We start from the raw sequence: 55,650 nt of genomic DNA on the forward strand, positions 1-55,650 counted from the left end.
ACCTTTGGCAACAGCCGCGTGGAACGCGGCTTTGTCCGGGATCACGTGATCGGAAGGGGCGACAAGCATGATGGCGTCCGGGTTTTCAGCAGCCAGGTATAGCGCAGCCGCCAATACGGCTGGGGCAGTATTGCGGCCCTCGGGTTCGATCAGGACCGGGCCGGGATCGATGCCAATGCCGTTTAGCTGCTCGGGTACAACGAACCGAAACGCTTCATTGGTCAGGATCAGCGGTTTGGCATAAGGCGCGTCAGACGGTCCACACATCCGCGCGGCACAATCCTGCAACAGGCTGGTTTCGCCAAGCAGCGGCACAAATTGCTTGGGATAGCTCTTGCGGGATAAGGGCCACAGCCGGGTCCCGGAGCCACCGCAGAGAATGACGGGATGGACAGTTGTCATGACGTTTGCCTTTGGATTTCAGTTGCCCTGAAAGAGGGGTTCGGGTTGCGCAAAGGTCTATTGCGCCGCCTTTCCCGCAACAACGACATCATGGAGATACTGGCTCAGATCGTCGCGCAAATCTTTGCGTGCCAACGCAAAGGCCACTGTGGCTTGCAGGAACCCGGATTTGGAACCGCAATCGAATCTCTGACCGTTGAACTTGTATCCAAAAACAGGGACACCGTTCACAATGTCTTCGGCAATCGCGTCAGTCAGCTGGATCTCACCGCCGCTGCCCTTCTTTTTCTGATTGAGGTTATACAGGACCGACGGCCCCAGAATATAACGCCCGATCACCGCCAGGTTGGACGGGGCATCATCGGGGTCTGGCTTTTCGACCATGCCCTTGGTCCGGACAACCGTACCGATATTCTCGCCAACATCGAGAACACCGTAGGAACTGGTTTTGTCCTTGGGAATTTCCATAGCGGCAACCATGTTGCCACCGGTTTCTTCATAGGCCTCGACCATTTGCTGCAGGCAGGGTTTGTCCGCCGCGATCACATCGTCGGGCAGCATGACAGCAAAGGGCTCGTCCCCGATCAGACGCCGGGCGCACCAAACCGCGTGGCCAAGACCCAGTGCCTTGTGCTGGCGAATATAGGCGATGGCGCCGCTTTCCATGTTAGTTGCGCTCAGGGTTTCCAGCAGGTCGTCCTTGCCCTTGGCCTTGAGTTCCTGTTCGAGCACGAGATTGTGATCGAAATAATCCTCAAGCGCGGATTTCCCGCGCGAGGTGACAAAGATGAATTCGGTAATTCCCGCGGCACGTGCTTCGTCGATGGCGTATTGAACCAGCGGCCGGTCGACCAGGGTCATGATTTCTTTGGGAACGGATTTTGTTGCTGGCAAAAAACGTGTGCCCAACCCTGCAACCGGGAAAATTGCCTTGGTGACCTTACGTGCCATGATACCTCTCAAATTCAATACGAGCCCGGCAGGGTGTGGTGTGGCCGGTCTCTCCTCTTATGCTGCAACGCCTGAACAATCAACGTCGCCCGGGCCGCCGGGCTATAACTGGACAAAAGGTGCCACCTTGGTGGGGGAGAGTCAAAAACAACCCGTTAGAACATTTATGCCGAACTCTCCCCCGAGTCCCTGTATAGGCCCCGGGGGGAAGGTGTTCAGGACGTCGCCATGATGATCTCAAGCGGGTCATGTTCGGCCACATAGTGATCCGGCGCGATCTCGCTGAGTTGTGGAACATAGTCCGACTGTCCGGCCGACAGGCGACTGGGAAGGAAACGCAAAGCCGCCTTGGGATCCATGGGTGAGGGCAATTCTCCCGGTAATTTCAGACGTTGGCGTGTTCGCTCCACATCGGGGTCGGGTATCGGTACCGCCGAAATCAGCGACTTTGTGTATGGGTGAACCGGATCGGAACAAATCACTTCGCCATCGCCCAGTTCGACGATACGGCCAAGATACAGGACCATGATCCGGTTCGACACCGCGCGCACTACGGACAGATCATGGCTGATGAAGATCATCGACAGGCCAAATTCCTGTTGCAATTCTCGCAACAATTCCACGATCTGAGCTTGAATGGACACATCCAGAGCCGAAACCGCTTCATCACAGATGATCAGCTTTGGCTTGTTGATCATCGCCCGGGCGATTCCCACGCGCTGATTTTGTCCGCCAGACAATTCGTGCGGATAACGGTTGATCATGTTCGCCTTGAGGCCGACCCGCTCCATCATCTCGGCGACCAGTTCTTTGCGTTCCCGCTCTGTCAGGTCGGGGCGGTAGGTTTTCAGCGGCTCGGCAATCGAGGCCGAGATCGTCATGCGCGGATCCAGGCTGGCAAGCGGATCCTGGAACACGATCTGCAGGTCCTTGCGATACTTGTTAAGCTCAGCCCGTCTCAGTCCGACGATCGGATGCCCCAGCCAGCTGACATTGCCCGCGCTTGGCTCGATCAGTTGAAGTACGGCCCGTGCCAGCGTGGATTTTCCGCAACCCGACTCGCCAACAACGCCCAGCGTTTCACCCTTGCGGATATCGAAGCTGACACCGTCGACCGCTTTCAGTGGAACCTTGCACCCGAACAAACCGCCCTTGACGTGGATCGGGAAGTGAACCTTGACGTTATCGACCTTGAGCAGCGGCTCTTCGACCTTGGCCAGAGCTTTGGGGGCATCACCGGCGTCGATGCGCGGCATCGCCTCAAGCAATGTGCGGGTATATTCATGCTGCGGCGCGCGGAAAATCTCCCGGGTGTCACCGCCCTCGACGAATTGACCAAGCCGCATGACCTGAAGGCGGTCGCACATCCGCGCCACGACGCCCATGTCATGAGTGATAAGCGCGATCGCCGTACCCTCGTCCTTTTGCAGTCGAACCATCAGGTCCAGAATGTCGGCCTGCACCGTTACATCTAGGGCGGTCGTTGGTTCATCCGCGATCAGCAGCTTGGGATTGCACAGCATCGACATGGCGATCATGACACGCTGGCGCATCCCGCCGGACAACTCGTGCGGGTATTGATCCAACCGGCGCGCGGCTTCGGGGATGCGTACACGGTCCAGCCAGTCCAGACACCGGGCACGAGCAGCCGAACCTTGCAGGCCTTCGTGAACCTGCAGCACTTCGCGCATTTGCTGGCCAACCCGCAAATGCGGCGTCAAGGCCGTGAGTGGATCCTGAAAGATCATTCCCACATCGGCACCGCGGATCTGATTAAGCTTTTGCACCGGCAGGTTCAGGATTTCCCTGCCGTTCAGCATTGCCGACCCGCTCGCGTGGCCTGCAGATGGCAACAGCCCCATCGCGGCCATGAAGGTCTGGCTTTTGCCCGACCCACTTTCGCCAACAATGCCCAGGCACTCACCCGGATTTATGTCGAAGCTGATGCCGTTGACGGCCTCGACCACGCCATCTGGAGTGTCGAACCGGACGCTCAGGTCTTTTACGGAAAACAGGCTCATATCAACGATCCTTCGGGTCCAGAGCGTCACGCAGACCGTCACCGATGAAGAACATGGTGATGATGATTGCGACATAGAATGTCAGGGGGTACATCAACTGCCACAGCGTGCCATAGCTCATCGTGCCGGCCCCTTCGGCAATCAGACGGCCCAATGAGGTGTAAGGTTCCGAAATCCCGAGACCCAGGAACGAGATGAAGCTTTCGGTCAGGATCATCTCGGGCACCAGTAGCGAGGCATAGACGATCACCACGCCCAGCAGGTTGGGCAGGATGTGGCGGTACATGATGGTAAACTCGCTGACCCCGGCGGCGCGGGCGGCCTCGATAAACTCGCGGTTTTTAAGAGTCAGAGTTTGTCCCCGCACGATCCGCGCCATGGTCAGCCAGCCGACCGCCCCAAGGGCGATGAACAGCATGAAGAATGACCGCCCTGCCACGACAAGCAGCAGGATGATGACCAGCGTAGCCGGGATCGCCAGCAGGATGTCGACAAAGCGCATCATGACACTGTCGGTACGGCCGCCGATATAACCTGCAGCGATGCCGTAGCAGGTGCCCACGATCAGCGCCGTTGCCGCCCCGATCAGACCCACCAGCAGGGACGTCGTGGTTGCCTGAATGACACGGCTGTACAGATCGCGCCCCAGATCATCGACGCCGAAATAGTGTCCGGTCTCGATGGACGGCATTCCCATGCCGCGCACGTCACCCATGACGTTCCAGTCGATCTCTTCGTTGTTCCAGGCTGCGAAATAGGGTCCGATAATCGTGAACAGGACGATCATCCCCAGAATGAAGACACTGGCCATCGCGGCCTTGTTGCGGACAAAACGCATCCGCGCGTCCTGCCAGAGTGAGCGCCCCTGAATGACCGTGTAATCGGTGATTTCCTCGGCCAGATGGGCGGCTTTTTGAGATTTTCCAAGCATTGCCTGCCCCTCAGTAACGGATTTTCGGATCGAACCAGGCATAGGCCAGGTCGGTAAGCAGGTTCACGACAACGGTCAGCGCGCCGTACAGGATCGTAACCCCCAGCAGCACGGCATAGTCACGCGACAGGGCCGAGCCGACGTAGGCCTGACCCAGACCGCCGGTCGAAAAATAGATGTCGACAAAGACCGAGCCGGTCAGCACGTAAACGAAGACCGGTCCCAGATAGGACACGACCGGCAGCAGCGTGGGTTTCAGCGCATGGCGCCAGATCACGGTTCTGGTCGGCAGCCCCTTGGCGCGGGCGGTTCGGATGAAGTTCGAGTTCAGAACCTCCAGCATCGATGACCGGGTAATCCGCGCGATCGAGCCCATATAGGACGTCGCCAGCGCGATGACCGGCATGATCAGGTACTGCCACTGACCGCCATTCCAGCCGCCGCCCGGCAGCCAGCCCAGCCACAGGGTAAAGGTCAGGATAAGGATCGGGCCCATGATGAAGTTGGGCAGCGCTTGCGCCGCGATACCCAGACCAACCGCGAAATAATCGATCCAGCTATTGTGCTTGATCGCGGCGGCAATCCCAAGGCTCACACCGACTGCAGTCGCCACAAGAAACGACAGTGAACCATAGGTCAGCGAGATCGGGAAACCCTGCGCGATGATGTCGTTGACGTCCCGGTCCTTGAACTTGAAGGACGGGCCGAAGTCAAAATGCACGACGATGTTGTAAAGGTAGTCCCACAGCTGCTTCCACAGTGGCTGGTCCAACCCGTACCGCGCCTCGATATTGGCCAGAACCTGCGGCGGCAGCGGCCGTTCCGAGGTGAAGGGCCCGCCGGGCGCGAAGTGCATCAGAAAGAAACAGGCGACGATCAGCAACAGGATCGTCGGAATGGCGACGAGCAATCGCCGCAAACTATAGGCAAGCATTTCATGCCCCCATTTTTATTGGCCCTGCCCCGGATGTGACCGGGACAGGGCGCGGTTCAAAAACGATTATTCAGCGAGCTTGTAGAGGTTTCTTGAATACCAGTTCTGCTCGACATTGTTCACCGGCCAGTTCCCGACGTCGCTGTCCATCATGTAGACACCGGCGTAGTGGTAGATCGGGATCACAGGGGTTTCCTGCGCGATAATGCGCTCGACTTCCGTGTAAAGCGGTGCCGGATCGTTCGAGGTTTTGGCCTCGGCCAGCAACTCGTCGACGCGCGCGTTATTGTACTTGCCGTCGTTATAACCGGAATCGGATTGCAGCAGGTCAAGGAAAGTGGACGCTTCGTTATAGTCGCCACACCATGCGCCACGAGCCAGATCAAAGTTCTGGTTGCCGCGCTCTTCCAGGAAGACTTTCCACTCCATGTTGGCGAGTTCGACCTGAACACCCAGTTTCTGTTTCCACATCTGGCTCAGTGCCACTGCAACCTTTTTGTGGTCTTCCGAGGTGTTGTAGACCATCTCGAAGCTCAGCGGATTGTCGGGGCCAAATCCTGCTTCGGCCAGCAGTTCCTTGGCCAGCTCGTCCCGTTCTGGCTGGGTCATCGAAGCCATTTCTACAGCCGGGACTGTGAAGCCGGCAGTGGCCTCGGGCGCAAAGGTGTATGCCTGCGGCTGTCCGCCCGCCATGACCTTTTCAGTGATGATTGCGCGGTCGACGGCAAGAGACAAGGCTTGACGGATGTTGGGGTCCTTGAATGCCTCAGGGCCACCCTCGGACAGGTTGAACGTGTAATAGTAGTTGCACAGACGCGGGAAGCTGATGGCTTCTTCAGGGTGTTCCTCTTTCAGGCGCGGGTACTGACCGGCGGGAATTTCGGTGCGGTCAAGTTCACCAGCCAGATACCGGGTCAGGGCGACGTTTTCGTCGTTGATCACCAGTGACACAACCTTGTCGATGATGGTGTTGTCGTTGTCCCAGTACATTTCATTGCGTTCGCGAACCGAACGTTCCTGCGGCAAATGCTCGGTCAGTACATAGGCACCGTTCGATACGATGTTTCCGGGTTTGGTCCATGCATCGCCGAACTCTTCGATCACTTTCTGCGGGGCAGGGAAGGTGGTCGAATGTGTGGTCATCTGCGGGAAATATGGCAGTGGGGCGCTCAGGCGGACTTCCAGAGTCTTGTCGTCGATTGCCTTGACGCCCAGTTCATCCACGGGCTTTTCACCGGCAATAATTGCAGCGGCGTTCTCGATCGACATCAGTTCCATGAACCAGGCGTAGGGCGAGGACAGTTCAGGATCGACCGCGCGCTTCCAGGCATAAACGAAATCACCGGCCGTGACCGGATCGCCGTTCGACCACTTTGCATTGTCGCGCAGTGTGAAGGTGTAGACGTCCTTGGTGTCATTGACGGAATATTCCGTAGCCACACCAGGCACCAGGTTGCCGTCTTCGTCCTGGTTCATCAGACCTTCGAACAGGTCGCGAACGATTTCCGCGCCCGAGACATCTTCGACAACCTGCGGATCGACCGAACTGTGTTCGTCCAGAATGCGATAGGTAAAGGTCTGGTCGTCGGCCAGTGCCTCACCGGTTACAGGATGGGTTCCGGCGGCAGAGGCCGCGCCTGCGATAATGGTCGAGGACAACAGCCCCGCCAGCGACATCCGAATAGTCTTTTTCATGTTATGTACTCCCGTTTTTTGAAGCAAAGGCGCAAAACCCAAATAGGGTTGGCACGCGCCTGCCTTGGTTGTCCGACTCCGAACAAAACCGGGAGGGGTCCATATGTCTTGTTACTGATCGCAATGAACACCGCGTCGCAGTCTTTCGGTACGCAGTCGGGAACTGTTTGCGAAAGTCGCCTTTCACTGCGGCAGAAGGTGACATTGTTTTCGAAAAGGTTAAAGCCTTGGTCGTTCGTTTGAACAACCAAAGGTGGATTACTTCCTAAACCGTGGGTGCGTCGGAAATTTTAGGAAGGAACCCCGGGGGGTCCGTGACATTTTCGTGAACCTGTATCCAGAATGTGTCTTTGGAAAACCGCCAAGACCTGCGCATCCAAGGCCGGGAGACAGCGAATCGCTACACCCTTGGTGCCGATCGAATGACGCTCAGCCCCTCAGGTCCGCTTTCATGTGCGCCTGCGGAAAGCAGGTAGGGGACTGACCTGTCGAAGACTGCCAGCGCCCGATTGACCGGCGCGTTTTGAACCCCGGCAATCCGTCCGCTCCACCGACATCGTGCCCCTGTTTCTCCAGCGCCCTTTGCATCGTGGCAACGTCTGATCGATAAAGCCCGCCGACCTTGCCCCAGCGCCCGGTGAAATCGCCGACCCCATATTGAATACGGTCGCCGACGTGGCCCACGAACAGGGCGTAGAGGTCGCTTTTGTTGTACTCTTTGAGCACATAGAAATTGGGTGTCACGACAAAGGCAGGCCCGAACCGTCCCGCCGGCATCATCAGATACCCAACGCCGTCCCTTTCGTGGGCCGGAAACGGTTTGCCGGAGACGCGCGTGATCCCCATCGCCTCCCATTCATGGATGGGGCGACCCTGATCCGGGCCTTCAAGCGCACAGGAGACCGACCCGGGAACATCAACCTCGAACCCCCAGTCCCGACCAGAGATCCAGCCATGACGGTGCAGATAGTTCCCGATTGACGCGATTGTGTCTTCCGCCGAACCCCAGATGTCGGTGCGTCCGTCGCCGTTTCCATCTGCTGCATAGGTCAGGAAGTTCGACGGCATGAATTGTGGCTGCCCAAGCGCCCCGGCCCAACTGCTTTTCATGGTGCGCGCAGGCATGTGGTCGGCCTGCGCGATCTGCAGGGCGGCGACCAGTTCGGCTGTGAAGTACTCGGCGCGTGTGCTCATGAACCCCTTGGTGCCAAGAACCTCGAACGCGTCGTACCGGATCGGCACCTGACCATACCCGCTTTCACGACCCCATATCGCCAGAATGATCCGGCCTGGCACACCCGTCTGTCTTTCGACCTGGTCCAGTGTGGTGGAATGGCGGGCCGCCATTCTTCGCCCTTCCGATGTGGCGCCGTTTACGGAACCAGCGTTTAAGTAACGCCCCGGGGACCCGAACTCGGCCTGTTTTTGCTGTCTGGGAGTTTTTGCCTTCGTACCGGGAGGGACGAGGTCGGGCAGATCCCAATTCAGGGTCACGCCCTCAAAAGCCGCTTCCATCGTGCGACGCGAAACGCCTTTGGCGCGGGCCTGAGGCCAGACCGTGGTGTTCAGCCAGGTTCGAAACTGTTTTTCAACCGCGGCGCGATCCTGCGCTAACGTTACGGCTGGCAGGCACAGAAGGGAAAGAACAAAAACAAACAGTTTCATCACCACTCCGGTTTCAACTCTGGCGCAGTGCAAGTCAACAGCCATGGCCTCCGTTTGTCGGCTTTGGTTGAGCCGCCAGCGCGCCGATCAATCTCCGGTACGGTAAAAAACCTTGAGAAAATCTGTGACAGTGTCGATAGTTGGGCGGAAAACAACGGCATGAGAGGACGGGCAGGCGTGACCAGTTTCAGGATCTCTCCTGCGCCAGTTTCTATACTGGCGGCATTGGTGGTTTTGTTTGCCTCGGCCCAATTGGCTGGAGCAAGCGGCAGTTTCATGAACCCGCAAGGGCCAATTGCGGCGTTTCAGAAAACCCATCTGCTGCGCGCGACAATATTGATCATGGTCGCGGTTATTCCTGTCCTCGTGCTGGTTCCCTTGATCGCCCTGCGTTACCGCCGCCACAAGGGCAGCACTGCCGAGTATCGACCAAACTGGGACTTTTCGTCCAGGCTGGAATTCCTGATGTGGGGGGTGCCTGTTGTCATAGTGGCGATACTGTCCTTCTACCTGTGGAAGGCGACCCATCGTCTTGACCCTTATGCCGCGCCTTTCGGTGATGCGCCCGCGTTGGAGGTGCAGGTTGTCGGGCTCGACTGGAAATGGCTGTTCATCTACCCCGACCTGGGCATTGCAAGTGTCGGAGAGCTGGGCATCCCGGTCAAGCAGCAGGTGGCGATGACGCTGACAACCGACACTGTAATGCAGTCCTTCATGATCCCGGCCTTGGCGGGTCAGATCTATGCCATGCCGGGGATGACAACCAAACTGCACCTTGTTGCTGACCATCCTGAACGGATGCAGGGGGAAAACACTCAGTACAATGGTCGGGGTTTTACAAAACAGAAGTTTCAGACGCTGGCGATGCAGCCTGACGATTTCAATGCATGGGTGGAAAGTGTGCGTTCCAATGGTATCCCGCTTGACCCTGAAACCTATCGGACTTTGGCCAAGCGAACTGACCGGGATGAGGTTCAGGCGGCGCTTGGCACGGCGAAAATGCCGGAAAACGCGCTCTATTTTACTCTGGATGACAAAGATCTGTTCATGTCCATTCTTCACCGATACCACAGCGGCGAACCGTTGCCTCGGGATCAACAGCCGGGAACCGCGCAGTTCGGGCAGGAGGTCAGTCAATGACGACGGTCGGATCAGGGTTCTTTGGCCGCCTCGACTGGGATGCCTTTCCGATCAGCGGACTGATCCGGGATCCCAACGCCAATGAAATCGTGGCCAATGTGGCGGCGGGCATCGTGATCGTCGGTGCCATTGCGGTTTTGGGCCTGCTGACGTGGTTCCGCCTTTGGGGACCGTTGTGGCGGGACTGGCTGACCAGTGCGGACCACAAGAAGATCGGCATCATGTATATCGTCTTCGCCATCGTCATGTTGGCGCGCGGCGTGTTGGAGGGCGTTGTCATGCGCGCCCAGCAAGCGGCGGGACCGGGCGACGGATTTCTTGAGGCTGAACATTTCGCGGAACTGTTCAGCACCCATGGTACGATAATGGTGTTTTTTGTCGCCGTTCCGTTTGTCTTTGGGGTCGCAAATTATCTAGTCCCGTTGATGATTGGCGCGCGGGATGTGGCGTTTCCGGTGATGAACCAGATCGGGTTGGGACTGACCGTTTCGGCTGGCATGATGCTGATGGTGTCGTTGGTTGTGGGTGAGTTCTCGACGGGCGGCTGGACGGCCTATCCGCCCTACACGGGTGCAACCTTCAATCCGGGCGTTGGACCGGATTACTGGATCTGGGCCATTGTCGTCTCGGGCGTCGGCACAACGCTGACGGGCATCAACTTTGCCGTCACGATTTACAAACTGCGCGCGCCCGGAATGACGTTCATGCGGCTTCCGATGTACTGCTGGACGATCATCTGCAGTTCGATCCTGATCATCTTCGCCATGCCGCCGCTTGGGGTCGCCGCGCTGTTGCTGGCGGCCGATCGCTATCTCGACTTCCACTTTTTCACCAACGACCTTGGCGGCAACATGATGAACTATGCCAACCTGTTCTGGCTGTTCGGCCACCCCGAGGTCTACCTTTTGGTTCTGCCCGCCTATGGTATCTATTCCGAGATCTTCGCGACCTTTTCGGCCAAACGGTTGTATGGATATAACTCACTGGTTATCGCCACGATGTCGATTGCGGTGCTGTCCTTTACCGTCTGGTTGCACCACTTCTTCACCATGGGCCAAAGCGCCCTGATCAACGCGGTTTTCGGCATCGCGACCATGCTGATTGCCATCCCGACCGGCGTAAAGGTCTATGACTGGATGGCGACTCTGTACCGTGGCCGTATCCGGTTCTCGGTTCCGATGCTGTATGGCCTGTCGTTTCTGATGCTGTTTGTCATCGGCGGGCTTAGCGGCGTGATACTGGCTAATCCCACCGTGGATTATCAGGTACACAATACCCTGTTTCTGGTGGCTCATTTCCACAACGTGCTGTTGCCGGGTGTGCTGTTTGGCCTGTTGGCCGGATACAATTACTGGTTCCCCAAGGCGTTTGGCTTTCGGCTAAGCGAGTTTTGGGGCAGGGTGTCTGTGGCCCTGTGGACCGTTGGCTTCATGCTGACTTTCCTGCCGCTTTACTTTGTTGGCCTGATGGGTATGCCGCGCCGGTCCTTCAGTTGGGAGGATCCGAGCTTCCACCCCTACATGATCGTCGCGGTTGTCGGCTCGCTCGTCATTCTGATGGCGCTTCTGTCGGTGCTGGTGCAACTTTGGGTCAGTATCAGGGATCGCGAAAAGACACGTGTACCGGTTGGCGACCCGTGGGACGCGCGAACGCTGGAATGGGCGACACCGGCACCGCCGCCGGCATACAATTTTGCGATCATTCCGCAGGTGTCCGACCGGGATGACTTTGCCGCAGCCAAGGAAAACGGAACGGCCTACCCATCCGCGGATGCCTATGAAGACATCGAGATGCCCCGCAATACAGCCATCGGTTTTGTGCTTTGCGTGCTCAGCGGTGTTTGGATGTTCGCTTTGGTCTGGTGGATCTGGTGGCTGGCCATCCTGATGACCGTTCTGATGATCCTGTCGGTCGTCATCTGGACTTTTAACACCGACACCGAGGAGGTGATCCCGGCCGAAGAGGTCCGCAAACAGCACGAAGCCTGGCTGAATCTGGTGCGCAAATCCCAACCCGTGAACCGTGATCTGGAAACCGCCTCGGAAAACCGCGGTCTTGCCGGCCCCGATCTGGAGGCTGCGACATGAGACGCGCACCCTCACACAGCTATCCGGGTCTGAATCTGGGTGAAAACCACGCCAGCGCCGATAAATCGAGCGAGGTCGTAACATTCGGATTCTGGGTCTTCCTGATGAGCGATCTGGTCTATTTCGGCCTGATGTTCGCGATCTATATCACGATGATCGACGCGCAGGCGGGTGGCCCCGGACCGCATGAACTGTTCGACCTTTACAGCATCTTCGCCCAGACCATGATCCTGCTGACCAGCAGTCTGACGGTTGGTCTGGCCATGCTGGCGTTGAAATACAACCGGCCGCGCGTGCGTGTCATATTCTGGTTCTGCCTGACATTGCTGCTGGGCATCAGCTTTCTGGTGCTTGAGGTTCGCGACTTCATGGCCATGGCGGAAAAGGGTGGGGTGCCACAGCGCAGCGGGTTTCTGTCTGCCTTCTTCGGGTTGGTCCCGTTGCACGGGTTGCATGTGGCCGCTGGCTGTGTCTGGCTCGTCGTGCTGGGCATTCAGCTTCGGGTGATGGGGATGACCGACAAGGTGATCTCGCGCGTCATAAGGCTGGCGCTGTTCTGGCATTTCCTTGACCTGATCTGGATCGGCATCATCACCATCGTCTACTTCGGAGGGCTGACTTATGGATAAGCAGACCGAGATGTTCCGCCGCGAACGGCGCCGATATCTGATAGGGTATGGCGGGTCGCTGGTGCTGACCCTGGCCGTATTCATGATCGCCTATCGGTACGGTATCGAAACACCCGGGGTCTATCTGACCATTGGCCTTCTGGGTCTGGTGCAGTTGATTGTTCAACTGGTCTATTTTCTGCACATCGACCGTCGCCGCAGCAGCCGCGAGGATCTGGATCTGGTCCTGTTTTCGACATTGGTCCTGCTCATCATCATCCTTGGAACTGTCTGGATTCTGGGAAATCTGTCTGTGCGGATGCACACGATCCCGATGTGACGGATCCTTAACTTCAGCACTCATTTGGAACGGATCACATGAAATCCCTGAAGACCGTGGCTGTAATTGCCATGCTGGGCACGATTGCCGCCGGACTTCTTCTGTACTGGCGCCATGAGGAGCGTTACCCGTCGACCAAGGACGCCTATATCGGTGCCAACATCATTTATGTTGCTGCGCAGGTCACAGGGCAGGTGTCCGGCCTTTCTGTCATAGAAAACCAAAAGGTCAAAGCGGGCGATCTTTTGTTTGAAATCGATGCCACACAATTTAGCGCGTCGGTCGATCAGGCCCAGGCCGATCTGGACAGTGCCAGGCAGCAGGCCCAGTCCTATTCAACCCAGATCGCGGCAGCCGAAGCATCAGTGAAGTCGGCGCAATCCGCATTTGATACTGCACAGAAGAATTTCGAGCGCTCAAAGGCGTTGTTCGCCAGCGGGGATGTCGCGCAGGTCTCGCTGGATCAGGCCACGACCGATGCCGCGCAGGCCTCGGCACGGCTGACGACAAGCCAGTCCAGCCTTCTGGCATTGCGCAGCGGATTGGCGGCGAAAAAGGACGATGTGCTGGCGGCACAGGCGCAGCTTGAAATTGCGAAGGCGAACCTGAACTGGACCAAAGTTTACGCTGCGGCAGACGGCTGGATCGCCAATCTGACCCTACGGCCCGGCTCAGCTGTATCTGCCAACGCCCCGCAATTTTCTATTGTCGAGTCTTCTGATTGGTGGGTGGATGCCAATTTCAAGGAAACTGAATTGCCGCGCATTCGTCCGGGTCAGCCCGTGACCGTCAGGATCGATATGTTGCCGGGCGTGTCGCTGACCGGCAAGGTCGCCTCGATCGGTCGGGGGTCGGGGGATACATTCTCTCTATTGCCGTCCGAGAATTCCAGCGGGAACTGGGTCAAGGTTACACGTCGATTTCCCGTGCGCATCGCGCTGGATCCGACCGACGCACCCTTGCGCGTCGGTGGCAGCAGTAAAGTGACCGTGGACACAACGACTGATCAGGCTGAAAAGTGACATCTAAGGTCGCCAGCCATGTGAATCCGGTGATCGTTATCGCCGTATTGCTGAGCGCCATCCTTGAGGTGCTGGACAGCACGATCGTCAACGTCGCTCTGCCTCATATTCAGGCGGCATTCGGAGCGACCACCGATCAGGCGACATGGATATTGACCAGCTATATCGTCTCGGCTGTTGTGGTTATGCCCTTGACCGGGTTTGTTGCGCGGCGAGTGGGCCGCCGCCGCCTGATCCTGACCGCTGTTACCGGGTTCGCCACCATGTCGGTGATGTGTGGCCTGTCCTGGAGCCTTGAGACCATTGTCGCGTTCCGTCTGGCGCAAGGCATGTTCGGAGCGTTCCTGATCCCCCTATCGCAATCCATCCTGTTTGATGCGTTTCCAAAGGAAAAACGCGGAAATGCAATGGCTGTATTCGGGTTGGGTGTGGTCGTCGCGCCGGTTCTTGGGCCTACAGTCGGTGCAATCCTGACCGAGTATTTCTCGTGGCGCATGGTGTTCTTCGTCAACCTTCCCGTGGCGGCCATGGCACTGTTGCTGCTGGCCGGGGAACTGCCTGATGACAAGACCGAAGACGTCCGGATTGACTGGAAAGGTCTTGCGCTGCTGGCGGTCGGGATCGGATGCCTTCAATTCATACTCGATCAGGGCGAGACCAAGGATTGGCTGTCCTCTCGGGTCATTCAGGTCGCGTTGATCGCCTCGGTTCTGGGCGCGCTGGGTTTTATTGTTCATGCCCTGTCCGCCAAAAACGCGGTTGTCGACCTGCGGCTGTTTGCGGATCGCAATTTCGCGCTGTGCAATCTGATCATCGCAGGTTTTGCGATTTCCCTGTTCGGAGGGATCGCGATCCTGCCGACCTTTGTCCAGAACCTTCTGGACTTTCCGGTCATCGAGTCCGGGCATTTGTTCATCCCGCGTGGGATTGCGGCGGGATTGTCGATGGTGTTGACGGGTTCCGTGCTGGTTACACGGTTCGATCCCAGGCTTTTGACCGGTCTGGGTTTATTGCTGACAGCCATCGGGAACTTCATGCTGGGCGCGCTCAATCTGAATGCCGGTTTCTGGCAATTGGCCTGGCCGGGTGCGGTCAGCGGATTGGGCATGGGACTGGTTTTTGTACCCATGTCCATTCTTGCCTTCGAAAGCATTAGCAAGGCCCGCCAGGACGAAGCCTCGGGGCTGTTCAACGTGACCCGGCAGTTGGGCTCGTCAGTTGGCATATCGCTGGTTGGTACTTGGGTCGTGCGTGGTCTGCAGACGAATACCGCGACCCTCAGCCAGAACGTGACGCCGTACAATCCCGCCGCACAGGCATATCTGAAGCCGCTTGGCCTGACACCGGACAGCCCGCAAGGGGCGGCAATTCTGGGGCAGGAGATCGCGCTGCAGGCTGAGATGATCTCTTATCTGACTGTATTCAACAACCTTGGGCTTCTGGCATTGGCGACGATCCCACTGGTATTCTTTTGTCGGGCGCCGAAACCGGGAACGGAAGTCAGCGTTCATGCACATTAGCGCATGACCGTCAGACCCAACCACAAGCTCGCCCAGCACAAAACAAGGCTGAGCAGGATATTCCCGGCTGCCAAAGCGATTGTCCGTTCGCGGTGCAGTTCCAGCGACTGATAGGCGAAGCTGGAAAAGGTCGTGAACCCGCCGCAAAACCCAAAAACCAGCCGTTTTTCTTCTTCGCCCATGTCTGCGGCACCGCCCAGATACCCTATCCACAGGCCCAAAAAGAGACTGCCCAGAATATTCACGATCAGCGTGGACAATGGCAGTTGGTGCGTGACTTTAAGCGCAAGCCAATGTCGCATCACGGCGCCAATACCCCCACCCAGGCCAAACATTGCGTGCAGATACAGGTCGGTCATGTCCGGGAACCACCTGATTGGAACCGCCGCCCCGTCATCTCACCCAGAATTGCGGCTCCCAGACCGACAGCAATTTCCGCCACGGCGGCGACAGCGGCCATCCAGCCGCTGGACATTGCCATGACTTCAAGATCGGCAACGAAGGAGGAAAAGGTCGAAAGCCCCCCGCAAAACCCGACCGCACCCAGATGCAGCACATGTGCATGGACACGGTGGCGTACGGAGTACAGCCAGCCCAGAACAAAGCACGCGACCACGTTGATCCCGAAAGTTGAGGTTAGGTAGGGCAACCCGGGTAAGTTGACGGCAAACACCTCGCGCAGCAGCGACCCTGCCGCTCCGCCTACGAATACGGCAGTGAACATAAGCGCATGGTGCCGGTATGTTGCCTGTTTCGCTCGCTCTGCCAAGGGTCGGGCCTGTTCTGGTGTCTGTTTGGCATACAGACTGGCAGGTGTGGGATCAACCAAAGTCGGGACCCATCGCAGATCATCACATTTCCGTCTGATCAGAATGCAAAACATACAAAGGCTTGCAATCCATAGCCAAAAAGCCTCTCGTTAAGCCAAGCAAACCCCGGCCCGCCAAGCGCAAGGAGACCGAAAATGATCGTTCGCAGGCTTTATTTCGTGCTCAGTTGCGTCGTTTTGCCGTTGACCCTGCTGCTGGGATTTTTCTGGTCTCCGATCCATTGGTTGCTGGTCTTGCTGGTGCCCTATGCTGTGGTTGGGGCATATGACCTGATGACAACCCGGCACAACGTGCTGAACAATTATCCGGTCCTAGGGCACTTTCGCTATATGCTGGAATTCGTAAGCCCGGAAATCCGCCAATATTTCGTGGAAACCAATGAAAGCGGTCGGCCTTACAACCGGATCGTCCGGTCGTTGGTCTATTCCCGAGCCAAGGGTCAGGTGGATACGCAGGCCTTCGGAACACAATACGATATCCTCACCGTTGGCTACACACGCGCTGCCCATTCACTTGCGCCTAAACACGTGCCCGAAAGCGAAGAAAGGGTAACGCTTGGCGGGCCGCAATGTGACCAACCCTACAGCGCGTCCCGACTGAATGTTTCTGCCATGAGCTTTGGGGCCCTCAGCGCCAACGCGATCCGGGCGCTGAACGGCGGAGCCAGGGATGGTGGGTTTGCACACAACACAGGCGAAGGCGGGCTGTCGCCGCACCATCTGGCCGAAGGTGGGGATATCATCTGGCAGATCGGGACCGGTTATTTCGGATGCCGTACCCCGGAGGGCGGTTTTGACAAGGATCTCTTTGCCGAAAAAGCAAAAAAAGAGGTGGTCAAGGCCATCGAAATCAAGCTGTCACAGGGGGCAAAGCCTTCGCATGGTGGCGTTCTGCCCGCGGCCAAGGTTGATGAAGAGATTGCCGAGATTCGTGGTGTGCCGGTGCACCAGGATGTCATCTCACCCCCCACGCATTCTGCGTTTGAAGGCCCGACGGGCCTGATGCATTTCGTTCAACACCTGCGGGAAATGTCGGGTGGCAAACCGGTGGGGTTCAAGCTGTGCATCGGTAAACCGTCCGAATTCATGGCGATCTGCAAGGCAATGCTGGAGACCGGTATTCTGCCCGATTTCATTACCGTTGACGGTGCGGAGGGTGGCACCGGGGCGGCCCCGGTCGAGTTTACCAACCGGTTGGGCATGCCTCTGAATGAGGCTCTGATCTTTGTGAACAACTGCCTGCGCGGCGTAGGTTTGCGCGACCAGATACGCGTCATCTGCTCGGGCAAGGTAGCGACTGGTTATGACATGATCGAGAAGTTCGCTTTGGGGGCGGACATGTGTAACGCGGCGCGGGCCATGATGTTCGCGGTGGGCTGCATTCAGGCCTTGCACTGCAACACCAACCGCTGTCCTTCGGGCGTGGCGACACAGGATCCGGTCCGGGGTCGGGCCGTGAACGTCCCGCAGAAGCGTCAGCGCGTTCACCGGTATCATGATGCCACGTTGGAAAGCTTTCGCGAGTTGCTTGGCGCGATGGGTAAGGAAAAGGTTGTCGACCTGCGTCCGTCGGATATTCACCGCCGCACGGCGGATGAGTGCGAGCGGACATATGCAGAGCTTTATTCGTTCATCGACGACGGTGCTCTGCTGACTGAAGCGATACCCGTGATGTTTGCAGAAGACTGGAAAACAGCCTCGGCCGCTCATTTTTGATTCTTTTTCGGAACGCGCCAAGGATTGACGCCTGGTATCCGTCTTATCAACGTGATGCGGATGACGACGTCTGACGAAAACCTGGCAAAGGCGGCAGCCAAAGGCGACGCGAACGCGTTCGCCACCTTGTTGGCGCGCCACTATGATCTCGTCTTCCGATTGGCATTTCGGCTGACCGGTCACGCGGACAGGGCCGAGGATCTGACGCAGGATATCTGTGCCGCTCTACCGGCCAAGATCAAGGGGTTTCGGGCACAGGCAAAGTTCACCACGTGGCTGTACCGCGTCGTGGTTAACGCGGCAGAAGATGCGCGACGGCGCCGGGCAAGCCATGAAAAAGCCGCGGCGGGGTGGGGCGATGTCGAACAAATGCGCCGCGCGGAGGCGGCGGAAACCACAGAAGCCATGGATTGGCTGCAACGGGCTATGCGGTCGCTGCCGCAGGAGCTGCAGGACACACTGGCACTGACGCTTGAGGATGAAATGACCCATGCCGAGGCGGCTCAGGTCCTGGGTGTCTCGGAAGGTACGATATCCTGGCGGATGTCGGATGTCCGCAAACGCCTGAAGGCAATGCGGCAAGAGGAGTTGGCGCAATGACCGACGATCTGGATGATCTCTGGGCGCTGATGGATGCGGCAACCCCCGCACCGGATGCCCGGCGCCGGGCTGATAATCTGGCCACGGCGCAAAAAAATTTCTCCCGCGCCCAAGGATCGGGCAACGGGGCGCGTCCCACTGTCAAGCGAGGCCTCTTGGCCCGCATGACTGAAGGAGCGAAATCGATGTTGAATGCCCTCTCCCACCGTGGCGTGTTGACCGCGACCACTGCGATAGCCGCTGTTGCCCTAATCCTGATCGTGCCGCAGGTGCAGGACATCGTGGTCAATCCGTTGTCCCGCGGCGAAAGTGACGTGTCATCTCCGCAATTGAGTAAAGAGCCGGAAGCGGATATTGCCCATGCTGTGCCCCAGCCCCTGCTGGAGGAGCCGATTGCCGATGTTCCTGCAGCAGAGGCCATCGTGCCGTCTGCAAAACCCGAGAGGGGCATGGCTGAGGCGCTCGTTGGCGGTGTTGTCCTGGGATATGCGACCAGCGCGTCCGAACATTCTGCGAAACGCATGCTTGCACCGGTTGCCGAACCAGAACAAAACACAGAAACCTTTTCCAACAGCGAAACCAACCCGTTGAAGATCACCACTGACGATCCGGTCTCTACGTTCTCAATTGATGTGGATACGGCGTCCTATGGCATCGTCCGATCCTCTCTGATGAACGGTCGGCTGCCGTCCAAAGATGCGGTGCGGGTCGAAGAGATGGTGAACTATTTCCCCTACACGTATCCTGCTCCCGAAGGAGATGCGCCTTTCCGGCCGACGATCACGGTGACACCGACGCCCTGGAACGAGGGCACTCAGCTTGTGCATATCGGTATTCAGGGCGCGTTGCCGCAGATTGAAGATCGGCCGCCGCTGAACCTTGTTTTTCTGATCGATACGTCGGGGTCCATGCAGCAGCCGAACAAGTTGCCACTGCTCAAGCAATCCTTCCGCCTGTTGTTGTCCGAGCTTCGTCCCGAAGATCAGGTCTCGATCGTGACATATGCCGGCAGTGCGGGTCAGGTTCTGGAGCCGACCACAGCGGCGGATCGGACCAAGATCATGAACGCCCTTGATCAGTTGCAGGCGGGTGGATCGACGGCCGGTCAGGCGGGGTTGCAGCAGGCTTATCAGGTTGCCGAGGCCATGGCAGATGACGGGGACGTCACGCGCGTGATCCTGGCGACGGATGGGGATTTCAATGTCGGTTTGTCCGACCCGGACGCGCTGAAGGATTTCATTGCCCGCAAACGGGACAGCGGAACCTATCTCAGCGTGCTTGGTTTTGGCCGGGGTAATCTGGATGACGCGACCATGCAGGCGCTGGCGCAATATGGAAACGGCCAGGCGGCCTATATCGATACGCTGGGCGAGGCGCGTAAAGTTCTGGTCGATCAACTGACCGGGGCGCTGTTCCCCATTGCCAATGACGTCAAGATACAGGTCGAGTTCAATCCTGCACAAATCGCTGAATACCGTCTGATCGGCTATGAAACCCGTGCCCTGCGGCGCGAGGACTTTTCAAACGATAAGGTGGACGCCGGAGATATCGGTGCGGGCCATAGCGTGACCGCCATCTACGAGGTGACGCCCACAGGCTCGGACGCCATTCGAAACGGACCGCTGCGCTATGCAATTGAAACCGCGCCGGACGGCTTGGATGAGATCGGGTTCTTCAAGTTGCGTTACAAGGTCCCCGGTGCCAGCCAAAGCCAGATGATCGAGCAACCTATCCTGCCGGGGCAGGGGGTGCCGACCGATGATGCACGCTTTTCAACTGCGATTGCCGGGTTTGGCCAGTTGTTGCGCGGCGGTGAATATTTGGGCACCTGGTCCTACGACGACGCCATTTCACTGGCAAATGCAGCCAAAGGCGATGACCCGTTCGGCTACCGTGCGGAAGCCGTGACGCTGATGCGTCTGGCCGAGTCGCTGTCCGAGTAGTCTTTGGTGCAGGATCAGAATGCGCGGGGGTTACTGGCCGCGTGATTGTTGATCCTGCGGACGCTCCATTCCACGGCGTCGCGCATGGTTTTTCCCAGTGCGACGTCAAAAGCCTCGACCAGATCTGGCGTCTGGTCGCTGGCTGAGACGACAAATTCCTGGAACGAGTTCGAAGCGATGATCTTGTCGTCGAAATCGTCGATGATCTTGATGTTCATCCGCACTTCGACACGCACGGTTTTGGTGTTCTCGGTATCGGCGACCACGATCCCCTGAAACTCGCGCAGATCAGGTACAATCACATAATCAGCGCGCAGACCGACTGTGGACCGACCAACTGCGGCCACCTTGTTGCTGTTTTCAAAGCTCTCCACCAAAAGGGCCTGAACGATCAACGGCGCACGGTCGACCCATCTGGCACGTGGAAGGTATTGGACCTGCAACGGGTTAGGCTGCACCGCAATCTGGTCGGTGTTGACGGCCGCCGTTGCCGTTGGCTCCTCGACGACGATCTGCTTGCTGATGCGCGGCAGCGATGACGAAAACGTGCTTTTGGGCGTCAGCAGATACAGATCGTTCGGCTTCGACGCCTGTTTCAGCGTACCCAACCCCGTGCAACCGCCAAGCGCCCCGATCATCAGAGCCAGAGAGAGGCGTTTAATCATTGGCGAAACTCCGAAGCTTGTGTGCCCAGCAGGAAGCGCGCCGGGTCACGCTCGACCTTGTCGACCAGGCGATCCAGACTGATGACCAGACGCTGGGATTCCTCGATGAAGCGGACGAATTGCGGCAATCCGACCCGCAGGAAATCCGAGACCTGCCGGCGGTTGTCCTGCACGATGCCATCGATCGTTTCCAGCAATTCGGATGCGGATTTCGAGGCATTGAGAATGTCGTCAGATATCTTGTCGATCCGCTCCGTGACATTTGAAACTGTCTCCGCCACCTGATTGGCTGCGTTCCGAATGTCTTCCACGACGACCGAAACATCTTCGTCCATGACACGGTTGGCTGAATCAAAGGCACGCTCGGCCGAAGCGAGCGCCCCATTGGCCGTGTCCATTGTCGATGAGATCGTGGCCAAGGTCGAATTTGCGTTCAGCACCGTTTCCGAAATTACGCCCAGTGCCACGCTGCCCTCGTCAGACAGGCCGATCAGACGTTCGGCCAGTTGTGAGCCACGATCCAGGAACGGCTTGATGTCCTGCTTCAACACCTGATCGGCCGTGGCCAGAGTTGTCTTGGCCTCATCCAATGCGCCGACAGCTGAATCTGAGGCGGTTTTTATGCTTTGCAGCGTGTCCGTGCCCGCCTTCAGGGTGGTGTCCGCGGTGTCTGCCAACTGGTCCAGCCGATCGGTAAACGCGCCGATGTTCTTTGCGGCTCCGCTGATGTCTTTTGAAAGGCTTTCGAAATCCGACAAAGTGTTATCCAGCCGCCCGGACGCTGACGCCAGATTGTTCAGAATATCCGAGACTGCCTTGCGGTTTTTTTCGTCCACCACGGCGCTCAGGTCTTCCAAAAGCACGATCGCCTGATCCAGAACCTTCGGGGCTCCTTCGAACAGTGACTGTATCGTGCTGCGCTTGCTTTTGATGACGCTGTTTTCCGGCAGCCGCTGCGCATTGACCGATCCCCCGGTCAGTTCGACATAGCCAACTCCCGTGACGCCAAGCGACTGAAGCTGGGCGACGGTTTCCGATGTTACGGGAATGTCGGCGTCCACCTCGAGCTTAACGCGGACTTTTGAGGGGTCACCCTCATCCAGCCTGAGCGAAACCACCTGACCAACGGGCAGACCATTGAAACTGACGCCGCCAGCTGCTGACAGACCTGACACGTTTTCGAACAGAACGTCGTAATAGGCGTATTGGCGATTGACCTCGAACTTGGCCAGCCACAGGAAAAACCCAAACACGCCCAAGATGCCCGCCAGGGTAAACGCGCCGATCAGGATATAGTTCGCCCGAGTTTCCATCGCCTCTACCTGTCCTGCCCCTTCTGTTGCGCTGCGCGCGCGCGGGGGCCTGTGAAATACTCCTGCACCCAAGGATGATCTACTTTGACCATATCCTCAATCGGACCTTCAACCAGCACGCGTTTTTCTGCAAGCACGGCAATGCGGTCGCAAATCGCATAAAGGCTGTCCAGATCATGCGTTACCATGAAGACCGTCAGCCCAAGCGCCTGCTGCAATTCACCGATCAGATCGTCATAGGCAGCAGCCCCGATCGGGTCCAGCCCGGCGGTCGGCTCATCCAGAAACACGATCTCGGGGTCCAGTGCCAGAGCCCGTGCCAAGGCCGCGCGTTTGCGCATACCGCCTGATAACTCGGACGGAAACTTGCCGCAGCTCAGTTGTGGCAATCCGACAAGACTTATCTTCAGGCTTCCCAATGCCTCCATCAGCTTTTCGCTGATCCCGGTGTGTTCACGCAGCGGGGCCATGACATTCTGCAGCACGCTGAGCGACGAAAACAAAGCCCCATCCTGAAAGGCCACCCCCCAGCGTTTTTCGATCCGCTGACGTTCTTCATCGGGCGCGTTCAGTACATCGACACCCAGAACCTCGATACTACCAGCGGCGGGTCTGTTCAGCCCCACAATGGTTCGCAACAGCACCGATTTCCCGGTGCCCGAACCCCCGACAATGCCCAGTACCTCACCGCGCCAGACATCAAGATCCAGGCCGTCATGCACAACCTGCGGTCCGAACTGGTTTCTCAATCCGCGCACTCGGATTACCGCTTCGCGCTGGGTATTCGTCTGTTGGGATTTCTGAGGGGCCGTACCGTCCATGTCAGACCCCGATCTCGGAGAAGAAGATCGAAAACAGGGCGTCGATGGCGATCACCAAGAAAATGGACTGCACGACGGACGCGGTCGTTCGCTGGCCCACGCTTTGGGCTGATCCTTTTACCTGCATTGCCTGCCAGCAGGAAATGATGCCGATCACAAAGGCGAAAAACGGGGCCTTGATCAGTCCGACCGCCAGTTGCCAGACACCTGTATTTTCCTTCAGGCGCGTCAGAAACATTCCCGGGCTAACACCAAGGTCGATCCAGCTCATCAATGCGCCGCCGATCAGGCCGGCCATGTCGGCGACGAAGCCGAGGATCGGCAACATGATCAACAGCGCCAGCACACGCGGTACCACCAGTACCTCAATCGGATCCAGGCCCAACGTGCGCATGGCGTCGATTTCTTCCTGTACCTTCATTGACCCGATAGACGCGGTAAAGGCCGAGCCGGACCGACCCGCAACGATGATGGCCGTCAGCAGGATGCCCAGTTCCCGCAGAACCGAGATCGAGATCAGTTCGACCACAAAAATTTCGGCGCCGAACTGTTTGAGCTGCGTCGCCCCCTGAAACGCCAGAACCACGCCGATCAGGAAACCCATCAATCCAACAATTGGCAGGGCTTTGAAGCCGGTCTCCTCCATATGGGTGACCAACGCCGCGCGGCGCAGCCGCCATGGTTTCACCAGTGTCCGGGTCAGGCGGTGCAAAGTCAGCCCCGTGAATTCCAGAATCGACAGGGCATCTTTTCCTGCGCCAACGGTTTTCTCGCCCAGATGACCGACCCAGTCGACAAAGCTGCGGCGCCCCTCCACCGTGCTGGACTTTTCCGGCATGTTTCGGGATACGGTATCGATCAGCGCGGAATGAGCGGGAGAAGCGCCCAAAAACTGCGTTTCAGCCCCCGCAGCCTTGTATCGGCGCGCGAGATCGGCCACCAGCCATGCGCCGCCGGTATCCAGAGAGTCAACGGCTGACAGGTCCAAGGTCACGTCTTTGCCTGACGGGGGCATCGCGGCAAAGGCGCGCTCGATGTGTTCCAACGACTGAGTCACCAGATCACCGGCCACTGATATGCGCAGGCCGTCGCCGTTTTGCTCTGATGTGATCGTTGGCAGAGTCATGGGCGTATGTGATTGTAATTGCGCGGTCGCTGCAACGGCAATGTGCAGGGTCTTCCGGTTTTCGCGCGGCGCAATTGCGTCAGAGTGACAGTTTGGGATTCCATTGTGTCACGCAGCCGGTCCGCCCAAATCCAGCACGTCGTGCCGCCTGACACCACAGAGAGAAGCGCGTTTGCAACGTGACCGCACCCAGCAAGGGCACTAGCTCCTGATTGCTGCACGCAACTCACGTTCCAGCGCGTCTAGAAACCGCGACCGGTCCGCTTTTCCAAACGGTTTTCCGCCGCCTCCCGAACCCAGGGGATTGGCGGCCCGCAGATCCGCCATCAGGTCCCGCATGGCAAGTTGCTGCCCGATATTGGCGGCAGTGAGCGCTTCGCCATTGGGGCGCAGAACCCGTGCGCCTGCTTCAACGCATTTCGCAGCCAAAGGAATGTCTGAAGTGATCACCACATCCCCCGGCCCGCACCGTTCGGCGATCCACTTGTCTGCCTCGTCGGCCCCTTCGGCGACGATGACGATCTGCACCAAGGGGTTCGCCGATGGACGAAGTCCGCCGTTCGACACCAGCGCCATGGGCACCTTGTGCCGCGTGGCCACTCGTTCAGCCTCAGCCTTTACGGGGCAGGCATCGCCATCGACGTAAAGGGTCGTCACGCCTTTGTTGCCTCTTTCTTGGAGGGTTCAGTAGATTTCTTACGGACCTTGAACTCTTCGGGGATGGGCATCCGGTTGAACGCGTCCAGACCGGCGATCTTGTAGGCCTCGGCCAGCGTCGGATAGTTGAACGTGTTCTGAACAAAGTAGTCCACCGTGCCTTTCAGGTTCAGCACCGCCTGTGCGATGTGGATCAGTTCGGTCGCACCTTCCCCGACGATCTGAACCCCCAGAACCCGGCGGGTTTTCAACGAGAACAGCATTTTCAACATGCCATGCTCGAGCCCCATGATATGCCCGCGCGAAGTCTCTCGGAATCGGGCCACGCCGACTTCGTAGGGAATACCGCGTTCCTGCAACTCTTCCTCGGACATGCCGCAGGTGGAAATCTCGGGAACAGAATAGATGCCGTAAGGATACCAGGGGCTTTCTGGCAGTGTGGGCGTCTCGAGTGCGTGACAGGCGGCGACGCGGCCCTGTTGCAACGAGGTCGAGGCCAGCGACGGATGCCCGATCACATCGCCGGTGGCATAGATATGAGGCACAGCGGTCTGATAGGTTTTCCGATTCACTTCAATCCGGTTGCGATGGTCGGTTGCCAGCCCGACCGCGTCCAGATTAAGGGCCGAGGTCGCGCCCATGCGACCGGCGGCAAACAGCAGCATCTCGGCCCGAACGTGGCGTCCATTGTCCAGCGTGATCTCGACATGCCCGCCGGCATCCTCGATCTTTTCGACCGCCGAACCAAGACGAAGATCGACACCGTTTTCGCGAATCTGATGGGTGAAGTCGTGAATTAGGCGCTTGTCGATGAAGTCGAGGAACGTCTCGCGCGGTTCGATCAGAGTGACACGCACGTCCAGAGCCGAAAACATGGTGGCGTATTCCACACCGATAACCCCGGCACCGATCACGCAGAGTGAACGTGGAATTTCGGCCATCTCCAAAAACTCGTCGCCATCGACAACCGTTCTGCCGTTGAAGGGAACGTAATCGGGGCGATATGTTTTGGTGCCCGTGGCAATCAGAAATTTGGCGGCGGTCAGTCGCGTTGTTTCGCCCGCGTCGGTCGCAACTTCAAGCTCGTGCGGGCCGATGAATTTCGCCAGACCGTTCAGGGTCTCCACGTGGTTGCGGTTGAACTGGTGCTCCAGCACATCGACCTCGTGGTCCAAAGTCATGTGCAATCGCGCCTTCAGATCCTCGGCGCGGATCTGGTCCTTGACCCGGTAGGAGCGCCCGTAAAAGCTGCGCTCGCGCCAGCCGGACAGGTTCAGAACAGTTTCGCGCAAGGTCTTTGACGGGATTGTTCCAGTGTGAACGGAAACACCTCCCAACCGGTCCTTGCGGTCGATCACCAGAACACGGCGTTGCAGTTTGCCCGCCTGAATTGCCGCAGCACGACCCGAAGGGCCGGACCCGATGATGATCAGGTCATAGTCAAACTTGCTCATTCCTCAGTCTCCGTACAGGGCCTCGGCATGGAAGGTTATGTGGTCTTCCATGAATGTGGACACGAAGAAATACGAATGATCATAACTAGGTTGCAGGCGGCAGATCGCCTGTTGACGGCGCTCGGCGATGGCCTGCGCCAGCTTTTCCGGGCGCAGAAGATCGATGAACTGATCATCGGTTCCGGTATCGATTAGGATTGGGCCGTCAAAGCCCTTTTCCTTCATCAGCAAGGACGCATCATGTTTGGCCCAAACCGCTTCATCATCGCCCAGATAAGCGCCAAGCTGCTTGCGGCCCCAATCTGCGCCAGTCGGGTTGGAGATCGGTGCAAAAGCCGAAACCGACCGGAACCGGCCGGGCAGATTCATCGCCAGCGTCAACGCGCCATGCCCGCCCATGGAGTGACCGGTGATGGCTTGCCGATCACTGTCGATGGCGAAGTTTTCAGCCAGCAGGGCGGGTAGTTCCTCGGCAACGTAGTCCCACATGTTGAAATGCGGTGCCCATGGGGTCTGGGTTGCGTTCACGTAGAAACCCGCGCCTTGGCCCAGATCATAGTCTTCGTGATCTGCGACGCCTTCGCCCCGGGGTGATGTGTCAGGAAATACCACGGCAATGCCCTGTTCCGCGGCCCAGGCCTGCGCACCGGCCTTGGTCATGGCGTTTTCGTGGGTGCAGGTCAGGCCAGACAGATACCACAGGACAGGAACCGGGCCGTCCTTGGCCTCGGCCGGCAAAAACAGCCCAAAGGTCATGTCACATTTGCACGCGGCTGAGGCATGGCGATAAACGCCCTGTACGCCGCCGAAACAGGCATTCTCGGAAAGGGTTTCCATCAGGTATTGTCCTCGTATTGGGTTCGACCCATGGCTAACGGTCACAGGCCCTGCCGTAAAGTGCAGGTGCCGTCGGCGAGAGTATTTTTCGAAAAGGTGAAGATCAGGGAGTGCCCACCCAGGCAATGACAAGCGGTATCGTCAGGATGCTGGTAATCGTCGACAACAAAATCGCGGCCGAGGCCCGATGCGGTGCGACCCCATAATGGGCTGCCAGCATATACACGTTGCCTGCAACAGGAAGGGCGGCAGCGGCGATTGCAACCGAAGCGGGGAAGGCGGCGACAGGGATCAGCCAGATCAGGGCAATGGCCACGCAGATCGGATGCGCAATCAGTTTGCAAAAGCTCAGCCAGGCGGCGATTTGCACGCGTTCGGCCGATTTGCCCGCCAAAGATGCGCCGATGGCAAACAACGCACCCGGTGTCGCCGCACCTCCGAGGATTGTCAGGAAGTCATTCAACGGCGCAGGCACGGGGACCTGCAGGGCTGACCATATCAAACCGGCAGAGATCGACACGATCATCGGGTTTTTCAGAAGACCCATGCCGATCAGTCGAAGGGTTGCGGGTTTCAGCGCACCGTCCCGTCCGCCATTGATCAGGATTACGATCAGCGACGAAAACACCACAAGGTCGACCGTCAGGACCAGCATGACAGGGCCGATCGCGGCCTGCCCGAACAGCATCGCCAGCATAGGCAAACCCAGAAAGCCCACATTTCCGATGGCTGCGCATTGCGCCTCGACCGCGGCGGTCGGAACATCCAGACCACGCAGCCACGCCACAAACGTGGCCAGCAAGTAAACGGTGACAGTGCCGATCAGATATCCCAGTACCAGCCGTCCGTTGAAAATCTCGGCAAAGGGCAATGTGGCCGCAAATCGGAACAACATGGCCGACAGCGCGAAGTAGAAAACGAACTTGGTTAGATATGCGGTCGCTTCCTCGGAAAAAAACCGACTGCGCCCGGCCCAGTATCCCAGGCCGATAATCGCGAAGAAGGGCAGCGTGCGCAGGAAAATATCGACCATGGGCAGACTGGTAGCACGGATTTTCCGCGTCGCAAGCCTTCGGCGTATGAAGATCGAATTTTCGGAAAGGCTTGTTGTGCTTTTAGCGGGGAAATGGCACTCGGTTCGTTGCAATTGTCGGTTTGAACCGCTTGGAAATACGAGAATCGTTGTATCTGAACTGAACGGTTTATAAATTCAGGTCAGGCACCACTTCAGGAGAAGACATGACCCAAGCCGCCACAATTCTGCGCACAGGCCGGAAATTCGATCAGGTTCTGCGCGGCGCCCGAGAGGTTTTTTTGGCGGATGGGTTCGAGGGTGCAAGTGTCGACGACATAGCTCGGGTGGCCGGGGTTTCGAAGGCAACGTTGTACAGCTACTTCCCGGACAAAAGGCTGCTGTTCATGGAGGTCGCCCAAACCGAATGTACCCGCATGGCTGATCGTGTGGTTGCGATGGTGGACGACAGCAAACCGGCAAGGGAAGTGCTGACTATCGCAGCGACGCAGCTAACCGAATTTCTGGTTTCGGATATTGCCCAGCAAATGTTTCGGATCTGTGTTGCTGAACGTGACAGGTTCCCTGAGTTGGTTCGGGCGTTTTATGATGCGGGTCCCCGAAATGGTCAGTGCCAGTTGGCGGAGTATCTTGAGAAAGCGGTGTCCAAGGGAGAATTGGCCATCGACGATGTCCTTATCGCCGCCGAACAATTTTCGGAGTTGTGCAAGGTGCGGATCTGGACCCGGGCGATTTTTGGTTTTCAGAAAAGCTTCACCCGGGCCGAGATCGATGAAGTCGCGCAGCAGGCCGTTGACATGTTCATGGCGCGCTACGGGGCCTGACTTACACACAATTTCACAAAGATTCTGATGCCGACGCGGAGGTGTATTCCGCAATCCAATTTACTGAAACTGCATTTGATGTCGCGCAAAGACATCGGACTCCTCGATAGGGATAACCGGAAGGCATTTCCGGAAAACCAAGTTTGCAGCAGCCTGCCAGTTGACAATGGATATTGTATTTTGGATACATTTCTGAGACAGATCGCATCGACCTGTGCTGTCACTGAATGCTCTGACGACAATGAGCCCTGCGATTGTCTTGAGAAGTCCATTTCTGGGAGAAATTCATGAAACTCAAATTGCTGGCCGCAACCACGGCGATTGCCCTGACGAGTGCCGTGGCGCAGGCTAACACTCTGGTCTATTGCTCTGAGGGATCACCTGAGGGGTTCGACCCGGCGCTGTTTACTGCCGGAACAACCTTTGATGCCTCTTCGCACCCGATCTATAACCGACTGCTCGAGTTTGAAACCGGCACGACAAATGTGATCCCCGGTCTGGCCGAAAGTGTCGAGGCCAGCGATGATGGTCTGGTCTATACATTCAAACTGCGTCAGGGCGTGAAATTCCATTCCAATGACGAGTTCACCCCGACCCGTGATTTCAACGCGGATGACGTGATATTCTCGTTCATGCGCCAGAAAGAAGAAAGCCACCCCTATAATCAGGTCTCGGGCGGCACCTGGGAGTATTTCCAGGGTATGGGTATGCCGGATCTGGTCGAGTCGGTGGAAAAGATCGACGACTATACGGTGAAATTTACACTCTCCAAGCCTGAAGCGCCGCTTGTGGCCAACATGGCGATGGATTTCGCCTCGATCCTGTCGGCGGAATATGCGGACGCGATGATGGCGGCCGGGACACCTGAAAAGCTGAACACAGCGCCCATCGGCACCGGACCGTTCTCGTTCGTGGCCCATCAGAAGGACGCGGTGATCCGTTATGCTCAGAATGCCGATTACTGGAAAGACCCGGCTCAGGTCGAAAACCTGATTTTCGCAATCACTCCGGACGCGTCGGTAAGCTATCAGAAACTGAAAGCGGGCGAATGCCACGTGATGCCGTATCCGAACCCTGCCGATATTCAGGCGATGAAGGATGACGCCGACATCAACATGATGGAGCAGGAAGGTCTGAACGTTGGTTATCTGGCCTACAACACCACCATGGCGCCGTTCGACAATCCGAAGGTGCGCAAGGCGCTGAACATGGCGATCGACAAGCAGGCGATCATCGACGTGGTCTTCCAGGGCTCGGGCCAAGCGGCCAAGAACCCGATCCCGCCAACCATGTGGGGCTACAACGATGCCATCGAAGACGACGCCTATGACCCGGAAGCGGCCAAGGCGATGCTGGAAGCTGAAGGCGTGTCTGATCTGTCGATGAAGGTCTGGGCGATGCCTGTGCAGCGTCCCTAAAACCCGAATGCACGTCGTATGGCCGAGCTGATCCAAGAAGACTTTTCCAAGGTCGGTGTGGACGTCGAAATCGTGTCCTACGAATGGGGCGAGTACCTGTCGCGCTCGAAAGAGCTGAACCGGGATGGCGCGGTTCTGCTGGGTTGGACAGGTGACAATGGCGACCCGGACAATTTCCTGGCCGTGCTGCTGGGCTGTGACGGTCGCGAAGCGTCCAACCGCGCACAATGGTGCCACGAGCCCTTCGAAGAACTGATCCAGAAAGCCAAGCAAAGCACTGATCAGGCCGAGCGTTCCAAACTGTACGAAGACGCGCAGGTGGTCTTCAAGGATCAGGCGCCGTGGGCAACCATCGCACATTCGGTTGTCTACATGCCGATGAGCAACAAGGTGCAGGGTTACAAGGTGCACCCGCTGGGCGGCCACATCTTCTATGGTGTGAGCGTCGAATAAACCACCACTCACTTGTCAGAGCCGCCCGATTTGGCGGCTCTGGCTTTCTTGCTTTTGGAGACTGGCCGGAATGCCGGATTTGTCCGAATACAGCCAACTGGCACGCGATATGTCAGTTGATGCCGTGGCGCTGGTGCCCGGCCCGAATTTCACCCGCGCGCTGGGCAAGGCTTTCATGAGTCACGAACGCCCCTTTCTGGTTGTGATCCCCGCAAACGGTGAACCGGCAGCTATAGTACCCAACCTTGAACTTGGTTCGTGGGAACTGGTCGGATTTGATGGCGCTGTGTACGACTGGTTCGATCAGACCGGTTATGATGGAGCTTTTGCGGCGCTGGCCGATCACATGCCGCTGTCGTCCGTGGCGGTGGAAGGTCAGGTCATGCGAGTGTTTGTGTCCAAAGCGCTGACCCGCGCAATGCCGAACCTGAAGATCGTGGATGGCGAGCGAGAGATTTCAGGGTTGCGGATCGTCAAGACCGACGATGATATCGCGGCTTTGCAGGCGGCCATTGATGTTTCCGAACGCGCGTTGGAGCAGGTCATCGCGAATGTGCGCATAGGCCAGACCGAAAAGCAGGTTGAGCAGGCGCTGATACAGGCATTGTTCGCCGAAGGGGCAGAGTCGCTGGCATTCAACCCAATCGTGGCAGCCGGGGACAATTCGGCCCGTCCGCATGGCAAGGCGCGTGCGGATTACAAGATACAGTCAGGAGATGCGCTGCTGTTCGACTTCGGGGCCCGCAAGCGCGGCTTCGCAGCGGATATCACACGTACTTTTTTTGTGGGTGAGGTCTCGGACGAGGGCAGGGCGGTTTATGACACTGTGCTGCGTGCAAATCTGAAGGGTTTCGAAATGTGCCGTCCAGGCGTGACCGCTCATGACATAGATGACGCGGTAATAGGCGTGCTTGAGGCTTCGCCATTTGCCGACCGTATCCGCACAAAGACAGGCCACGGGCTGGGTCGCGATGTGCATGAGGCCCCCTATATCATGCGCGGCAACGATCAGGTGATCCGTGCTGGCATGGTGTGGACCAATGAGCCGGGGCTTTATGAACTGGACAATTTCGGTGTGCGCATTGAAGATGACGTACTGGTGACGGATGACGGTTGCCGGTCATTGACCAGCTTTCCCAAGGATCTCAGAATCATAGGTCGCTGATGTTTGGCTATTTTCTCACCCGTCTGGGTATGTTCATCCCAACCTTTCTGGGTGTGACGCTGATTTCCTTCATGTTCATCCGGGTTCTTCCGGGCGATCCCATCATTGTCATGGCAGGTGAACGCGGCATGACCGAGGAACGCTATCAGGAAATGGTCGAGAAGCTGGGCTGGGCGAAAGCTTTGTCACCAAAAAACCAGTCTGGGATGAGTTCTTTGCCCTGTTCCCGGCAACTCTGGAATTGTCGCTCTGCGCGATGATATTTGCGGTTGTCCTTGGGCTGCCGGCGGGCGTTATTGCGGCGGTAAACCGGGGCAAGTTCTTTGACCGGGCACTGATGTCCTCGGCTCTGGTGGGTTATTCAATGCCCATCTTCTGGTGGGCGCTGCTGCTGATCATCGTTTTTTCCGGCAATCTGGGCTGGACACCGGTCTCGGGGCGGATTGATCTGCTGTATTACTTCCCAAGTGTCACGGGGTTCATGCTGATCGACAGTCTGTTGTCCGGTCAGTCGGGTGCGTTTGGATCAGCCGTGCGACACCTGATCCTGCCGACGATCGTTCTGGGTACGATCCCCCTGGCGGTGATTGCCCGGCAGACACGTTCCGCGATGCTGGAAGTTCTGGGCGAAGACTATATCCGAACGGCTCGTGCCAAGGGTCTGTCTCCGGCTCGGATCAACGGGCTGCATGCCTTGCGCAACGCATTGATTCCGGTGGTTACGGTGATCGGTCTGTCCGTCGGCACCTTGTTGGCCGGTGCGATCCTGACCGAGACGATCTTTAGCTGGCCGGGCATCGGCAAGTGGATGGTCGACAGCATTTTCCGCCGTGACTATCCGGTGGTGCAGGGCGGTCTGCTGATGATTGCGGTGATCGTGATGCTTGTGAACCTGCTGGTCGATGTCCTTTACGGCATCATCAACCCCAAGATCCGGAGGCGGTGATGGCCGAGCTTTCCGCAACCCAACCCAAATCCGAAAGCCGCCCCAGCGCACTGCGTGAGTTCTGGTATTATTTTAGCGAAAACTGAGGCGCGGTCATCGGTTTGTGGGTCTTTGCCATCTTTGTCTTTTGTGCAACCTTCGCGCCCCTGTTGGCCCCGTATGACCCGACCGAGCAATTCCGCGAACACATCCTGCAACCTCCCGCCTGGCAAGAGGGCGGTAGCTGGGCTTTCCCGTTGGGTACAGACCCACTCGGCCGGGACATGCTGTCACGGTGATCATGGGGTCACGTTATTCCTTCTTTGTGGGGATTGTCGTGGTCTGTGTCGCAGTGTCGGGCGGGGTGATGATCGGATTGCTGTCAGGGTTCGCACCGAAATGGGTGGACACTTTGATCATGCGGGTGATGGACATCATTCTGGCCTTCCCGTCATTGCTGTTGGCTCTGGTTCTGGTTGCCATCCTCGGGCCGTCACTAACCAATGCGATGATCGCTATCGCCATCGTGTTCCAGCCGCATTACGTGCGTCTGACCCGGGCTTCGGTTTTGGTGGAACGCCAGAAAGACTATGTCACTTCCGCCCGGGTGGCCGGAGCGGGCAAAGCGCGGCTGATGTTCATCACGGTGCTGCCCAATTGCCTTGCGCCGATCATCGTGCAGGCGGCGCTGTCGTTTTCAACGGCCATACTGGATGCGGCCGCTCTTGGCTTTCTGGGCATGGGCGCACAGCCGCCAACACCGGAATGGGGCACCATGCTTGCCGAAGCGCGCGAATTCATTCTGCGCGCTTGGTGGGTGGTAACTTTTCCGGGTCTGGCCATCCTGATCACGGTACTTGCCATCAACCTGATGGGCGATGGGTTGCGCGACGCGCTGGACCCGAAACTGAAACGGAGCTGATCGCATGAGCCTTTTGCAGATCCGCAATCTGACAGTGGAATTCGCTACCGCCTCGGGCAAGTTCCGCGCCGTCGACGGTGTCGACCTGTCGGTCAACAAGGGCGAGTTGCTGGCCATCGTGGGTGAAAGCGCTTCTGGCAAATCGGTGTCGATGCTGGCTCTGATGGGCCTGTCGCCGTGGACAGCGACAATCACGGCTGATGAGATGAGCTTTGAAGGGCGCGATCTTGTCGGTATTTCGGCCCGCGAACGGCGCAAGATCATCGGCAAGGATATGGCGATGATCTTTCAGGAGCCAATGTCATCGCTGAATCCTTGTTTCACGGTCGGCTTCCAGATCAAAGAAGCGCTGCGCATCCATCTTGGACTGAATCGCAAGGAACGGCACGAACGCGCGATCGAACTGTTCGATCAGGTGGGTATTCCCGCTCCGGCCAGCCGTCTGAACACGTTTCCGCACCAGATGTCCGGTGGTATAAATCAGCGTGTCATGATCGCGATGGCCATCGCTTGTAAGCCCAAGCTTCTGATTGCGGATGAGCCGACCACGGCGCTGGACGTGACCATTCAGGCGCAGATCCTCGATCTGCTGGTCCGGTTGCGGGACGAGCAGGACATGGGGCTGGTTCTGATCACCCACGACATGGGTGTGGTGGCAGAAACCGCCGAGCGGGTTCAGGTTCAATATGCCGGGCAGAAGGTCGAGGAACAGCCGGTGGGCGATCTGTTCCGCACGCCGCGCCACCCCTATAATTCGGCTTTGCTGAGCGCTCTGCCTGAACGGGCGACGTCCAAAACGCTGCCAACAATTCCCGGCGTGGTGCCGGGGTAGTTCGACCGGCCCAAGGGTTGCCTTTTCGGCCCGCGTTGCCGTTTCGCCGACGAAACCTGTGTCCAGACACCCCCGACACCGCATGGTGACGCATTCGGCAAGGCGAGATGCCATCATGTCGAAAAGATTGCAGCCGGAGAAATCGCATGACTGCACCTATCGTACGGGCGACCGCGCTTGCGCGTTTCTACACCGTCAAGGGCGGGCTGTTGTCCAGACCGGCAACGGTCAAAGCCTTGTCTGGGGTCGATTTTGATCTGAAACCCGGAAAAACACTGGCCGTTGTCGGCGAATCGGGATGCGGAAAGTCAACTCTGGCCCGGCTGGTAACGATGATCGAAGAGCCGACTTCGGGAAGTCTGACAATTGACGGGGTCGACATAACACCGTCGACATGGGCGCAAATGCGCGAAACGGTGCAGATCGTGTTTCAGGATCCATACGGCTCCTTGAACCCGCGTCAGAGGATCGGTCAGATCCTTCAGGAGCCATTGATGATCAACCGACCCGATATGTCCGCTGCGGATCGCGAAGCCAGCGCGCGAAAAATGATCGAGATGGTTGGCCTGCGACCAGAGCACTATGACCGTTATCCTCACATGTTCTCGGGTGGTCAGCGTCAGCGGATCGCCATTGCCCGCGCATTGATGCTGAACCCCAAGGTTCTGGTGTTGGATGAGCCGGTTTCGGCACTGGACGTTTCCATTCAGTCGCAAATCCTGAACCTTCTGGTGGATTTGCAGGAGAGGTTGAACCTGGCTTACCTGTTCATTTCTCACGACCTTTCGGTTGTCAGGCATTTTGCTGATGACGTGATTGTCATGTATTTGGGCCGCGCGGTCGAAAAAGCCCCCAAAGAGCAGTTGTTCGCCGCCCCGCGTCATCCGTATTCCAAGGCGTTGTTGTCCACGACACCCCGCGCCGATCCGGATGCCCGCAAGGAAAGGATCAAGCTGGAGGGGGAACTGCCATCACCGATGAACGTTCCGAAAGGTTGCGCATTTGCCCAGCGATGCTGGCTGGCAACTGACCGGTGCCGAGCGGCTCCACCGGATCTGCGCGGTACCGGCCATCAGGTCGCCTGCCTTTATCCGTTGTCCTGATCTGTTAGCGGTCTTCGGCGGCACGTGTGGCGACGACCATCTCCAACAGTTGATCCTTGGTGCGCTGAATGTGTCTGGTCAGCAGATCGCATGCTTCGTCTACACGACCTTCGCGTGCAAGAGACAACAGCTGCTGATGGTCCTTTTTGGCGGGCTCGCGCTGTTTCATGACGCTCAAATGCAGGCGGACATAACGGTCTGACTGACGATTGACCCGTTGCAGAATTTCGTTCGTCAACCCACGCCCCGCGGCGGCGTAAAGGGCCATATGATACTGATAGTTCAGGCTGCCCCACCGCCCGACATCATAAGCGTCATAAGACTTTTCCATCTCATCCAGCAGTTTTTCGCATTTGGAAAAATCAGCTTCGGTCAAATGTGGAATCGCGCGCTTGAACAAATCGACCTCCATCAAAACGCGCAGGTCGAAGATTTCACCGATCTCGGACAGGGAGTGCGTTGTAACGGACGCGCCCCGGTTGTTGGTCAACTGCACCAGCCCTTCGGCATCCAACCGTTTCAGTGCTTCGCGAATGGGCATGCGGGATACGTCATATTCTTCCGCCAGCGCTTCCTGCCTGATGGTTTCACCCTCGGCCATTTCCCCGTTCAGTATTCTTTCGCGCAAGTCGTTGGTGATGACATCCGGCAGGCTTTGTCTTGAAATTGCGCGCGTGTTGGGCATTGAGTGATCTCGAGCTTGGGTGGCTTTGTATCCAAAATACAAAAACGGGCGCTGAATTTCAAAGAGGTTTTGCGGCCCGTTGTTCCGGTGCCAACTGGTTGGCCACTGGAGGTGGACGATAAGATGGTCACAAACAACAAGGTTGAAACCCTCACCTTTGCTGGCGGGCTGCCGGTGGTTCAGTAACCTTTGGTCAGAATGGAATAGAGCCCTTGACGGTGTCGCGCGGCTGCGGCGTCTTCTTCGTTCTTCAGGCGGCCTGCGGCCATGTCTTGCTCGGCGATGGGGATCTCGTGCATCGGCTGGCCCGAAGCGCGCGCCAGTACAAAGGCTTTAGCGCATTTTTCCAGCAACTCGGCGTTCAGCAACAACCTTTCAAGGCCTGTTCCGAAGCAAAACGTAGTATCGTTGCAGACAAAGGCGTTGTTTTGTCCTGCGATAGCAGGGATCAGAAGGTCATCGTCGCTTGAGATGCCGAGACAGGGAACAGAGCGTCCCAATCGGATCATCTGTTCATCGAAAACTGAGGGCATTGTGGCGCGCATTTCATGCATGGCGCGGGTCCAGATCAGATCGAACTGCAACACCGCGCCGATATCTGAACGCGCCGCGTAGATACGCGCATGCGTGGTTCCGGATGCTTCGATTTCGCTGCGACTGAACGAGCCGTCCGTATGTACGCTGACCGTCGCATTCTCGTCAGGTACCCGCATCGACATCATATCGCCGGATTGCAGCAAGCCTTTGGCCGCCAACCGAGACGCAGCCAACTGCAATTGATGTTCGACGTCCACATTGCGGGTCATGACGTGAGCCCTTGTTCGTGAACCATGCTCAGCGTTTCAGATACCAACTGACGAGTCATCTCAGGCATTTCATTGGAATTCCGGATCAAAGCAGCAAGGTATTGCGCGGCGGCAAATTCGATTGCAGCCACCAGTTCCGCGCCTTTTTCCAGAGATGAGGCCGCAGCGATGACACCATGGCTGGCAAGAAGGTAACAAAACACATTCGGGCGCAAAGCCTGATTCAGGGCGTCGACCAGTTTTTTGGTGCCAGAGAACTGGTATTCCGCAAGCCCGACGTGATCCCCGTTCAGTTCCGTGTCCGTGCCTTCTGGCCACTCAAGTCGCTGATGCAGCAGCGCAACGGCACTTGCCACCGGTTGATGCGTGTGAATGCAGGCCCGGCGGCCGGGGAATGCATGGTGCAATTGCGCGTGCATCGCTTTTTCAATGGAGGCCGGTTTGGTTCCATCCACTTGTTCCAAAGTATCCAGCCTCAGCACCGCGATGTCTTCCGGTGTCAGCGACGGATATTCCGTGGCTGACGGTGTGATGGCAAATAGTTCATCACTCAGACGCAAGGAGGCATTGCCGCCGGTGCCCGCAAGATACCCTTCACCGGCTAGGCGCAAACAGGTTTTGATTACTGATTGGCGTTGCTGCTCGAATTCAACCATATCCGCTCTCCACTGGCAGGCTCAGTTGGAAAACTGACGGCGCTTAGCGGCCCTGATTTCCCGGGCCTGTTGTTCCTGCCCTGTCCGAAACGACGTTTCCACAAAGTCCATATGGTTTCGCGCGGCGGCCTCGGCCCTGTCCGGGTCGCCATCCAGAATAGCCTGCGCAATGTCCTTGTGCTGTTGCAACAGCACTTCTCCAGTCCCGTCCATCGTGCGCAAAAACCTTCGATTGTAGAATACGCCCTGGCGCGTCAGATCGTAGATCGAGGCCATCATATGAATAAGGGTCGTGTTCTGGCTGGCGTCGACCACGGCGGTGTGCAGGCGAAAATCAGCTTCCTGGCTGGCGTCGGTATCATCTTCTTCCCAGGCTTTCTGCATTTCCGCGATAATGTCCGAGATGCGTTCTTTGTCGGATTGTGTCGCGCGCTGCGCCGCAAGCCGGCTGGCAAAGGCTTCCTGTTCGCGTCGGTACTCAAGATAGTCATAAAATGCGCCGCCATGACGGGCGTAAAGCGACAGCAGTGCGGGCGACATAGCCCGCCCAGTCAGAGGCGCGATAAATGTCCCTTCGCCGTGGCGGACAGTTACCAGCCCCTGTTGCTCCAGAGTTTGCAACGCTTCACGCAGTTTTGGGCGCGATACGCCCATCGCTTCTGCAAGATCCCGTTCCGACGGCAATCTGCGCCCTTCCTTGAGGATGCCGTCGACGATCATCGTCTCGATTTGTTCGACCACCGCGTCGGCGATTGATTCGTGGCCGACAGGTTCAAAAGGCCCGCTGGTGCTCAATTTTTTTCCTCGCTTGCCGGAAATCACAAAAATCCAGTTGTCTTTAAAATTTACCACTGAGCGCCTGTAATGCAAGGAAAAATACCCAAAAATACGGATGGGTGTGAGCGGCGTATATCTCTGTAAAATTTAGAAAATAAACTTTCTTGATCAATTTCGGTTTTTCGAAAGCGAATAGTCGCCTGAGCTCGAAAACGGAGAATGTGGCGTCAAGAGGTAAATAAAATTGTTGACTGAACAAAGTGGTCAACAATATTTACCGCATATACCGCCACTGCGGTGAGACCGGTCAGATCTGATGGCTGACCTGCACTTTGGAGGAGTACACATGAAAACCACCCTGACCTCGCTCGCCGTTGCGGCCTCGCTTCTGGCCGCACCCGCCGTTCAGGCCGCTGACAAGATGTTGCTGAAAACCCCGATTGCGTTTTCCACGGCGCTTCCGGGCCTTGGCTCGCCGATCCCGCGCGTGGCCGAGCAACTGGACCTGATGTCCGGCGGCACTTTGAAAATGAAAGTTTATGAGCCGGGAAAGCTGGTTCCGCCGTTTGAAATTCTGGACGCCGTATCCTCGGGTAAGATCAATTCGGGCTACACCACGGCGGGGTACTGGGCTGGCAAAATTCCCGCCGCTCCGCTGTTCTCGGCCGTGCCTTTCGGCCCGGAAGCTGGCGAATACATGGCATGGCTTTACTATGGCAACGGGCTGAGCCTGTATCAGGAGATGTATGATCAGGCCGGATTCAACGTCCATGTCATCCCCTGCGCGATCATCGCACCGGAAACCTCGGGCTGGTTCGCAAATGAAATCAACAGCCCCGAAGATCTGAATGGCCTGAAGATGCGCTTCTTCGGTCTGGGCGGTGAAGTTATGCAGAAGCTGGGCGTTGCCACGTCGCTGCTGCCTGGTGGTGAGATCTTCCCGGCGCTGGAAAAAGGCGCGATTGACGCGACTGAATTCTCGATGCCTGCCATCGATGCGCGTCTGGGGTTCCACAAACTGGTCAAGTACAACTACTTCCCCGGCTGGCACCAGCAGGCGACCGTGTTTGAACTGATGATCAACAAGGATGTGTGGAGCGAAGCCAGCGATCAGCACAAAGCGATCATCGAAAACGCATGTAAGGCGTCGATGGCGGACAGTTTTGCCGAAGGCGAGGCGATCCAGCACGCAGCACTGATCGACAACGTCGAAAACAACGACGTGCAGATCAAACAGTGGAACGACGAGATGCTGGCCACCTTCCGCACCACCTGGGAAGAGGTTGCCGCCGAACAGGCCGCTAATGACGAATTCTTCAACAAGGTTCTGACCGATATGAACGAATTCCGGGATGGCTATGCCGTATGGAAAGAAAACGCGTTCCTCCCTCGCAAGTGACCTGAGCACTTGCGCCTCCCTGGGGGCGGCTTATTTCGCCGCCCCCACCTTTCCCGACTTTCGTCATTTCCAAACTGACACGGGCGTATTCCCGCCCCGAAGCCTGCATCTTTAGGAGGAGACCATGGCTGAGACCAAGCGGACACATCACGACCCGATCGAAATCTACGAGGACATTCTTGAACACGATGAGCCTGACCGTCAGAAACTGGCAGTCGCCGTTGACGATGTGGTCAAGACCGTGGGTCACGTGGTCATGTGGGCCAACCTGTTGCTTGTTGCCGCCATCGTTTCGCAGGTAGCCCTGCGCTATCTGCTGAACCAGAACTACCCGAAGCTGGATGAAATCCAGTGGCATTTTTACGGTCTGGTCACGATGATCGGCATCTCTTATGCGCTGGTCACGGACAGCCATGTGCGCGTGGACCTGCTGCACATGCAACTCAGCCAGCGTGCCCGCCGGATTATCGAGATCATCGGGATCTTCACGCTGCTGGTGCCGTTCATCTGGCTGATGATCGATCAGGGCTATGACTATTTCTATGAAAGCTGGCGTGTAAACGAGTCGTCGGACAGCCCGACTGGTCTGCCTGCGCGTTGGGCCTTGAAGGGCGTGATCCCGGCCAGTTTCATTCTGCTGGCTCTGGCAGCAGGCGCGCGGCTTATCCACGACATCCACGCTCTGTTCATGAATTTGGATGAAGAGCGTCAGGGCAAGGGCCTGCGCCTGATCATCTGGGCGCTCTTGGGCTTCGCCGTCGTGGCGACCGCGTTGACCTTCCTGGTTGAGACGACCGAGGAAAAGCTGGTCATCGCCATGTTCCTGACCTTCATCGCGCTGTTGTTCACCGGTTTCCCGGTGGCATGGACGCTGGCTGGCGTCGGGGTCGCGTATTGCGGACTGGCCTATCTGTTCGACAACGGAATGATGAATTGGACAGGTCTAGAGGAAACTCTGACCGGACTGGATTACCTGACGTTGGGCGCTGTGGTAAACCGTGTCTATGCCACGATGTCGAACGCGGTTCTGGTGGCCTTGCCGATGTTCATTTTCATGGGCCTGATGCTGGACGAGTCTGGTGTGGCCGAGCGGCTGATGTCTTCGATGCAGCGCTTGTTCGGCACGGTAAGGGGTGGGCTGGCGATCACGGTGACGATGATTGGCATCATTCTTGCGGCCTCGACCGGGATTATCGGTGCCTCCGTAGTTTTGCTGGGCGTGCTGTCTCTGCCGTCGATGATGGAGCAGAAATACAGCCCCTCGCTGGCCGCCGGTGTGGTTAGCGCATCAGGCACGCTGGGTATCCTGATCCCGCCCTCGATCATGCTGGTGATCATGGCGGACCAGATGGCCCTGTCAGTTGGCGACCTGTTCATGGCCGCGGTGTTCCCCGGCGTGATCATCGGAGTGTTGTATCTGACTTATATTTTTGTGATCGCCCTGATCAAACGCGAAGTCGCTCCAGTGCCCGAAGGGGCGACCCGCCCGGATTGGGCGGCGGTCAAGGATGTGCTGATTGCTGTACTGCCGACCCTTGCCCTGATCCTTGCCGTTCTGGGTTCAATCTTTGCGGGCCTGACCACACCGACCGAAGCCTCGGGCGTGGGCGCATTGGGTGCGACGCTGCTGGCGCTGGGATATCGCAAACTGACGCTGGCAAAACTGATCAATGTTCTGAAAGCTACGTTCAACACCACCGCTTATATCTTTGCGATCTTCCTGGGTGCGACGGTGTTTTCCTATGTCCTGCGGGAACTGGGTGGCGATGCACTGATCGAAGACATGATCCACGGCACGGGTCTTGGCCCCAACGGCACTGTCTTCATGATCCTGTTCATCGTTTTTCTTCTGGGCTTTGTTCTGGATTGGATCGAGATCACCCTGATCGTTCTGCCCCTGATGCGCCCCATTGTGAACGGGCTGGGTCTGGATATCGAAGGCTTTGGCGTCATCGACGAACCGGCGCTGGTATGGTTTGTGATCCTTGTCGCGGTCACGCTGCAAACCTCGTTCCTGACGCCGCCCGTGGGGTTTGCACTGTTCTACCTGAAAGGCGTGTGCCCGCCTGAAATCAAGTTGACCGACATTTACAAAGGCATCGTTCCTTTTGTGATCCTGCAGTTGACCGGCCTGTTCTTCGTGTTCCTCTGGCCGCAACTGGCCACGTGGCTGCCTTCGGTGGCGTACTGAGGAGTTCCGGATGACCGATACCGATCTGATCAAGCGCTTTCAGGCCATTTGCGGGCGGCGTCATGTGCTGACAACCGCCCGCAGCACCCGCCGCTTTCGCCGGGGATTCAGATCGGGGGAAGGGGACGCGCTGGCGGTGGTGCGGCCCGCCACATTGCTGGAACAATGGAAGGTGCTTGAGGCCTGTGTTGAGGCGGACAAGATCGTCATCATGCAGGCGGCCAACACCGGGCTGACCGAAGGCTCCACTCCAAAGGGGCGCTATGATCGCGATGTTGTGCTGATCAACACCCGCCGGATGGACGGCCTGCATCTGATAAACGAAGGCAAACAGGTTATCAGTTTGCCTGGCTCGACCCTTTTTGCACTGGAAAAGCTGCTGGACCCGATCGGACGGCAACCGCATTCGGTGATCGGGTCGTCCTGTATCGGTGCGTCGGTTGTCGGGGGCGTGTGCAACAACTCGGGTGGGTCGCTGGTCGAACGTGGCCCATCCTATACCGAACTGTCTCTATACGCGCGTATTGCGCAGGAGGGAACGCTGGAGCTGGTCAATCATCTGGGCATCCACCTGGGCGACACGGTCGAAGAGATTCTGACCCGCTTGCAACAGGGCGACTTCGGGCCGGGCGATACTGAAACCGACAACCGAAAAGCCTCGGACACAGACTATGCCCGGCGCGTGCGGAATGTCGACGCGGATACACCGGCGCGCTTCAATGCCGATAAGTCGCGGCTCTACGAAGCGTCCGGTTGCGCCGGGAAACTGGCTGTCTTTGCAGTCCGGCTGGACACCTACCCGAAGAACGACATTGAGCGCACGTTCTATATTGGCGCAGAGGATACCGAAGCCCTGACAGAATTGCGCCGCTGCATCCTGTCGACATTCAAGACCTTGCCGGTCAGCGCTGAATACATGCACGAGGAGGTTTTCGATATCTCGGACCGATACGGCAAGGATACCATGGCAATGATCGACAAGCTGGGAACGGACCGGCTGCCGGCTTTCTTTGCCATCAAGGGCGCCGTAGATGCGCGGCTTGAAGGTATTCCCGGTCTGACAAACTTCACCGACCGCTTCATGCAGTTCGCGATGCGATTCTGGCCGGATATCCTCCCGCAGCGGATGCGCGGATTTCGCAAGCGATACCCGCACCACCTGATCTTGAAAATGCGCGACGGCGGTATCGACGAGGCCCGTGCCTTGCTCAGCGATATGGCGGGTAAGAAAAAGCTGGACTATTTTGAGTGTGATCCGCGCGAAGCCAAAATCGCGGGTTTGCACCGTTTTGCAGCGGCTGGCGCCGCCATTCGTTACATGAAGGTACATGCGCATGAAGTTGAAGACATCATTGCGCTCGACATAGCGTTACGCCGCAATGACACTGACTGGTTCGAAGAATTGCCGCCGAAACTGGCAAAGCAACTTGTGGGCAAGCTGTATTATGGTCACTTCATGTGCCACGTTCTGCACCAGGACTATATTGTGAAGAAAGGTGCTGATCCCATAGCGATCAAAGCCGAGATGCTTAAGATACTCGACCGCCGCGGCGCCGAATACCCGGCCGAGCACAATGTTGGCCATCTGTACCCCGCCAAACCCGATCTTGCTGATTTTTACAGATCTGTGGATCCCACGAACAGCATGAATCCGGGGATCGGCAGGATGTCCCGGAACAAGCACTATTGCTGATCCGGCTTCCAATGTTCTGCACACAGTTGCCCTTAAATGGTTCGGGTATCAGCCTTTCTGTGCTGTAACGCCTGTCAAACGAGACATTGAGCATTTCTGGACAACTCGATTCAAATCTCAGGCTTCGGATTTCAGTTAGGTTTAGGTCCCAATATGGTCCTTGGTCCGCCGGAGGAACCGACGTGAATTGCCGGTTCACAAGGCACGAAAATTGTTCTTGAGTTCAATCCTACTGGTCGCGGTGGCTGTCCTCGGACTGAGACCCGATCTGCCAGACGCAAAATGTGATCTTACACTTGTCAATTTCGGGGCGGTGCAGCACGTTCACAGATGCTTTCGCTGCCACTGATGGTGGTGCTGGTCTTGATGACCATGGCGCGGATAAGGTGGCTGAAAGAAGGCAATCCGACCGACGGACTGGAAGACCGTAACGACGTGCGGATGCCTATCTCGCCAACCAAACCAACGCCGGGAGAGTCAACCGTGTCACAACGTATTGCTTCGCCTTTCGGCATCGTCATATTGTTGGAAAACCGCCACGAAAACGTGCTGGAACGGATGTTTGGCGAGGGCATGCCGGAAGTGCTGCCACGCAATTCACGGGTCCCGGCAGTGGGTGTCTATGAGACTAAAGATGCCTTTATCCTGCTGCTATACCTAAGTTCCGGGTGCCGGGAAGAAGCTGTCTGGATGCATAATAATATCGAAATGGTGCATCCCCTTTTGCACGTCAAATGATACATCCCGACCGGCCTTGCGCAGTAGCGCAGCAAAATCCCGGCTTTGCCGGATAAATTCGCGTGTATCACGTTCGGCGACTGTGACGCGGGTGCGAACATCTGTTGGTGGCAGGTGATGGATCGGTGACAGGCTGAGGATATCGTCGTCGGTCAACTGCAGGGGGTTGTTGACCGATGTCTGCGCGATCGGCTCCAGATCATAAATGCCACTGATCAGAACCAGGTCTCGGATCACCAAACCCGCCTGCTTCAGGTCTTCGCCAAAGCGGTTCAGTGCCATTGCTGCCAAATGCGCCCCGGCACTGTGGCCGGACAAAGTGATCCGGCCGGGGTCAAACTCCAGTTTCTCGGCCCTTTCTGCAAGCCACAACAGCGCCCGGCCGCATTCCGTGATCATCTCGTCCAGACACGCTTCGGGGGCTAGTGTGTAGTTCAGCGTGGCATAGGCCTGACCCGCGCGAACCAGCGGCTTCGCGACCAAAGCTGACTCACGCTGGCTGAGCGCCTGCCAATACCCGCCGTGGATGAAAACGTGCAGCGGCGCGTTGGCTTCGCTTGCGGGAAAGAAATCCAAAACATTGGACTCGAGGTCCCCATATTTCTGGTATTCCAGCACTTCCAGCTCGACACGTGCGGCTGCACTCATATCCGCATAGGCCGCCAGATAATGAGAGATATCTCCGCCAACCATGACACTTGGCGAGTATTGTCTTTCCAGCTCGTCCGGGGAAAACCCGTGATAGGTCACTTCTTTTCTCCGCCCGCATAGAAAAGCTCGGAACGCATGTCGTACAAGTCGTGGAAGAACTTGAGCTCCAGCGCCTTTTTCAGGAAGGCGACACCGCTGGACCCGCCTGTGCCCGGTTGCATTCCGATGACCCGCTCAACGGCTGTTGCGTGGTCAAAGCGCCATCTTTGGAACAGTGTTTCCACATCCATCAGCTTTTCAGCCAGGGCATATAAGTCCCAATACTTGTCTTTGTTCCTGTAAACTTCGACCCAGATTTTCACAATGCGCGGATCACCCGCATATGGCTGGGAAAAATCACGTTCGACAAGGTCCTGCGGAACATCGAAGCCCTGACGCGCCAGCATCATGATGACCTCGTCGTACAAAGACGGCTTGGTCAACGCGGCGTTCAGCTCCTCCATGACCTCGGGGTCGTGTTCATGAACCTTAAGCGTCGAGGTGTCCTTGTTGCCCAGAATGAACTCGATCTGGCGATAGCCATAGCTTTGGAATCCCGATGAACTTCCCAGCGCATCGCGGAACGTCATGTAGTCTGCCGGGGTCATGGTCAGCAGCGTTTCCCAGGCCGCAATCAGCTGACGCTGGATTGCCTTGATCCGATCAATGTTCTTGAGAGCGGGACCAAAGGCGTCCTGGCGCAGAAAACGTCGGACTTCCACAAGTTGGTGATGCATCAGTTTCAGCCAAAGCTCGCTGACTTGGTGAATGATCACAAACAACAGCTCATCCGGTTCCGCAGGGTCCTGAAAAGTCATCTGAATGCTCAGCAGGGTCTTGAGTTCCAGAAAGTCTCCATAACTGCTGCGGTGCTTGGTTGCGAAATCGGTAACCAGAGTGTCCTCGATGCCGCGCTTCAAAAGCCGCTGGTCCTTTTCGTCACTTACCATTTTTGATCTCCTGAAAGCGGCGTTAACGCTATGCGTTTTCTATTCTTAACCTCTCTATGCCGACTTGGGCTGTGAGGCTACCGCGACATGCAGGCTCCGTTGCCTAATTGAAGTGATTGGGCCGCGTCATTACGACCTATACGGGACGGTCCAATCCGAAGCCTAAATGAAACAGGAACCCGAACGTGGGTTAGGCCTGAATTTTGCGGTGCCACTTCAAAGTTGGGAGTCGGCTGGCGAGCGTGGACGACCTCGAAATTGAGGCTCCATGTCAAACGTTTAACCTGAGGTATCGGCGCGCCAGTTTTCTGGTGTTTTCCACAAATCGGCTGTTCCGATCTTCTGAGCCATCTTCGTGCAACCGGGTCGAAACCCAGCCTACATAAGTTGCCGATCTCACTGCCAGAAACAGATCAAGATGGTCCGTGTCAATCGGACGCTGTGATCGGTATCCGGCCAAAAGCGCAGCTTGCAGTCGATCATAATCGGGTTCCGCGAGGTTTTTGATCATACTGGTGGCGATGTCAAAAAGGCGAAAACCGAAACCGGAATCGTCAAAATCGATCAATGAGACCTGGCCATTCGCAATCATTACGTTCTCACGGACCAGATCCGCATGGATCAAGCCATAGTCCAGTTCCGATTCAATGCGTTTCAAATCCCGCTCTGCCGTTTCACGGAAGCGCATGAACAGCGCTCGATCTTCCTCGCCAAGCGTCGGGTTTTCCCAGAACGGGCCCCAAACGGGTTCCTGACCGACCAATCCCGGTCGGTCCCAGGACCAGCGCGAAAACCCTGCAGGGCGCTCCCACTCGTCGCTGATGGAGTGCAGGCGGGCCATTTCCCGGCCCAAGGAATGGAAAAGGCCGATGCGGTCTTCGTGGTCGATCCCGGTTGTTGTCGACCCCAGTGGCCGCCCCGGCAACCAGGTCAGAACATCGATTTGCATGTGCTCAATGACCTCGAGAAAGTTGCCCCGGGTGCTGGCAATGGGTTCAGGTACCCCGACATGTTCTGCGGCCAACACACGCATCCATTCCAGTTCCGACCACAGTTCGGCATCTGTGCGATAGCCGGGACGATGCAATCGCAGCGCAAAGCTGCGCCCATCCAGCTGTACCTGATAAACGTGGTTTTCGCGGGCCGCTGCCAACGTGCAAACTGCGTCTTGAAACCCCCAAAGCGCCAGTGCCTTTTCTGCCGCGTCTATCATGAGCAAATCGGTGTTTCGGCCAGAACGTCGTCCAGCGTGTCAAACAGCAAGTCGGCATTCTCGACAGAGAAGGGCATCGGAGGGCGGATTTTCAGAGTGTTCTTGTGACGCCCCAGCTTTGAATGAATGATCCCACGCTGCCGCATTTCGTTGATCACCCGGTCCGTGAAGGCGCTGGCCGGGTCTTTGCTGTCCCGATCCAGCACCATTTCCGCTCCGAAGATCAGGCCCGAGCCGCGCACGTCGCCGATGAAATTATACTTCCGGGCCAAAGCCCCCATGCGCGATCGGGCGTGTTTCCCGACCGTTCTGGCATTTTCCAGCAATTGCTTGTCTTCGATCTCTTCCAGCACGGCCATGGCCGCTGCGCACGAGACCGGGTTGCCGCCAAATGTATTGAAATAGCGATAGCCCTTGCGGAATTTGGTCAGTATTTCGGTGCGTGTGACGACACCACCCACCGGGTGACCATTGGCCATCGGCTTGCCAAGTGTCATGATATCCGGCACCGCGCCCATTTTCTGATGCGCCCACATATGGGTGCCGGTGCGGCCAAAACCGGATTGTACCTCGTCGCAAATCAGTAGCCCGCCGGCCTTGCGGACAATATCGGCGGCGGGTTCCAGCCAGCCATCGGGATGGTCCGGGAACCCTTCGTTCAGGAAATACGGGCAGACAATCAGGGCCGCAAACCCAAGACCGGACTTCTCATGTTCGGCGATTTGTTCGGCCACCGCATCCGCGAACCTGGTGCCGTCCGGGTCCGGGTTGCGAAAGCTGTCGGGCGCTTCGACAAAGCGGAAATACTGGCCCAGTCCAAAACCCACGGCAGGGATGTTCGATTTGCTCAACTGACTGACCAGTGAGGTGTTGCCGTGATAGGTCGCATCGGTAGCGATGATGCCGCGCCTGCCAGTCATGCCCTCGGCCATGCGCAGGGCGATGTCATTGGCTTCGGATCCGGTACAGGTCAGGATCGCCGTGTCCAGCGAGACATCCATTGTTCCGGTCAGCCTTTCTGCATAATCAAGAATACCGCCATGCAGGTATCGCGTGTGCGTATTGAGCGTGCTTGCCTGTCGGCAGATCGCCTCGACCACGCGCGGGTTGCAGTGGCCCACATGTGGAACGTTGTTGTAGCAATCCAGGTATCTGCGCCCTTCGGCGTCCCACAGCCAGACGCCTTCGCCTTTCACGAAATGAATAGGCTCGTCATAAAAGGTCGAGACGTTGGGACCCAGCAGCCTGGTTCTGCGTTCGATCAGTTCTGCGGATTGTTCAGACAACATTTCAGAGCTTTATCCAGGCTGTTTTCAAGTCCACATATTTTTCAAGAGCGTGCAGTGATTTGTCGTGCCCGTTGCCCGATTGACGTACCCCGCCCAGCGGCACCGTCAGATCGGAACCGCCATAAGTGTTCACATGCACGACACCCGCCCGCACGCCTGCCACCATGCGGTGCGCCCGGCTGAGGTTTGACGTCCATACGCCTCCAGCAAGCCCGTATACAGTGGCATTGGCCAGGCGGATCGCTTCTTCCTCGTCCTTGAAGGGTGTCACCGCAAGAACCGGGCCGAATACCTCGTTCTGAAACAGGTTATCGGTCTCTTTCACACCCGCCATCACCGTCGGCACCATATAGTAGCCGCCGGATTCGGTCAGGATACGGTAACCGCCGGTGCGGCGTACGGCACCTTCAGCTTCGGCCCTGGTGACGAAGTCCAGATTGGCTTCCAGCTCGGGCAGGCTGTGAACGGCGCCGATCTGGCTGTTCAGATCCAGCGGATCACCCACGAGGAAACTCTCGGCGTGGCGCGAGATTTCGGCCACGAAGTCTTCATAGATGTCTTCCTGCACCAGCAGGCGAGACCCCGCAACGCAGACCTGTCCCGAGTTGCGGAAGATACCCGCTGCCGAAACCTTCGCGGCCTCGGCCAGATCGGGGGCATCGTTGAAGACGATGTTGGCGGATTTTCCGCCAAGTTCCAGATAGCAGCGTTTCAGGTTCGAGCGTGCGGAATATTCCAGCAGACGGCGGCCCGTTGCACCTGATCCTGTGAACACCATGATGTCCACGTCCATCGAAAGCGCCAGCGCCTCGCCCACGACTGATCCGCGCCCCGTAACAACGTTGAACACGCCGTCCGGAACGCCTGCCGCAGCCGCAAGTTCGGCGATTTTCAACAGGCTGAGAGAGGCGCTCTCTGCCGGTTTCAGAACAATGGAGTTGCCCGCAGCCAGAGCAGGTGCGATCTTCCAGCTTCCGATCATCAGCGGAAAGTTCCAAGGCACGATTGCACCCACGACACCCACCGGAGCGTGGTGGATCAGTCCCAGTACGTCATGTCCGGTCGGGGCGACCTGACCGTAGACCTTGTCTATCGCCTCGGCATAATAGCGAAAGGTGCCAGCGGCCGAGAGCGTCTCGGCCTTATAGGCCATGTTGATCTCGGTTCCGTTGTCACGCACGCCCATAACGGCGATCTCGAGTGCGTGGCTTTCGATGAGATCGGCCAGCTTCAGCAGCACTTTCTTGCGGCCAGCAGGCGACATACGGGACCAGCGGCCATCTTCGAACGCCAGGCGCGCGGCGTGCACCGCCGTGTCAACGTCCGAAAGCGTTCCCTCGGCAATGCGTGTCAGGGGCTGACCGTCGATGGGCGACAACACTTCCTGCTGCGCGCCGTTCTCTGCGGCCTGATAGGCGCCATTGATGAAATGACCGCGAGGGGAGATTTCCTGCGCGCGCAGCGCATCAATCGAGGACTGGTCCATGAGGGTTATCCTTGCTGTGTCGAGTCTTCGTCGCCAATCGGCTGCGGTTTGATCCGTTCCTTGTGTTCCTTCACCAGCGTGCGGATGTGCAGCAGAATGATGCCCAGGATCATGATGAACAGGATCGCTGCGATTGGCCTGTCAATGAAATCGAGCGGCGTTTTGACCCGCGCCATGGCGCTGCGCAGCTTGACCTCCATGATGCCGCCCAGAACCATGCCCAGAATGATCGGCACGATCGGCAGGTTCAGACGCTTGAGGATCAGACCAAACACTCCGAACCCTGCCGCAATGGCGCAGTCGGTGACCGAATTGCGCAGGCTGAACACCCCGACAAAAGACAAGGTCAGGATCATGATGCCCAGGAACCGGGTCGGGATCTGAATGATCTTCAGCAGCAGATTTGTCGAAAACAACAGAAAGACCAGAACGATCACGTTCAGCAGGATCAGCGACATGTACAGTGCCAGAACAAAATCCATCTGCTCGGCAAACAGTTGCGGCCCGGGGACTACGTTGTGGACATAAAAGACCGACAGCATCATTGCCGTCAGCGCCTCGCCCGGGATACCCAACGCCAGCAAGGGGATCATTGCGGCACCTGGTACCGCGTTGTTCGCAGCCTCAGAGGCAACCAGACCTTCAGGAGAGCCATTGCCGAAAGCTTCCGGAGTCTTCGAGCTTTTTTGCGCATAGGTGTAGGACAGGAATTGCGAAGTGAATTCGCCGGTTCCGGGAATCATGCCCATCAGGACACCTAACGAAGACGACACCGTCGCGATGCGCTTGATGCCCAACAGTTCTTTGAGGCCGGCGAAGATGTTGCCTCGAACATGCGCCTCACCGGGCGCGTGTTCCTTGTCGACCAGAAGCAATAGCGCCTGGCTGATGGCAAACAAACCCAGCACAACGACAATAAGGTCGATCCCCGAAGACAACCAGCTTTGGTCAAACGTAAAACGCTTTGTGTATTTGACGGGCTCCAGCCCGACCGTGTTCAGGAAGATGCCGAAGAAGGCCAGCATTGCCGCCGAAAATGTCTGGCCACGATGGGCCAGGATCACCAGAAGGATGCCCAGAAACGCGGCCAGAAAGATCTCGCGGCTGCCGAAATGCGGGGCGACCCATGCCAGAACCGGGGACAGGATGATCAGGCAGAGGATCGAGAAGATGCCGCCAAAGAACGACGCGGAATAAGCCAGCGACAGCGCGCGATGGCCCTCGCCCCGCTTTGTCATTGGATAACCGTCATAGGTTGTCAGCGCATTCACTGCCGTGCCCGGCGTGTTGATCAGAATTGCAGGGATTGCGCCGCCGTACATCGATGAGCCGTAGATACCCAGCAGCAGGGTCAGACCAACAATAGGCTCGAAGGCGAACGTAGCAGGCAGCAGAATGGCGATGGCGACAGCCGCCCCGACGCCGGGCAGTGCGCCGATGATGACTCCGCCAACAGACCCGATGAGCAGTGCGATCAAAACCTGCCATTGGGCCAGAATTGCAAAGCCGGAAATCAGATTGTCCATAGCGGCCTCACAGATAGGTCAGGGCAAAGACGCGGACGGAGTCCGGAAGGAACTCGTAAACCCGACCTGCCGGGATATTCACCTGAAGAAATGCTCTGAAAAGAATGGCGACGCTGGCGCCGAACAGCAGTGAAATCCCGATTGTGCCGGGCGTTCGAAAACCGGTGCGCGCGGCCAGAAAAGCGGCGAACAGCATGGTCGAGGGCAAGTACCCCAGCCACGGCACGGCCACCACGTAGATCAGGAAATAGACAACATATTCAAGAGACATGAGCCAAAAAGTTAGCTCTCTCCAGCGCCCGGGAATACGGGGGGAAACGGCTGAGCCGATCAGATGCAGGGCGCTGAAAATCACCATGCCCCATATGGCGATGGTCGGCCACAGCGACGGCTGCGCAAACCACTTGGTGCGCTTTACCAACTTTGTCTCGGTGCCCAACTGGCTGAGCAGGAACAACGAGAAGGCAAGGAAAAAGACGGCAAAGATGATGTCGCCAGGTCGGCGATACCTTCTGAACATGTCCTGAAGCGTTTTTGCAATCATCATGTCCCTCCCCGACATGCAACAAGGCGCGGGCTTTCCACCCGCGCCCTGTTAGGTGCTTATTCGCCCAGAATCTCTTCGATTTTCGCGAACGACGCTTTGTCCTGTTCGATTTGCGCATTTGACGCGTCAGGGTCCTGCCAATAGATCAACGCACCGGTTTCTTCAGCCAGCTTTTTGGCCTTGTCGGACTCCAACGCCTTTTGCGCGGCGGCAGTGATCTTTTCACGGGCATCTGCCGGAGTGTCCTTGTGCACGAACAACCCGTTCCACAACGCAAGCGGCAGGTCCGGGTTCATTTCGACAACCGTTGGTGTGTCCGGTACAAGCGAAATTCGTTCACCACCGATGCTGGCCAGAATGTTCACATTGTCGAGGCAGGGCAGCACGAGTTGCAGCGTGGTATTGATGACGTCCACGTCACCTGACGCCAATGTGTTGCAGTCCAGCGCGTCGAACGCCGCTTCGCTTGCAAAGTCGAAGCCGCTGCTCACCGCAGCCGCAAACGTAACCTGTGTGGGCGGCAGGACCGAGCCGAAATGGCCAAGAGCCACATCGTTTTCCTTACCGTGCGCTACAAGTTCGTCCCAATTCGAGAATGGCGCATCTTTGCTGGATGCGATCACGAACGGATAGGTCAGGAAAATTCCGATAGGGTCGAATGGATTTGGGTTCAGCTCCGGGATTCCGATCTCGGGCCCGATGACAGGAACGCCAATAACGAAGGATCCGATGGTGTAGCCATCTGCCGGAGCCGTTGCGACCTCAACCGCGCCGGGGAAGGGGCCGCCTCCGCCGCCAGGCTTGTTCACAACCGCGGCCGGAACGCCGTACATGGCCTGGAATTCATCTGCGATCATCCGGGTTAACACGTCTTCCAGATCGCCCGGAGGCCACGGAACCACAAAGGTCACCGGCTTTTCCGGGTATTCAGCAAGTGCTGCTGTTGCAGAGGCTGCAAAAACGGCAGCGGTTAGAATTTTTTTCATTGACGCCTCCCTGGCTTGGTTCATTATTTGAACCGAAGTAACAACAATAATGTTGCTTTGTTAAATGCTTTCTGTCAAGTATTACGTGCGAAGGAGAGAAAAGCGCATGGGCACCGCTCTTAATGCTTTGAAATTGCTCGAGTTGTTTTCAAGTGCTCAGCCGGAGATCGGTCTGAGCAACCTTGCCCGGCTGTCCGGTATGAACAAGGCAACGACTCTGCGCCACCTTCGCGCATTGGAAGAGTTTGGCCTGATCGAACAAAACCCGCACTCCAAGTCCTATGCGATCGGACCGGCTGTGGTGCGTCTTGCCGCGCTGCGGGAAATCGCAAATCCGGGGCTTGAAGGCGCGCGCGCAAGGATGCAGTCCGCCATGCAGGTAATCGGCGAAAGCATGCACCTTTCGCTGCTGCAACAAGGCAAATTGCAGACCGCTCTGGCGCTGGAAACCACGCGGTACACCGTGCGGGTCAGCCTTGATCCGGCGGAAATTCTGCCGATCAATGCAACGGCCTCCGGCCTGTGCCTGCTGAGTTTTGGCCCCGCTCACCTGCTTGAAGATCTGGATCGCCAGGCCTTGACGTCCTACACAGCGGAAACCCTGGTGTCCCCTGACCTGATACGTGAACGGGTTTCTGAGATCAGGCGCAAGGGCTGGTCAAACAGCGCAGGCGGGTTTGAAGCAGGCGTTTATGGATACGCTGCGCCTGTCTTTGGAATTGATCAGGTGGCGATAGGCACAATCGCAATTGCGGTGCCTGAAATTCGTGCAAACGGCGATCACCTGCCTTTGATCCTGACGACATTGCATTCCCTTTCGCTCGAACTGACTGCGAATTTCGGTGGTCAGTTTCCGCGAAACTTCCCAACCGCGTTCCAGCCCTGACCGATGGGCGGACAAGATCCTCGGAGACCCGTGATATGAAAGACTCCAATTTCCTGAAGGAAAACAACGCGCGCCATTTCTGGCACCCGATGGCACATCCTGCCGACAGTCAAAACAATCCGCCCACCATCCTGACCGGAGGGGAAGGGGTCAGCATCATCGATATAGACGGCCACAAGGCCATCGACGCGGTTGGCGGGTTGTGGAACGTCAATCTGGGTTATTCCTGTGATCCGGTTAAGCAGGCCATTACCGATCAGTTGAATGCGCTGCCGTATTACTCGACCTTCCGGGGCACCAGCAACGACAAGGCGATTGAGCTGTCCTATAAGTTGGCGCAGTTTTTCAAGCCTGATGGTCTGACCCGAGTTTTTTTCACTTCGGGCGGATCGGATTCAGTTGAAATCGCGCTGAAGCTTGCGCGACAGTATCACAAAGTGCGGGGCGAGGCCGGCCGGACAAAGTTCATCAGCCTCAAGCAAGGATACCACGGCACCCATTTCGCGGCCGCTTCGGTCAATGGCAACCAGAAGTTCCGCGCGGCTTACGAGCCGATGATGCCAGGCTGTTTCCACGTGCCTGCGCCGTGGACCTACCGCAATCCGTTCGACGAAACAGACCCCGAGCGTCTGGCGCAACTTTGCGTCAAGGCGCTGGAGGCCGAGATCGCGTTTCAGGGTGCAAATACCGTCGCCGCATTCATCATGGAGCCGGTTCTGGGCGCAGGCGGCGTGATCCCACCACACAAAAGCTTCATGCCAATGGTGCGCGAGGTCTGTTCGAAAAACGGTATTCTTCTTATCTCGGATGAGATCATCACTGCTTTTGGTCGTACCGGCAGCGAAAGCGGCGCGCGGCATTGGGGTGTGCAGCCCGACATCATGACGACAGCCAAGGCGATCACCAACGGTTATTTCCCATTCGGTGCGGCAATGATTTCGGGCGCGGTCGCCGAGGTTTTTGAAAGCGACACCACAGGTATGGCGTCAGTCGATCAGGGCTATACCTATTCCGGCCATCCGGTCGGCGCAGCGGCTGCGCTGGCGGCTCTGTCTGAAATCAATCGTCTGCGTGTTTGGGAAAACGCCGCGGCCCGCGGTGAAGAACTTTTTACCGGATTGAAAAAATTGGCTGAAAAACACGACGCAATCGGAGATGTGCGCGGGGGCGAGGGCCTGAG

General features: G+C 57.5%; 48 protein-coding genes and 4 pseudogenes (1 of these 52 cut by a window edge). 22 read left to right on the forward strand and 30 right to left on the reverse strand.

All coding sequences use genetic code 11. The annotated features are described in order from the left end of the window. The 8 genes from ACR0MI_RS18460 to ACR0MI_RS18495 form a co-directional block, all read right to left on the reverse strand. Positions 1–402, reverse strand: the start of a protein-coding gene (locus tag ACR0MI_RS18460) for a mannose-1-phosphate guanylyltransferase/mannose-6-phosphate isomerase (protein ID WP_170619392.1). Its footprint begins 1,032 nt before the window's first position; only the first 402 of its 1,434 coding nucleotides appear in the window; the start codon lies at positions 400–402; its stop codon lies off the left edge, out of view. A 57-nt stretch (positions 403–459) separates the two neighbouring features. Then, on the reverse strand, positions 460–1,353 hold the full coding sequence (gene galU / locus ACR0MI_RS18465) for a UTP--glucose-1-phosphate uridylyltransferase GalU (protein ID WP_170611383.1): 894 nt from the start codon (positions 1,351–1,353) through the stop codon (positions 460–462). Positions 1,354–1,568: 215 nt separating this feature from the next. Then, positions 1,569–3,374: an ABC transporter ATP-binding protein gene (locus tag ACR0MI_RS18470; RefSeq protein WP_170816888.1), complete on the reverse strand. Its 1,806-nt coding sequence runs from the start codon at positions 3,372–3,374 to the stop codon at positions 1,569–1,571. 1 nt (position 3,375) lies between these two features. Next, positions 3,376–4,305, reverse strand: coding sequence for an ABC transporter permease subunit (locus tag ACR0MI_RS18475; RefSeq protein WP_170611380.1), 930 nt, complete (start codon positions 4,303–4,305; stop codon positions 3,376–3,378). Positions 4,306–4,315: 10 nt separating this feature from the next. Continuing rightward, positions 4,316–5,239, reverse strand: a complete 924-nt coding sequence (oppB, locus tag ACR0MI_RS18480; protein WP_039543927.1) for an oligopeptide ABC transporter permease OppB — start codon at positions 5,237–5,239, stop codon at positions 4,316–4,318. Between the two features lie 66 nt (positions 5,240–5,305). Then, on the reverse strand, positions 5,306–6,934 hold the full coding sequence (locus ACR0MI_RS18485; RefSeq protein ID WP_170611378.1) for a peptide ABC transporter substrate-binding protein: 1,629 nt from the start codon (positions 6,932–6,934) through the stop codon (positions 5,306–5,308). Positions 6,935–7,363: 429 nt separating this feature from the next. Next, the gene (locus ACR0MI_RS18490) at positions 7,364–8,599 is read right to left on the reverse strand and encodes a lytic murein transglycosylase (RefSeq protein ID WP_170611376.1); all 1,236 of its coding nucleotides are present in this window, start codon (positions 8,597–8,599) and stop codon (positions 7,364–7,366) included. Further along, positions 8,599–8,877 (reverse strand): hypothetical protein, encoded by a 279-nt coding sequence (locus ACR0MI_RS18495; protein ID WP_480441594.1) that lies wholly within the window; start codon positions 8,875–8,877, stop codon positions 8,599–8,601. The genes ACR0MI_RS18490 and ACR0MI_RS18495 overlap by 1 nt, the downstream gene beginning before the upstream one ends. Here ACR0MI_RS18495 and ACR0MI_RS18500 point away from each other — a divergent pair. From ACR0MI_RS18500 to ACR0MI_RS18525, 6 genes are read left to right on the forward strand one after another with little or no spacing between them, the layout of a single operon-like run. Next, positions 8,876–9,739, forward strand: a complete 864-nt coding sequence (locus ACR0MI_RS18500) for a cytochrome ubiquinol oxidase subunit II (RefSeq protein ID WP_480441592.1) — start codon at positions 8,876–8,878, stop codon at positions 9,737–9,739. The genes ACR0MI_RS18495 and ACR0MI_RS18500 overlap by 2 nt on opposite strands. Beyond that, on the forward strand, positions 9,736–11,826 hold the full coding sequence (locus ACR0MI_RS18505; RefSeq protein ID WP_170611374.1) for a cbb3-type cytochrome c oxidase subunit I: 2,091 nt from the start codon (positions 9,736–9,738) through the stop codon (positions 11,824–11,826). The genes ACR0MI_RS18500 and ACR0MI_RS18505 overlap by 4 nt, the downstream gene beginning before the upstream one ends. Continuing rightward, positions 11,823–12,455 (forward strand): cytochrome c oxidase subunit 3, encoded by a 633-nt coding sequence (locus ACR0MI_RS18510; protein WP_170611372.1) that lies wholly within the window; start codon positions 11,823–11,825, stop codon positions 12,453–12,455. The genes ACR0MI_RS18505 and ACR0MI_RS18510 overlap by 4 nt, the downstream gene beginning before the upstream one ends. Beyond that, positions 12,448–12,774 carry a cytochrome o ubiquinol oxidase subunit IV gene (locus tag ACR0MI_RS18515; protein WP_480441590.1) on the forward strand — a complete coding sequence of 109 codons (327 nt, stop codon included), beginning with the start codon at positions 12,448–12,450 and terminating at the stop codon, positions 12,772–12,774. Before ACR0MI_RS18510 ends, ACR0MI_RS18515 begins: the two co-directional genes overlap by 8 nt. Before the next feature lie 38 nt (positions 12,775–12,812). Continuing rightward, positions 12,813–13,796, forward strand: a complete 984-nt coding sequence (locus tag ACR0MI_RS18520; protein WP_170816889.1) for an HlyD family secretion protein — start codon at positions 12,813–12,815, stop codon at positions 13,794–13,796. Continuing rightward, positions 13,793–15,316: a DHA2 family efflux MFS transporter permease subunit gene (locus ACR0MI_RS18525; protein WP_170611368.1), complete on the forward strand. Its 1,524-nt coding sequence runs from the start codon at positions 13,793–13,795 to the stop codon at positions 15,314–15,316. Before ACR0MI_RS18520 ends, ACR0MI_RS18525 begins: the two co-directional genes overlap by 4 nt. Here the strand turns inward: ACR0MI_RS18525 and ACR0MI_RS18530 are convergent. Further along, positions 15,313–15,675 carry a FluC/FEX family fluoride channel gene (locus ACR0MI_RS18530; RefSeq protein ID WP_170611366.1) on the reverse strand — a complete coding sequence of 121 codons (363 nt, stop codon included), beginning with the start codon at positions 15,673–15,675 and terminating at the stop codon, positions 15,313–15,315. The two genes, ACR0MI_RS18525 and ACR0MI_RS18530, sit on opposite strands and share 4 nt — an antisense overlap. After that, positions 15,672–16,040 (reverse strand): FluC/FEX family fluoride channel, encoded by a 369-nt coding sequence (locus tag ACR0MI_RS18535; protein ID WP_170611364.1) that lies wholly within the window; start codon positions 16,038–16,040, stop codon positions 15,672–15,674. The genes ACR0MI_RS18530 and ACR0MI_RS18535 overlap by 4 nt, the downstream gene beginning before the upstream one ends. A 240-nt stretch (positions 16,041–16,280) precedes the next feature. On the opposite strand from ACR0MI_RS18535, the gene ACR0MI_RS18540 reads away from it, so the two are divergent. Genes ACR0MI_RS18540 through ACR0MI_RS18550 form a run of 3 tightly spaced genes read left to right on the forward strand, consistent with a single transcriptional unit; the run spans position 16,281 to position 20,404 of the window. Further along, positions 16,281–17,861, forward strand: coding sequence for an FMN-binding glutamate synthase family protein (locus tag ACR0MI_RS18540; RefSeq protein WP_170611362.1), 1,581 nt, complete (start codon positions 16,281–16,283; stop codon positions 17,859–17,861). Between the two features lie 60 nt (positions 17,862–17,921). Next, on the forward strand, positions 17,922–18,461 hold the full coding sequence (locus ACR0MI_RS18545; RefSeq protein WP_170611360.1) for an RNA polymerase sigma factor: 540 nt from the start codon (positions 17,922–17,924) through the stop codon (positions 18,459–18,461). Continuing rightward, complete coding sequence (locus ACR0MI_RS18550; protein ID WP_480441587.1) at positions 18,458–20,404, forward strand: vWA domain-containing protein; 1,947 nt, start codon at positions 18,458–18,460, stop codon at positions 20,402–20,404. The genes ACR0MI_RS18545 and ACR0MI_RS18550 overlap by 4 nt, the downstream gene beginning before the upstream one ends. Positions 20,405–20,418: 14 nt before the next feature. Here ACR0MI_RS18550 and ACR0MI_RS18555 read toward each other — a convergent pair whose 3' ends face one another. The 8 genes from ACR0MI_RS18555 to ACR0MI_RS18590 form a co-directional block, all read right to left on the reverse strand. After that, the gene (locus ACR0MI_RS18555) at positions 20,419–21,069 is read right to left on the reverse strand and encodes an ABC-type transport auxiliary lipoprotein family protein (protein ID WP_170611356.1); all 651 of its coding nucleotides are present in this window, start codon (positions 21,067–21,069) and stop codon (positions 20,419–20,421) included. Continuing rightward, positions 21,066–22,382 carry an MlaD family protein gene (locus ACR0MI_RS18560; RefSeq protein ID WP_170611354.1) on the reverse strand — a complete coding sequence of 439 codons (1,317 nt, stop codon included), beginning with the start codon at positions 22,380–22,382 and terminating at the stop codon, positions 21,066–21,068. The genes ACR0MI_RS18555 and ACR0MI_RS18560 overlap by 4 nt, the downstream gene beginning before the upstream one ends. 5 nt (positions 22,383–22,387) lie before the next feature. Continuing rightward, a complete protein-coding gene (locus tag ACR0MI_RS18565; RefSeq protein WP_170611352.1) occupies positions 22,388–23,203 on the reverse strand; it encodes an ATP-binding cassette domain-containing protein in 816 nt (271 codons plus the stop codon). Between the two features lies 1 nt (position 23,204). Continuing rightward, positions 23,205–24,329 carry an ABC transporter permease gene (locus ACR0MI_RS18570; RefSeq protein ID WP_170611350.1) on the reverse strand — a complete coding sequence of 375 codons (1,125 nt, stop codon included), beginning with the start codon at positions 24,327–24,329 and terminating at the stop codon, positions 23,205–23,207. 201 nt (positions 24,330–24,530) lie between these two features. Beyond that, entirely contained in the window at positions 24,531–24,986 is a 456-nt protein-coding gene (locus tag ACR0MI_RS18575; protein WP_170611348.1) for a YaiI/YqxD family protein, read from the reverse strand. Then, a complete protein-coding gene (gene sthA, locus ACR0MI_RS18580; RefSeq protein WP_170611346.1) occupies positions 24,983–26,440 on the reverse strand; it encodes a Si-specific NAD(P)(+) transhydrogenase in 1,458 nt (485 codons plus the stop codon). Before sthA ends, ACR0MI_RS18575 begins: the two co-directional genes overlap by 4 nt. Before the next feature lie 3 nt (positions 26,441–26,443). Next, positions 26,444–27,277: an S-formylglutathione hydrolase gene (fghA, locus tag ACR0MI_RS18585; RefSeq protein WP_170611344.1), complete on the reverse strand. Its 834-nt coding sequence runs from the start codon at positions 27,275–27,277 to the stop codon at positions 26,444–26,446. Positions 27,278–27,380: 103 nt separating this feature from the next. After that, a complete protein-coding gene (locus tag ACR0MI_RS18590; RefSeq protein WP_170611342.1) occupies positions 27,381–28,310 on the reverse strand; it encodes an AEC family transporter in 930 nt (309 codons plus the stop codon). A 206-nt stretch (positions 28,311–28,516) separates the two neighbouring features. Here ACR0MI_RS18590 and ACR0MI_RS18595 point away from each other — a divergent pair, with 206 nt between their 5' ends. The 7 genes and pseudogenes from ACR0MI_RS18595 (at position 28,517) to ACR0MI_RS18625 (ending at position 35,952) form a co-directional block, all read left to right on the forward strand. Next, positions 28,517–29,134 (forward strand): TetR/AcrR family transcriptional regulator, encoded by a 618-nt coding sequence (locus tag ACR0MI_RS18595; RefSeq protein ID WP_170611340.1) that lies wholly within the window; start codon positions 28,517–28,519, stop codon positions 29,132–29,134. Between the two features lie 287 nt (positions 29,135–29,421). After that, positions 29,422–31,005 (forward strand): annotated as a pseudogene (locus ACR0MI_RS18600) (ABC transporter substrate-binding protein). A 70-nt stretch (positions 31,006–31,075) separates the two neighbouring features. Further along, positions 31,076–32,170: a M24 family metallopeptidase gene (locus tag ACR0MI_RS18605; protein ID WP_170611338.1), complete on the forward strand. Its 1,095-nt coding sequence runs from the start codon at positions 31,076–31,078 to the stop codon at positions 32,168–32,170. Next, positions 32,170–33,116, forward strand: a pseudogene (locus tag ACR0MI_RS18610) (ABC transporter permease subunit). The gene ACR0MI_RS18605 and the pseudogene ACR0MI_RS18610 overlap by 1 nt, the downstream one beginning before the upstream one ends. After that, a pseudogene (locus tag ACR0MI_RS18615) lies at positions 33,116–34,017 on the forward strand (ABC transporter permease subunit). Before ACR0MI_RS18610 ends, ACR0MI_RS18615 begins: the two co-directional pseudogenes overlap by 1 nt. Positions 34,018–34,021: 4 nt before the next feature. Beyond that, positions 34,022–34,999 (forward strand): annotated as a pseudogene (locus ACR0MI_RS18620) (ABC transporter ATP-binding protein). Next, positions 34,996–35,952, forward strand: coding sequence for a dipeptide ABC transporter ATP-binding protein (locus ACR0MI_RS18625; RefSeq protein ID WP_170611334.1), 957 nt, complete (start codon positions 34,996–34,998; stop codon positions 35,950–35,952). The pseudogene ACR0MI_RS18620 and the gene ACR0MI_RS18625 overlap by 4 nt, the downstream one beginning before the upstream one ends. Before the next feature lie 4 nt (positions 35,953–35,956). Here ACR0MI_RS18625 and ACR0MI_RS18630 read toward each other — a convergent pair whose 3' ends face one another. The 4 genes from ACR0MI_RS18630 to ACR0MI_RS18645 form a co-directional block, all read right to left on the reverse strand. Beyond that, positions 35,957–36,637 carry a GntR family transcriptional regulator gene (locus ACR0MI_RS18630; protein WP_170619389.1) on the reverse strand — a complete coding sequence of 227 codons (681 nt, stop codon included), beginning with the start codon at positions 36,635–36,637 and terminating at the stop codon, positions 35,957–35,959. A 179-nt stretch (positions 36,638–36,816) separates the two neighbouring features. Then, on the reverse strand, positions 36,817–37,443 hold the full coding sequence (locus ACR0MI_RS18635) for a class II aldolase/adducin family protein (RefSeq protein WP_170816893.1): 627 nt from the start codon (positions 37,441–37,443) through the stop codon (positions 36,817–36,819). Next, positions 37,440–38,099, reverse strand: coding sequence for a class II aldolase/adducin family protein (locus tag ACR0MI_RS18640; protein ID WP_170816894.1), 660 nt, complete (start codon positions 38,097–38,099; stop codon positions 37,440–37,442). The genes ACR0MI_RS18635 and ACR0MI_RS18640 overlap by 4 nt, the downstream gene beginning before the upstream one ends. 21 nt (positions 38,100–38,120) lie before the next feature. Continuing rightward, positions 38,121–38,894: a FadR/GntR family transcriptional regulator gene (locus tag ACR0MI_RS18645; protein WP_170611327.1), complete on the reverse strand. Its 774-nt coding sequence runs from the start codon at positions 38,892–38,894 to the stop codon at positions 38,121–38,123. A gap of 328 nt (positions 38,895–39,222) precedes the next feature. On the opposite strand from ACR0MI_RS18645, the gene ACR0MI_RS18650 reads away from it, so the two are divergent. The 4 genes from ACR0MI_RS18650 to ACR0MI_RS18665 all read left to right on the forward strand — a co-directional run bounded on the left by ACR0MI_RS18650 (position 39,223) and on the right by ACR0MI_RS18665 (position 44,897). After that, positions 39,223–40,275 carry a TRAP transporter substrate-binding protein gene (locus ACR0MI_RS18650; RefSeq protein WP_170611325.1) on the forward strand — a complete coding sequence of 351 codons (1,053 nt, stop codon included), beginning with the start codon at positions 39,223–39,225 and terminating at the stop codon, positions 40,273–40,275. Between the two features lie 124 nt (positions 40,276–40,399). Next, positions 40,400–42,466 (forward strand): TRAP transporter large permease subunit, encoded by a 2,067-nt coding sequence (locus ACR0MI_RS18655; RefSeq protein WP_170611323.1) that lies wholly within the window; start codon positions 40,400–40,402, stop codon positions 42,464–42,466. A gap of 10 nt (positions 42,467–42,476) precedes the next feature. Next, positions 42,477–44,159 carry a D-lactate dehydrogenase gene (gene dld, locus ACR0MI_RS18660; protein ID WP_170611321.1) on the forward strand — a complete coding sequence of 561 codons (1,683 nt, stop codon included), beginning with the start codon at positions 42,477–42,479 and terminating at the stop codon, positions 44,157–44,159. A 330-nt stretch (positions 44,160–44,489) separates the two neighbouring features. Beyond that, a complete protein-coding gene (locus ACR0MI_RS18665) occupies positions 44,490–44,897 on the forward strand; it encodes a hypothetical protein (protein WP_170611319.1) in 408 nt (135 codons plus the stop codon). Here the strand turns inward: ACR0MI_RS18665 and ACR0MI_RS18670 are convergent. From ACR0MI_RS18670 to ACR0MI_RS18705, 8 genes are all read right to left on the reverse strand, one after another. Then, positions 44,817–45,647 (reverse strand): alpha/beta hydrolase, encoded by an 831-nt coding sequence (locus ACR0MI_RS18670; RefSeq protein WP_480855161.1) that lies wholly within the window; start codon positions 45,645–45,647, stop codon positions 44,817–44,819. The two genes, ACR0MI_RS18665 and ACR0MI_RS18670, sit on opposite strands and share 81 nt — an antisense overlap. Then, complete coding sequence (locus ACR0MI_RS18675; protein WP_170816896.1) at positions 45,644–46,537, reverse strand: tryptophan 2,3-dioxygenase; 894 nt, start codon at positions 46,535–46,537, stop codon at positions 45,644–45,646. The genes ACR0MI_RS18670 and ACR0MI_RS18675 overlap by 4 nt, the downstream gene beginning before the upstream one ends. Before the next feature lie 271 nt (positions 46,538–46,808). Next, the gene (locus ACR0MI_RS18680) at positions 46,809–47,750 is read right to left on the reverse strand and encodes a phosphotransferase enzyme family protein (RefSeq protein ID WP_480855165.1); all 942 of its coding nucleotides are present in this window, start codon (positions 47,748–47,750) and stop codon (positions 46,809–46,811) included. Further along, positions 47,747–49,039 carry an aminotransferase class III-fold pyridoxal phosphate-dependent enzyme gene (locus ACR0MI_RS18685; protein ID WP_170816898.1) on the reverse strand — a complete coding sequence of 431 codons (1,293 nt, stop codon included), beginning with the start codon at positions 49,037–49,039 and terminating at the stop codon, positions 47,747–47,749. The genes ACR0MI_RS18680 and ACR0MI_RS18685 overlap by 4 nt, the downstream gene beginning before the upstream one ends. Position 49,040: 1 nt before the next feature. Further along, positions 49,041–50,525 (reverse strand): aldehyde dehydrogenase, encoded by a 1,485-nt coding sequence (locus tag ACR0MI_RS18690; RefSeq protein ID WP_170611304.1) that lies wholly within the window; start codon positions 50,523–50,525, stop codon positions 49,041–49,043. A gap of 5 nt (positions 50,526–50,530) precedes the next feature. After that, entirely contained in the window at positions 50,531–52,051 is a 1,521-nt protein-coding gene (locus ACR0MI_RS18695) for a tripartite tricarboxylate transporter permease (protein ID WP_170611302.1), read from the reverse strand. Between the two features lie 7 nt (positions 52,052–52,058). Then, positions 52,059–52,598 carry a tripartite tricarboxylate transporter TctB family protein gene (locus ACR0MI_RS18700; protein WP_480441575.1) on the reverse strand — a complete coding sequence of 180 codons (540 nt, stop codon included), beginning with the start codon at positions 52,596–52,598 and terminating at the stop codon, positions 52,059–52,061. Between the two features lie 56 nt (positions 52,599–52,654). Continuing rightward, the gene (locus tag ACR0MI_RS18705) at positions 52,655–53,584 is read right to left on the reverse strand and encodes a tripartite tricarboxylate transporter substrate binding protein (RefSeq protein WP_170611300.1); all 930 of its coding nucleotides are present in this window, start codon (positions 53,582–53,584) and stop codon (positions 52,655–52,657) included. A 106-nt stretch (positions 53,585–53,690) separates the two neighbouring features. Between ACR0MI_RS18705 and ACR0MI_RS18710 the strand changes: the two genes are divergently transcribed. After that, the gene (locus tag ACR0MI_RS18710; protein WP_170611298.1) at positions 53,691–54,470 is read left to right on the forward strand and encodes an IclR family transcriptional regulator; all 780 of its coding nucleotides are present in this window, start codon (positions 53,691–53,693) and stop codon (positions 54,468–54,470) included. Between the two features lie 35 nt (positions 54,471–54,505). Further along, a partial coding sequence (locus ACR0MI_RS18715; RefSeq protein WP_480855172.1) for an aminotransferase class III-fold pyridoxal phosphate-dependent enzyme occupies positions 54,506–55,650 on the forward strand: 1,145 nt, incomplete at its 3' end.

The sequence above is a fragment of the Ruegeria sp. D4 genome (genome assembly GCF_056534475.1).

Coding starts and splice junctions, on each gene's coding strand:
- galU (WP_170611383.1), bottom strand. CDS start 1,353: ATGGCACGTAAGGTCACCAAGGCAATTTTCCCGGTTGCAGGGTTGGGC.
- ACR0MI_RS18550 (WP_480441587.1), top strand. CDS start 18,458: ATGACCGACGATCTGGATGATCTCTGGGCGCTGATGGATGCGGCAACC.
- ACR0MI_RS18530 (WP_170611366.1), bottom strand. CDS start 15,675: ATGACCGACCTGTATCTGCACGCAATGTTTGGCCTGGGTGGGGGTATT.
- ACR0MI_RS18485 (WP_170611378.1), bottom strand. CDS start 6,934: ATGAAAAAGACTATTCGGATGTCGCTGGCGGGGCTGTTGTCCTCGACC.
- ACR0MI_RS18710 (WP_170611298.1), top strand. CDS start 53,691: ATGGGCACCGCTCTTAATGCTTTGAAATTGCTCGAGTTGTTTTCAAGT.
- fghA (WP_170611344.1), bottom strand. CDS start 27,277: ATGGAAACCCTTTCCGAGAATGCCTGTTTCGGCGGCGTACAGGGCGTT.
- ACR0MI_RS18540 (WP_170611362.1), top strand. CDS start 16,281: ATGATCGTTCGCAGGCTTTATTTCGTGCTCAGTTGCGTCGTTTTGCCG.
- ACR0MI_RS18505 (WP_170611374.1), top strand. CDS start 9,736: ATGACGACGGTCGGATCAGGGTTCTTTGGCCGCCTCGACTGGGATGCC.
- ACR0MI_RS18490 (WP_170611376.1), bottom strand. CDS start 8,599: ATGAAACTGTTTGTTTTTGTTCTTTCCCTTCTGTGCCTGCCAGCCGTA.
- ACR0MI_RS18675 (WP_170816896.1), bottom strand. CDS start 46,537: ATGGTAAGTGACGAAAAGGACCAGCGGCTTTTGAAGCGCGGCATCGAG.
- ACR0MI_RS18630 (WP_170619389.1), bottom strand. CDS start 36,637: ATGCCCAACACGCGCGCAATTTCAAGACAAAGCCTGCCGGATGTCATC.
- ACR0MI_RS18500 (WP_480441592.1), top strand. CDS start 8,876: ATGAACCCGCAAGGGCCAATTGCGGCGTTTCAGAAAACCCATCTGCTG.
- ACR0MI_RS18535 (WP_170611364.1), bottom strand. CDS start 16,040: ATGTTCACTGCCGTATTCGTAGGCGGAGCGGCAGGGTCGCTGCTGCGC.
- ACR0MI_RS18685 (WP_170816898.1), bottom strand. CDS start 49,039: ATGTTGTCTGAACAATCCGCAGAACTGATCGAACGCAGAACCAGGCTG.
- ACR0MI_RS18705 (WP_170611300.1), bottom strand. CDS start 53,584: ATGAAAAAAATTCTAACCGCTGCCGTTTTTGCAGCCTCTGCAACAGCA.
- dld (WP_170611321.1), top strand. CDS start 42,477: ATGACCGATACCGATCTGATCAAGCGCTTTCAGGCCATTTGCGGGCGG.
- ACR0MI_RS18560 (WP_170611354.1), bottom strand. CDS start 22,382: ATGGAAACTCGGGCGAACTATATCCTGATCGGCGCGTTTACCCTGGCG.
- ACR0MI_RS18570 (WP_170611350.1), bottom strand. CDS start 24,329: ATGACTCTGCCAACGATCACATCAGAGCAAAACGGCGACGGCCTGCGC.
- ACR0MI_RS18640 (WP_170816894.1), bottom strand. CDS start 38,099: ATGGTTGAATTCGAGCAGCAACGCCAATCAGTAATCAAAACCTGTTTG.
- ACR0MI_RS18555 (WP_170611356.1), bottom strand. CDS start 21,069: ATGATTAAACGCCTCTCTCTGGCTCTGATGATCGGGGCGCTTGGCGGT.
- ACR0MI_RS18515 (WP_480441590.1), top strand. CDS start 12,448: ATGGATAAGCAGACCGAGATGTTCCGCCGCGAACGGCGCCGATATCTG.
- ACR0MI_RS18635 (WP_170816893.1), bottom strand. CDS start 37,443: ATGACCCGCAATGTGGACGTCGAACATCAATTGCAGTTGGCTGCGTCT.
- ACR0MI_RS18665 (WP_170611319.1), top strand. CDS start 44,490: ATGCTTTCGCTGCCACTGATGGTGGTGCTGGTCTTGATGACCATGGCG.
- ACR0MI_RS18470 (WP_170816888.1), bottom strand. CDS start 3,374: ATGAGCCTGTTTTCCGTAAAAGACCTGAGCGTCCGGTTCGACACTCCA.
- ACR0MI_RS18520 (WP_170816889.1), top strand. CDS start 12,813: ATGAAATCCCTGAAGACCGTGGCTGTAATTGCCATGCTGGGCACGATT.
- sthA (WP_170611346.1), bottom strand. CDS start 26,440: ATGAGCAAGTTTGACTATGACCTGATCATCATCGGGTCCGGCCCTTCG.
- ACR0MI_RS18680 (WP_480855165.1), bottom strand. CDS start 47,750: ATGATAGACGCGGCAGAAAAGGCACTGGCGCTTTGGGGGTTTCAAGAC.
- ACR0MI_RS18625 (WP_170611334.1), top strand. CDS start 34,996: ATGACTGCACCTATCGTACGGGCGACCGCGCTTGCGCGTTTCTACACC.
- ACR0MI_RS18605 (WP_170611338.1), top strand. CDS start 31,076: ATGCCGGATTTGTCCGAATACAGCCAACTGGCACGCGATATGTCAGTT.
- oppB (WP_039543927.1), bottom strand. CDS start 5,239: ATGCTTGCCTATAGTTTGCGGCGATTGCTCGTCGCCATTCCGACGATC.
- ACR0MI_RS18590 (WP_170611342.1), bottom strand. CDS start 28,310: ATGGTCGATATTTTCCTGCGCACGCTGCCCTTCTTCGCGATTATCGGC.
- ACR0MI_RS18655 (WP_170611323.1), top strand. CDS start 40,400: ATGGCTGAGACCAAGCGGACACATCACGACCCGATCGAAATCTACGAG.
- ACR0MI_RS18690 (WP_170611304.1), bottom strand. CDS start 50,525: ATGGACCAGTCCTCGATTGATGCGCTGCGCGCGCAGGAAATCTCCCCT.
- ACR0MI_RS18595 (WP_170611340.1), top strand. CDS start 28,517: ATGACCCAAGCCGCCACAATTCTGCGCACAGGCCGGAAATTCGATCAG.
- ACR0MI_RS18495 (WP_480441594.1), bottom strand. CDS start 8,877: ATGAAACTGCCGCTTGCTCCAGCCAATTGGGCCGAGGCAAACAAAACC.
- ACR0MI_RS18475 (WP_170611380.1), bottom strand. CDS start 4,305: ATGCTTGGAAAATCTCAAAAAGCCGCCCATCTGGCCGAGGAAATCACC.
- ACR0MI_RS18700 (WP_480441575.1), bottom strand. CDS start 52,598: ATGATGATTGCAAAAACGCTTCAGGACATGTTCAGAAGGTATCGCCGA.
- ACR0MI_RS18510 (WP_170611372.1), top strand. CDS start 11,823: ATGAGACGCGCACCCTCACACAGCTATCCGGGTCTGAATCTGGGTGAA.
- ACR0MI_RS18650 (WP_170611325.1), top strand. CDS start 39,223: ATGAAAACCACCCTGACCTCGCTCGCCGTTGCGGCCTCGCTTCTGGCC.
- ACR0MI_RS18545 (WP_170611360.1), top strand. CDS start 17,922: ATGACGACGTCTGACGAAAACCTGGCAAAGGCGGCAGCCAAAGGCGAC.
- ACR0MI_RS18695 (WP_170611302.1), bottom strand. CDS start 52,051: ATGGACAATCTGATTTCCGGCTTTGCAATTCTGGCCCAATGGCAGGTT.
- ACR0MI_RS18565 (WP_170611352.1), bottom strand. CDS start 23,203: ATGGACGGTACGGCCCCTCAGAAATCCCAACAGACGAATACCCAGCGC.